Source organism: Pseudoxanthobacter sp. M-2 (genome assembly GCF_046156265.1).
In the GTDB taxonomy this organism is placed as follows: Bacteria; Pseudomonadota; Alphaproteobacteria; order Rhizobiales; family Segnochrobactraceae; genus CAMDHY01.
Genome location: NZ_JAWDIR010000043.1, coordinates 395,784 through 442,513, shown reverse-complemented (window position 1 = coordinate 442,513; position 46,730 = coordinate 395,784). Strand labels below are relative to the sequence as shown.

At 69.1% G+C, this 46,730-nt stretch carries 57 protein-coding genes and 4 pseudogenes (1 of these 61 only partly in view); 37 read left to right on the top strand and 24 right to left on the bottom strand.

Features of this window, described 5'->3' with window-relative positions; translation table 11 throughout:
• Positions 1 to 681: 681 nt before the first annotated feature.
• On the top strand, positions 682 to 1,257 hold the full coding sequence (locus RUR49_RS19800; RefSeq protein WP_409148122.1) for a terminase small subunit: 576 nt from the start codon (positions 682 to 684) through the stop codon (positions 1,255 to 1,257).
• 82 nt (positions 1,258 to 1,339) lie between these two features.
• On the opposite strand, the gene chrA is transcribed toward RUR49_RS19800, so the two are convergent.
• From chrA to RUR49_RS19775, 5 genes are all read right to left on the bottom strand, one after another.
• The gene (gene chrA / locus RUR49_RS19795; RefSeq protein WP_409148121.1) at positions 1,340 to 2,737 is read right to left on the bottom strand and encodes a chromate efflux transporter; all 1,398 of its coding nucleotides are present in this window, start codon (positions 2,735 to 2,737) and stop codon (positions 1,340 to 1,342) included.
• Complete coding sequence (locus RUR49_RS19790) at positions 2,734 to 3,552, bottom strand: chromate resistance protein ChrB domain-containing protein (RefSeq protein WP_409148120.1); 819 nt, start codon at positions 3,550 to 3,552, stop codon at positions 2,734 to 2,736. Before RUR49_RS19790 ends, chrA begins: the two co-directional genes overlap by 4 nt.
• A gap of 236 nt (positions 3,553 to 3,788) precedes the next feature.
• Positions 3,789 to 4,439, bottom strand: coding sequence for a transmembrane anchor protein (locus RUR49_RS19785; protein WP_409148119.1), 651 nt, complete (start codon positions 4,437 to 4,439; stop codon positions 3,789 to 3,791).
• Between the two features lie 24 nt (positions 4,440 to 4,463).
• Positions 4,464 to 5,198: a HupE/UreJ family protein gene (locus RUR49_RS19780; RefSeq protein ID WP_409148118.1), complete on the bottom strand. Its 735-nt coding sequence runs from the start codon at positions 5,196 to 5,198 to the stop codon at positions 4,464 to 4,466.
• Between the two features lie 45 nt (positions 5,199 to 5,243).
• Positions 5,244 to 5,615, bottom strand: a complete 372-nt coding sequence (locus tag RUR49_RS19775) for a hypothetical protein (protein WP_409148117.1) — start codon at positions 5,613 to 5,615, stop codon at positions 5,244 to 5,246.
• 84 nt (positions 5,616 to 5,699) lie between these two features.
• Between RUR49_RS19775 and RUR49_RS19770 the strand changes: the two genes are divergently transcribed.
• The 6 genes from RUR49_RS19770 (at position 5,700) to RUR49_RS19745 (ending at position 9,354) form a co-directional block, all read left to right on the top strand.
• Positions 5,700 to 5,981: a metal-sensing transcriptional repressor gene (locus RUR49_RS19770; RefSeq protein WP_409148116.1), complete on the top strand. Its 282-nt coding sequence runs from the start codon at positions 5,700 to 5,702 to the stop codon at positions 5,979 to 5,981.
• Positions 5,982 to 5,988: 7 nt separating this feature from the next.
• Entirely contained in the window at positions 5,989 to 7,134 is a 1,146-nt protein-coding gene (locus RUR49_RS19765; RefSeq protein WP_409148115.1) for a nickel/cobalt efflux transporter, read from the top strand.
• Positions 7,131 to 7,565 carry a YqaA family protein gene (locus tag RUR49_RS19760; RefSeq protein WP_409148114.1) on the top strand — a complete coding sequence of 145 codons (435 nt, stop codon included), beginning with the start codon at positions 7,131 to 7,133 and terminating at the stop codon, positions 7,563 to 7,565. Before RUR49_RS19765 ends, RUR49_RS19760 begins: the two co-directional genes overlap by 4 nt.
• Positions 7,566 to 7,572: 7 nt before the next feature.
• A complete protein-coding gene (locus RUR49_RS19755) occupies positions 7,573 to 8,301 on the top strand; it encodes a sulfite exporter TauE/SafE family protein (protein WP_409148113.1) in 729 nt (242 codons plus the stop codon).
• Positions 8,302 to 8,669: 368 nt separating this feature from the next.
• On the top strand, positions 8,670 to 9,173 hold the full coding sequence (locus RUR49_RS19750) for a hypothetical protein (RefSeq protein WP_409148112.1): 504 nt from the start codon (positions 8,670 to 8,672) through the stop codon (positions 9,171 to 9,173).
• Positions 9,166 to 9,354, top strand: a complete 189-nt coding sequence (locus RUR49_RS19745) for a hypothetical protein (RefSeq protein ID WP_409148111.1) — start codon at positions 9,166 to 9,168, stop codon at positions 9,352 to 9,354. The genes RUR49_RS19750 and RUR49_RS19745 overlap by 8 nt, the downstream gene beginning before the upstream one ends.
• A gap of 40 nt (positions 9,355 to 9,394) precedes the next feature.
• Here the strand turns inward: RUR49_RS19745 and RUR49_RS19740 are convergent, their stop codons facing one another.
• Positions 9,395 to 9,916 carry a molybdopterin cofactor-binding domain-containing protein gene (locus tag RUR49_RS19740; RefSeq protein ID WP_409148110.1) on the bottom strand — a complete coding sequence of 174 codons (522 nt, stop codon included), beginning with the start codon at positions 9,914 to 9,916 and terminating at the stop codon, positions 9,395 to 9,397.
• Between RUR49_RS19740 and RUR49_RS19735 the strand changes: the two genes are divergently transcribed.
• The 26 genes and pseudogenes from RUR49_RS19735 to RUR49_RS19610 all read left to right on the top strand — a co-directional run bounded on the left by RUR49_RS19735 (position 9,882) and on the right by RUR49_RS19610 (position 31,039).
• Positions 9,882 to 10,313, top strand: coding sequence for an ABC transporter ATP-binding protein (locus RUR49_RS19735; protein WP_409148109.1), 432 nt, complete (start codon positions 9,882 to 9,884; stop codon positions 10,311 to 10,313). The genes RUR49_RS19740 and RUR49_RS19735 overlap by 35 nt on opposite strands.
• 32 nt (positions 10,314 to 10,345) lie before the next feature.
• Positions 10,346 to 11,146 (top strand): cyclase family protein, encoded by an 801-nt coding sequence (locus RUR49_RS19730; protein WP_409148108.1) that lies wholly within the window; start codon positions 10,346 to 10,348, stop codon positions 11,144 to 11,146.
• A 443-nt stretch (positions 11,147 to 11,589) separates the two neighbouring features.
• Positions 11,590 to 13,050, top strand: coding sequence for a sigma-54 dependent transcriptional regulator (locus tag RUR49_RS19725; RefSeq protein WP_409148107.1), 1,461 nt, complete (start codon positions 11,590 to 11,592; stop codon positions 13,048 to 13,050).
• 47 nt (positions 13,051 to 13,097) lie between these two features.
• Entirely contained in the window at positions 13,098 to 13,340 is a 243-nt protein-coding gene (locus RUR49_RS19720) for a hypothetical protein (RefSeq protein WP_409148106.1), read from the top strand.
• A gap of 234 nt (positions 13,341 to 13,574) precedes the next feature.
• Positions 13,575 to 14,537 (top strand): hydrogenase, encoded by a 963-nt coding sequence (locus tag RUR49_RS19715; RefSeq protein ID WP_409148105.1) that lies wholly within the window; start codon positions 13,575 to 13,577, stop codon positions 14,535 to 14,537.
• 52 nt (positions 14,538 to 14,589) lie between these two features.
• The gene (locus RUR49_RS19710) at positions 14,590 to 16,191 is read left to right on the top strand and encodes a nickel-dependent hydrogenase large subunit (RefSeq protein ID WP_409148104.1); all 1,602 of its coding nucleotides are present in this window, start codon (positions 14,590 to 14,592) and stop codon (positions 16,189 to 16,191) included.
• 119 nt (positions 16,192 to 16,310) lie between these two features.
• Positions 16,311 to 16,625 carry a hypothetical protein gene (locus tag RUR49_RS19705; RefSeq protein WP_409148103.1) on the top strand — a complete coding sequence of 105 codons (315 nt, stop codon included), beginning with the start codon at positions 16,311 to 16,313 and terminating at the stop codon, positions 16,623 to 16,625.
• Between the two features lie 40 nt (positions 16,626 to 16,665).
• On the top strand, positions 16,666 to 16,992 hold the full coding sequence (locus RUR49_RS19700) for a hypothetical protein (protein WP_409148102.1): 327 nt from the start codon (positions 16,666 to 16,668) through the stop codon (positions 16,990 to 16,992).
• A gap of 27 nt (positions 16,993 to 17,019) precedes the next feature.
• Positions 17,020 to 17,520, top strand: coding sequence for a hydrogenase maturation protease (locus RUR49_RS19695; protein ID WP_409148101.1), 501 nt, complete (start codon positions 17,020 to 17,022; stop codon positions 17,518 to 17,520).
• The gene (locus tag RUR49_RS19690) at positions 17,517 to 17,855 is read left to right on the top strand and encodes a hypothetical protein (protein ID WP_409148100.1); all 339 of its coding nucleotides are present in this window, start codon (positions 17,517 to 17,519) and stop codon (positions 17,853 to 17,855) included. Before RUR49_RS19695 ends, RUR49_RS19690 begins: the two co-directional genes overlap by 4 nt.
• A gap of 105 nt (positions 17,856 to 17,960) precedes the next feature.
• Complete coding sequence (locus tag RUR49_RS19685) at positions 17,961 to 18,968, top strand: hypothetical protein (RefSeq protein ID WP_409148099.1); 1,008 nt, start codon at positions 17,961 to 17,963, stop codon at positions 18,966 to 18,968.
• A gap of 60 nt (positions 18,969 to 19,028) precedes the next feature.
• Positions 19,029 to 19,232, top strand: a complete 204-nt coding sequence (locus RUR49_RS19680) for a hypothetical protein (protein ID WP_409148098.1) — start codon at positions 19,029 to 19,031, stop codon at positions 19,230 to 19,232.
• A 10-nt stretch (positions 19,233 to 19,242) separates the two neighbouring features.
• Complete coding sequence (locus RUR49_RS19675) at positions 19,243 to 19,470, top strand: hypothetical protein (protein ID WP_409148097.1); 228 nt, start codon at positions 19,243 to 19,245, stop codon at positions 19,468 to 19,470.
• Between the two features lie 43 nt (positions 19,471 to 19,513).
• On the top strand, positions 19,514 to 20,389 hold the full coding sequence (locus RUR49_RS19670; protein WP_409148096.1) for a NifU family protein: 876 nt from the start codon (positions 19,514 to 19,516) through the stop codon (positions 20,387 to 20,389).
• A 52-nt stretch (positions 20,390 to 20,441) separates the two neighbouring features.
• Positions 20,442 to 21,584, top strand: coding sequence for an NHL repeat-containing protein (locus RUR49_RS19665; RefSeq protein WP_409148095.1), 1,143 nt, complete (start codon positions 20,442 to 20,444; stop codon positions 21,582 to 21,584).
• Positions 21,581 to 23,971, top strand: coding sequence for a carbamoyltransferase HypF (gene hypF / locus RUR49_RS19660; protein WP_409148094.1), 2,391 nt, complete (start codon positions 21,581 to 21,583; stop codon positions 23,969 to 23,971). The genes RUR49_RS19665 and hypF overlap by 4 nt, the downstream gene beginning before the upstream one ends.
• Before the next feature lie 17 nt (positions 23,972 to 23,988).
• On the top strand, positions 23,989 to 24,267 hold the full coding sequence (locus tag RUR49_RS19655; protein WP_409148093.1) for a HypC/HybG/HupF family hydrogenase formation chaperone: 279 nt from the start codon (positions 23,989 to 23,991) through the stop codon (positions 24,265 to 24,267).
• 33 nt (positions 24,268 to 24,300) lie between these two features.
• Positions 24,301 to 25,026, top strand: a complete 726-nt coding sequence (locus tag RUR49_RS19650; RefSeq protein WP_409148092.1) for an SIS domain-containing protein — start codon at positions 24,301 to 24,303, stop codon at positions 25,024 to 25,026.
• Positions 25,023 to 26,168: a hydrogenase formation protein HypD gene (hypD, locus tag RUR49_RS19645; protein ID WP_409148091.1), complete on the top strand. Its 1,146-nt coding sequence runs from the start codon at positions 25,023 to 25,025 to the stop codon at positions 26,166 to 26,168. Before RUR49_RS19650 ends, hypD begins: the two co-directional genes overlap by 4 nt.
• Positions 26,165 to 27,247, top strand: coding sequence for a hydrogenase expression/formation protein HypE (gene hypE, locus RUR49_RS19640; protein WP_409148090.1), 1,083 nt, complete (start codon positions 26,165 to 26,167; stop codon positions 27,245 to 27,247). Before hypD ends, hypE begins: the two co-directional genes overlap by 4 nt.
• Before the next feature lie 8 nt (positions 27,248 to 27,255).
• Positions 27,256 to 27,591, top strand: coding sequence for a hydrogenase maturation nickel metallochaperone HypA (gene hypA, locus RUR49_RS19635; protein WP_409148089.1), 336 nt, complete (start codon positions 27,256 to 27,258; stop codon positions 27,589 to 27,591).
• A complete protein-coding gene (gene hypB, locus RUR49_RS19630; protein ID WP_409148088.1) occupies positions 27,591 to 28,592 on the top strand; it encodes a hydrogenase nickel incorporation protein HypB in 1,002 nt (333 codons plus the stop codon). Before hypA ends, hypB begins: the two co-directional genes overlap by 1 nt.
• Before the next feature lie 91 nt (positions 28,593 to 28,683).
• Positions 28,684 to 29,286, top strand: coding sequence for a HupE/UreJ family protein (locus tag RUR49_RS19625; protein WP_409148087.1), 603 nt, complete (start codon positions 28,684 to 28,686; stop codon positions 29,284 to 29,286).
• A 352-nt stretch (positions 29,287 to 29,638) separates the two neighbouring features.
• A pseudogene (locus tag RUR49_RS19620) lies at positions 29,639 to 30,103 on the top strand (tyrosine-type recombinase/integrase); the annotation flags it as partial.
• Positions 30,104 to 30,157: 54 nt separating this feature from the next.
• A complete protein-coding gene (locus RUR49_RS19615; RefSeq protein ID WP_409148137.1) occupies positions 30,158 to 30,472 on the top strand; it encodes a transposase in 315 nt (104 codons plus the stop codon).
• A gap of 135 nt (positions 30,473 to 30,607) precedes the next feature.
• Complete coding sequence (locus tag RUR49_RS19610; protein WP_409148136.1) at positions 30,608 to 31,039, top strand: hypothetical protein; 432 nt, start codon at positions 30,608 to 30,610, stop codon at positions 31,037 to 31,039.
• A 555-nt stretch (positions 31,040 to 31,594) separates the two neighbouring features.
• On the opposite strand, the gene RUR49_RS19605 is transcribed toward RUR49_RS19610, so the two are convergent.
• From RUR49_RS19605 to RUR49_RS19560, 10 genes are all read right to left on the bottom strand, one after another.
• Positions 31,595 to 31,822 carry a tail protein X gene (locus RUR49_RS19605; RefSeq protein WP_409148086.1) on the bottom strand — a complete coding sequence of 76 codons (228 nt, stop codon included), beginning with the start codon at positions 31,820 to 31,822 and terminating at the stop codon, positions 31,595 to 31,597.
• 22 nt (positions 31,823 to 31,844) lie between these two features.
• Positions 31,845 to 32,255, bottom strand: coding sequence for a hypothetical protein (locus RUR49_RS19600; protein WP_409148085.1), 411 nt, complete (start codon positions 32,253 to 32,255; stop codon positions 31,845 to 31,847).
• A gap of 5 nt (positions 32,256 to 32,260) precedes the next feature.
• The gene (locus tag RUR49_RS19595) at positions 32,261 to 32,977 is read right to left on the bottom strand and encodes a DUF2190 family protein (protein WP_409148084.1); all 717 of its coding nucleotides are present in this window, start codon (positions 32,975 to 32,977) and stop codon (positions 32,261 to 32,263) included.
• Between the two features lie 107 nt (positions 32,978 to 33,084).
• Positions 33,085 to 35,166 carry a prohead protease/major capsid protein fusion protein gene (locus RUR49_RS19590; protein ID WP_409148083.1) on the bottom strand — a complete coding sequence of 694 codons (2,082 nt, stop codon included), beginning with the start codon at positions 35,164 to 35,166 and terminating at the stop codon, positions 33,085 to 33,087.
• Between the two features lie 10 nt (positions 35,167 to 35,176).
• On the bottom strand, positions 35,177 to 36,742 hold the full coding sequence (locus RUR49_RS19585; protein ID WP_409148082.1) for a phage portal protein: 1,566 nt from the start codon (positions 36,740 to 36,742) through the stop codon (positions 35,177 to 35,179).
• Entirely contained in the window at positions 36,742 to 36,960 is a 219-nt protein-coding gene (locus RUR49_RS19580) for a phage head-tail joining protein (protein ID WP_409148081.1), read from the bottom strand. Before RUR49_RS19580 ends, RUR49_RS19585 begins: the two co-directional genes overlap by 1 nt.
• Before the next feature lie 19 nt (positions 36,961 to 36,979).
• Positions 36,980 to 37,564, bottom strand: coding sequence for a hypothetical protein (locus tag RUR49_RS19575; RefSeq protein WP_409148080.1), 585 nt, complete (start codon positions 37,562 to 37,564; stop codon positions 36,980 to 36,982).
• Between the two features lie 22 nt (positions 37,565 to 37,586).
• Positions 37,587 to 39,542, bottom strand: coding sequence for a phage terminase large subunit family protein (locus tag RUR49_RS19570; RefSeq protein WP_409148079.1), 1,956 nt, complete (start codon positions 39,540 to 39,542; stop codon positions 37,587 to 37,589).
• Positions 39,523 to 40,095: an elements of external origin gene (locus RUR49_RS19565; protein WP_409148135.1), complete on the bottom strand. Its 573-nt coding sequence runs from the start codon at positions 40,093 to 40,095 to the stop codon at positions 39,523 to 39,525. The genes RUR49_RS19570 and RUR49_RS19565 overlap by 20 nt, the downstream gene beginning before the upstream one ends.
• 91 nt (positions 40,096 to 40,186) lie before the next feature.
• A complete protein-coding gene (locus RUR49_RS19560) occupies positions 40,187 to 40,519 on the bottom strand; it encodes a hypothetical protein (RefSeq protein ID WP_409148078.1) in 333 nt (110 codons plus the stop codon).
• On the opposite strand from RUR49_RS19560, the gene RUR49_RS19555 reads away from it, so the two are divergent.
• Complete coding sequence (locus tag RUR49_RS19555) at positions 40,518 to 41,084, top strand: DUF3489 domain-containing protein (RefSeq protein ID WP_409148077.1); 567 nt, start codon at positions 40,518 to 40,520, stop codon at positions 41,082 to 41,084. The genes RUR49_RS19560 and RUR49_RS19555 overlap by 2 nt on opposite strands.
• A gap of 39 nt (positions 41,085 to 41,123) precedes the next feature.
• Positions 41,124 to 41,348 (top strand): annotated as a pseudogene (locus RUR49_RS19550) (transposase); the annotation flags it as partial.
• Here the strand turns inward: RUR49_RS19550 and RUR49_RS19545 are convergent.
• Positions 41,339 to 41,515, bottom strand: coding sequence for a hypothetical protein (locus RUR49_RS19545; RefSeq protein ID WP_409148076.1), 177 nt, complete (start codon positions 41,513 to 41,515; stop codon positions 41,339 to 41,341). The pseudogene RUR49_RS19550 and the gene RUR49_RS19545 overlap by 10 nt on opposite strands.
• A gap of 9 nt (positions 41,516 to 41,524) precedes the next feature.
• Positions 41,525 to 41,875, bottom strand: coding sequence for a hypothetical protein (locus RUR49_RS19540; protein WP_409148075.1), 351 nt, complete (start codon positions 41,873 to 41,875; stop codon positions 41,525 to 41,527).
• Between the two features lie 134 nt (positions 41,876 to 42,009).
• Between RUR49_RS19540 and RUR49_RS19535 the strand changes: the two are divergent.
• Positions 42,010 to 42,318: pseudogene (locus tag RUR49_RS19535) on the top strand (DUF3489 domain-containing protein).
• Positions 42,319 to 42,499: 181 nt separating this feature from the next.
• The gene (locus tag RUR49_RS19530; protein WP_409148074.1) at positions 42,500 to 43,393 is read left to right on the top strand and encodes a Hint domain-containing protein; all 894 of its coding nucleotides are present in this window, start codon (positions 42,500 to 42,502) and stop codon (positions 43,391 to 43,393) included.
• Between the two features lie 161 nt (positions 43,394 to 43,554).
• On the opposite strand, the gene RUR49_RS19525 is transcribed toward RUR49_RS19530, so the two are convergent.
• The 6 genes and pseudogenes from RUR49_RS19525 to RUR49_RS19500 form a co-directional block, all read right to left on the bottom strand.
• On the bottom strand, positions 43,555 to 43,836 hold the full coding sequence (locus tag RUR49_RS19525) for a hypothetical protein (RefSeq protein WP_409148073.1): 282 nt from the start codon (positions 43,834 to 43,836) through the stop codon (positions 43,555 to 43,557).
• Positions 43,833 to 45,113, bottom strand: coding sequence for a site-specific DNA-methyltransferase (locus tag RUR49_RS19520; RefSeq protein ID WP_409148072.1), 1,281 nt, complete (start codon positions 45,111 to 45,113; stop codon positions 43,833 to 43,835). Before RUR49_RS19520 ends, RUR49_RS19525 begins: the two co-directional genes overlap by 4 nt.
• Positions 45,114 to 45,413: 300 nt before the next feature.
• Positions 45,414 to 45,863 carry a DUF6362 family protein gene (locus RUR49_RS19515; protein WP_409148071.1) on the bottom strand — a complete coding sequence of 150 codons (450 nt, stop codon included), beginning with the start codon at positions 45,861 to 45,863 and terminating at the stop codon, positions 45,414 to 45,416.
• The gene (locus RUR49_RS19510; protein ID WP_409148070.1) at positions 45,844 to 46,047 is read right to left on the bottom strand and encodes a hypothetical protein; all 204 of its coding nucleotides are present in this window, start codon (positions 46,045 to 46,047) and stop codon (positions 45,844 to 45,846) included. Before RUR49_RS19510 ends, RUR49_RS19515 begins: the two co-directional genes overlap by 20 nt.
• A 16-nt stretch (positions 46,048 to 46,063) precedes the next feature.
• Positions 46,064 to 46,540: pseudogene (locus RUR49_RS19505) on the bottom strand (hypothetical protein); the annotation flags it as partial.
• A gap of 79 nt (positions 46,541 to 46,619) precedes the next feature.
• On the bottom strand, positions 46,620 to 46,730 hold the final stretch of the coding sequence (locus RUR49_RS19500; RefSeq protein WP_409148069.1) for a toprim domain-containing protein. The gene runs 2,817 nt beyond the window's last position; 111 of the gene's 2,928 nt are visible here — the last part of the coding sequence; its start codon lies beyond the right edge, outside the window; it ends in the stop codon at positions 46,620 to 46,622.

Below are 46,730 nucleotides of genomic sequence, written 5' to 3'. Positions count from 1 at the left end.
GATGGGTCTGTCAAAGGCTGCCCTTCGCGGGGCGATGAACCGGCTCTTTGCGTCGAGCTTGATCAAGATTGTGGAAGATGGGCCTCCGAGCCGCCGATTGAGGCGGATCGTCGTGGCGGCCGACTTTCCGGAACCCGATCCAGAAACGGCGGCGGACGGCGACTGAAGCTTGCTTCCCGACGGGCCGGGCGACGTGGAGGCTGGCGGCGACGCCGATTCAGAGGGGCTTCAGACGCCATAGCACCCCCCTTCAAACGCCTTCACACCGTACAAAATGGTTGACTTCGGAGCTTCAAACGCGGCTTCCAGCGCTCTTCAAACATCCTTCAGACGCCCGCAAACGCCTTCAAACACCCTGCCACCACACCCCCCATACCCCTTACGCGGGAGCGCCCCCTCCAAGGCGGGCGCTCCCGCGATGTGCTTCCCAGTCTGGGGCGAGCTACCGCTCACTCTGAGACGGTGGGCGGCTTGTCCGGTGGGGGGATAACTCCTGGCCGGCCCGCCCCCCTTACTGCGGCTGCTCCAGAGCCCCGTCGTGCGCGTTCGCCCCCCCCCGGCTGCGGGGCATGGGCGCCGGATCCGCAAAATCTCACCAGCGGCGCTCCCTGTGCTCGCAATGCGCTATAAATTGCGGTATCTGTTGGATAGGTACACCACATCTGGTTATTGGAGGCTCCAGTGAGCGCGAAGTTGACCCCGAGGCAGGCCCGGTTCGTCCAGGAATACCTCGTCGACCTCAACGCTACCCGGGCAGCCATCCGTGCCGGCTACAGCCCGCGATCGGCCGAGACGAACGGCAACCGTATGCTGCGGAATGCTCAGGTTGCTGCCGCCGTCGAAGCTGCGATGGCCGAACGGCAGATCCGGACGGAGATCACGGCGGACCGGGTGATTCGCGAGTTGGCAAAAATTGCCTTCCTCGACCCGCGGAAGTTCTTCCGCCCCGATGGGTCGCTCGTTCCGATTCATGAACTGGACGACGACACCGCGGCCGGGCTCGCCGCGCTGGATATCGCCGTTCACGTCGGTGACGACGGCGACGTGACGAAGACGGCGAAGATCAAGATCGCAGACAAGCGAGCGGCGCTCGTGGACTTGGGCAAGCATCTCGGGCTGTTCGATCCGAAGCGGTCTTTGGGCACACCCGAGAACCCCTTCCTGATGCTCGTCCAGTCGGCGCAGGGCACGTCCTTACCGATAGTCAAGAACCCACCCTCGTTTGAAGAAGATCACGACTGGCCCGAGGCTGCGTGATATGCCGGCGATATTTGGCGGGAGCGAGTTCGCTCCCGCGACTGGGTAGACTTTAGGCGGAGTCTCCATCTCTGCCGGAGGACTATCCCGCGGCCATGAGCAACGCCCCCGCGGCCGCACTGGCGGCGAGGGTTGGGATCATCCCGACCCTGAACCACAGCATGGCGATCACGGCCCCGATCGCGAGCAGGGCCGCCCTCCAGTCGAGCGAGGCGAGGACAGGAACGTCCGTCCCGAGCCCGATCGTGCGCACCTGCGTGAACAGCACGTGCATGGAGAACCAGAGGGCGAGGTTGACGACGACGCCGACCACAGCCGCCGTGATCGCGCTCAGGGCGGCCGACAGCGCCTTGTTGCCCCGCAAGGCCTCGACGTATGGCGCCCCGAGGAAGATCCAGCAGAAGCAGGGCACGAACGTCACCCACAGCGTCAGCAGCGCACCGAGCGAGCCCGCCAGGAGGGGGGTGAGCGATCCGGCATCCCGGAACGCCGCGATGAAGCCGACGAACTGCAGGACGAGGATGAGGGGCCCGGGCGTCATTTCCGCAAGGCCCAGTCCGTCGACCATCTCGCCCGGCGCGAGCCAGCCGAAGGATGACACCGCTGCCTGTGCGACGTAGGCGAGCACGGCATAGGCCCCACCGAACGTCACGACCGCCATGACGCTGAAGAAGCCGCCGAGTTGCGTCCACACACTCTCCCAGCCGGTGAGCCCCCAGATTAGCAGCACGGGTCCGAGCCAGATCGGCAGCCAGATCGCCAACGTGCGGGGCGCGTGCCATCGCGTGGGCGTCGTGTGTGTGAGCTCGCCGCGCTCGAACATCAGATCGACCGCGCCCTTGAAGGCGGCGGCCTGGCCTTTCCCGTGCGACGCCCCTGAGAAGAAGGCGGGGGCGAGCCGGTGGCCGATCCAACCCGCGATGCCCGCGGCCAAGATGATGAGCGGGAACGGCGTGTTCAGCACGTAGATCGCGAGGAAGGCGAGGACGGCGATCGCCACCATGACGCGGTTCTTCAGGGCGCGTCGTCCAATCCGGATGACGGCCTCGATCACCACGGCGAGCACCGCCGCCTTGATCCCGAAGAACAGGGCCGCGATGGTCGGTGCGTCGCTGTAGAGCACATAGAAGATGCTCAAGCCGAGCATCACGAGCGCGCCGGGCAAGATGAAGAGAAGGCCGGCGACCAGGCCGCCGACCGTCCGGTGAAGCAGCCAGCCGATATAAATCGCCAGCTGTTGCGCTTCAGGGCCCGGCAGGAGCATGCAGTAGTTGAGGGCATGCAGGAAACGCTCTTCTCCGATCCAGCGGCGTTCGTCGACGAGCTCCTTGTGCATCAACGCGATTTGCCCGGCGGGACCGCCAAAGCTCAACAGGCCGATCCTCGCCCAGAGCCTTACCGCTTCGCCAAAGGTGGGAGGCGCCGGGGCCGGCCGGACATGCTCATCGACCGTGTGTTTGGTCAGGCTCACGTCGCTCATGACGCCTTCCCCGCCGCCGGCCAGTTGTGCGATTCTTCCGTTGCGTCGCGGCACCACCTGAAGAAGGCATCGTAGAGGAGCATCCCGGCTTCGAGCTGTTCGAGGTCGTCGCGGTACATCCGCGATAGGCCGAGGGACGCAGCCAGGAAGCCCGCCGCCTGGGGGGCCAGGTCGAGGCGGGCGGTATCGGCGGCGCGCACGATCAGGGCCAGCCGGTCGAGCGGTTCGGACCTGAGCCCGAATTCCTCGATCATCGTGTCGAAGGTGCAGCGCTCGCCCCGATGGCTCCAGAACACCCCGTCGATGTCGAACGGCGTGGCTTTGAAGCGGTCGGCCACGGCTGCGACGTCGGCCGGGTCGACGAACAGGAAGACGGCGGCCGGATCGACGAATCGGCGGATCAGCCAGGGGCAGGCAATGCGATCGACCTTGGGGCGCGTCCGCGTCACCCAGACGGTGCGGCCCATCTCGTCAGGCGTAGGGCACTTCTCGAGGTTGATCAGGAGGCCTCCGGCCTCGCGCCATGCCCCGTGCCCACCTTCCATAACCTCGGCGGCGACGCCTTCATAACGGAGCCACGCGGCCGCCCCCTGCGAGAGCTTCTGGCCCTTTTGGCATACGACGACGACACGACGGCCCACGAATTCCGAAGCCCACTGAGTGACGGCCTGGAAGTCGCGGCGCACCGCGGCGGGCAGCAGACGAGGGTCGGCGTTGAAGTCGTCCGGCGTTCGGACGTCGATGATGGTCGGAGCCCCCGGCAAACCGACGAGCCGGGACACCTGGGAGACCGTGATCGAGATTGCAGACGTCATCGCGCCCATCTCCTCAAAGAAGAGAGTTTGGACGCAACGTTGGGCTGACGCCTCACGGGGTCGTTGCGATGCACCCCTTACGCCAAGCAGTGGATTCAACCCGGACCCAAGTCAAGCCGGCGGCCCCCGCACGGTCGGGATTTACGCGCGGAGCATGCGATGGCCGCTTGCGGGGGAGACGACCCCGCGAGTGTGCCATGGCGCCGGCCCCGCACTGGCGGGGCCGGCCACCAACCTCACTGCATTTCCTTGATGTCGGTGTAGTCGCCGCTGACGCGCAGCGTCACGGTCACGTCGCCGCCCGTGCGATTGCGCCAGAACCAGCCGTGGTTGCCGTCGAAGGCCGCCTCAAGCACGCCTGCGTCCGACGGCAGGCCGCGGCCCTTCACGTAGCTGATCGACTCGCCGCTACCGTCGCCGTGCAGATCGAAGTTCACGACGCCACCGGCGGCCGACCAAGCATAGTCGACCTTGGCGCCCCGCTTCATGGCGAGCTTCACTTCCGTACCTTCGCCGGGCGTCAGCGTGACGGAGATCTCGTCGGTGCGCGCCGGCGCCGCCTCCTGGGCGTGCGCCGAACCGATGAACAGTTCCGCAAAGAAGCGGTCGATCAGGCTGGAGTTCGGCCCGGGAGCCGTCGCCGGCGCGCCCTGCTGCTGGTCCATCTGACGATCCCGCTCGGCCTCCTCGGCGAGCTGGGTCTTGATCTCGCCCATCTCGGCCAGGCCGAGCGCGCGGCCGACCCCCGTCGGGTCGATGCCGTACTCGGACGGCAGCACGATCGTCACGAGGATGGCGGCGGCCGCGAGGATCGCGATGATGGTGGAGCGCAGGAGCTGCCGCGATGTCGGCAGTTCGGCTCGGCTGGGGATGTCGCTGTTGTACATGGTGGTGATCCTCGTTCGGGAAGCTCAGGAGACGAACCAGCCGGTGACCTGATAGCCGATCAGGACGAAGCCGGCGGTCATGATGACGACGTTTGCGGTGTAGGCGTGGCGCCAGAAGCTGTCCGTGCGCCGCCAGTAGCTCATCACGATGAGGATGGCCCCGAGCGCCAGCAACTGGCCGATCTCGACGCCGACATTGAAGGCGAGCAGGTTCGGGATGAGGCCGTCGGGGGAGATGTCGTACTCGATGATCTTCGTCGACAGCCCGAAGCCGTGGAAGAATCCGAAGATCAGCGTGGCGATCTTGGTGTTCGGCTGGACGCCGAACCAGCGCTGGTAGGCGCCCATGTTGTCGAGCGCCTTGTAGACGACGGAGACGCCGATGATCGCGTCGATGATGTAGCTGTTGATGCCGATGTTGAAGTAGACGCCGAGCAGCATCGTCGTCGAGTGACCGATGGCGAACAGGGTCACGTAAAGACCGATGTGCTGCATCCGGTAGAGGAAGAAGATGACGCCGAGCAGGAACAGGATGTGGTCGTAGCCCGTGACCATGTGCTTGGCACCGAGATAGACGAACGGCAGGATGTGGATGCCGGTGATTTCCTGGATATAGCCCTTGTCGCCCTCGGCGACGGCGTGAGCGAGGGCGGGGGCAGACAGCAGTGCGAGCAGTGAGAAGGCGGCGAGCAGGGCGCACAGAGGCGTGTAGAGCCCCTGCAGCGCAGGGTCGCATCGTCCGGGAGTGGTCGGGAACATCAGAAGGGAGACTCCGTCAAAGGGGCAGGTGTCGCGAGAGCGCGGTCATGCCGCCGCGCTGCCCCTCGGCGGTCGGTCGAGGCGATCGGGTAGGCCGTTGCATGGCCCGGGCGAGGGAAGGCGGCACCAGCGCGAGGATGGGTCGGCCGCTGGAGATGCAGTCCAGTCGGGCAGCACGGTCGTGTCGTGCGCGTGATCGGCGGCGTCATGCTCGTGCACGCCCGCTATCCCGTCCGCCGGCCGGTCGATCTCCTCGTGAGCGTGGCCGTGTCTCTCCTGCTCGGCCAGAGCCAGCGACCCAGCGAGCGTCGCAGGGTCGTGGTGCGGCGAGGTTCCGCCCGGCGCCAGCACGACCGCAGCCATCATCATGGCGGTGAAGGCGAGGCGAAGCACGGTGCGGAGGAAAGCAGTCTGCATTTCCGGGGCGATACTCGGCTGGAGGGGGCGAGCCCTCGGTGGCGGCTGCTTGTCATATCCTCCCCGGGGGGATAGGTTCAAGTCATGAATGAGAAGCCTCACATCCACGAAACCCACCCGGCTATCGTGAAGCGCCTGCGGCGCGCCGACGGCCACCTGCGCAGCATCATCGAGATGATCGAGGCCGGCCGCCCGTGCATCGACATCGCGCAGCAGCTGCACGCGGTGGAAAAGGCAGTCGCCCAGGCGAAGAAGACCCTCATCCAGGACCACCTCGATCACTGCCTGGAGGACGTCGTCGGCCCGCTGCCGCGCGATCAGCGCCGCACGATCGACGAGTTCAAGGCCATCACGAAGTACCTGTGAGCGCCCTATGCCGTCGTTCGCGGAGCTGATCCAGCAGGGCTCGGCGCACGCCTGGCTCTTCATCCCGAGTGCCATCCTGCTCGGCGCGCTGCATGGGCTGGAGCCCGGCCACTCGAAGACGATGATGGCGGCGTTCATCGTCGCGATCCGCGGAACGGTAACCCAGGCCGTGATGCTCGGTCTTGCGGCGACCGCCTCCCACACCCTCGTCGTCTGGGGCATCGCCCTCGGGGGCCTCTATTTCTGGCAGGGCGTCGATGCCGAGGCGTCCGAGCCCTACTTCCAGCTCGCCTCGGCCGCCATCATCATCGCCGTCGCTCTGTGGATGCTGTGGCGCACCTTTCAGGACCAGCAGCGCGCGAAGGCCGCCTCCGGCGCACACACCCACGCGCCGACCGGCGCCAACCATCATCACGACGTCCGCCGCATCGACACCGGCCACGGCACCATCGCCGTCGAGATCTTCGAGGGCGGCGTCCCGCCGCGATGGCTCGTCCGCACCGAGAGCGGCGCCCGCTGGTCTCCGAAGGACGTGCGGCTCGTCACCGAGCGGCCGGACGGGCGGCGGGACATCTTCATCTTTGCGAGCCGCGGCGACTATCTCGAGTCGGTTTCCGAAATCCCCGAGCCCCACCAGTTCATGGCCCGCCTCAGCCTCGGCCACGGGGGCCACACCCACGACTACGACCTGTCGTTCGTCGAGGGCACCGGGCACGACCACATCCACGAGGAGCTGCGCGGGCTCGAGGTCGCGACCGACGGCTATCAGGACGCGCACGAACTTGCCCACGCCAACGACATCCGCCGCCGGTTCGCCGATCGCCGGGTGACCAACTGGCAGATCGTGCTGTTCGGCCTGACGGGCGGGCTCATTCCTTGTCCGGCGGCGATCACGGTGCTGCTCCTCTGCCTGCAGCTGAAGGAACTCACCCTCGGCTTCACGCTAGTGCTTTGCTTCTCGATCGGCCTCGCCATCACCCTCGTCGCCGTCGGCGCGGCGGCCGCCCTCAGCGTGCGGCACGCCACGAAGCGCTGGTCATGGTTCTCGACGCTCGCCCGGCGCGCGCCCTACGTTTCCGGCCTGCTGATCATCGCCGTCGGCGTCTATGTCGCCTGGCACGGATGGATCGGGATCGCGGCCCGCGCGGCATGACCGAACTCGCCGTCTATGCGGGGCTGTTCCTGACGGCCTTCGTCGCGGCGACCCTGGTGCCGGCCCAGTCCGAGGCGGTGCTCGCGGCGACGGTGGCGGCCGGATATCCGCCGGTGACGGCGGTGGCCGTCGCGAGCGTCGGCAATGTGCTCGGGTCCGTCGTCAACTGGGTGCTCGGCCGGTTCATCGGCCGGTTCCGGGATCGACCCTGGTTCCCCGTGCGCGAACAGGCGCTCGCGCGCGCCGAAGGGTGGTATCGCCGCTTCGGCAAGTGGTCCCTGCTGCTGTCGTGGGTACCGATCATCGGTGACCCGCTGACCGTCGTCGCTGGCGTGCTGCGCGAGCCCCTGCCGATGTTCGTGCTCCTCGTTGCCATCGCGAAGGTCGGCCGATACGTCGTCGTGGCGGTGGCGACGCAAGGGCTGGTCTGAGGTCGACATGCCCGAGACGTGGCTGAAGGTGGCGTTCGAGCTGCAGGGCTGGCTCTACGCCGGCGCACTCGCCGCCCTCGGCGAGCTGCGGGCGGCGAACTGGCACGACCTCCCCGGCATCGTCGCCGGGGTGTTCGCCTTCGGCATGCTTCACGCCCTTCTGCCGGGCCACGGCAAGGCGGTGCTGGTGTCGTTCTATGCAGGCTCCGGCAAGGTGAAGGCGGCTCTCGCCTCGTCCGCCCTGCTCATCGTCACCCACGTCGGGTCGGCGATCCTGCTCGTGCTGACGGGCTACGCCCTGCTGCAGCGGACCCTCGGCGCGGCGGGTCGTGCGCCGGCGCTCGAGCTCGCGAGCCAGATGCTCGTCGTCGCGATCGGCCTCTTCCTCCTCTGGAGGGCGCTCCGCCCGCACGCACACCGGGCGTCCGGCAGCGGGCCGGTGCTGGCGATGGCGGCGGGCCTCGTTCCGTGCCCGCTCACGACGTTCATCATGACCTATGCGGCTTCGCGCGACGAAATCGCCGTCGGCCTCATCCTGTCCGCCGCCTTTGCCGCCGGTATGATCGTCACCGTAGCGGCGTTTCCCATCGCCGCCATCCTATTCAGGACCCGCCTTCTGCGGCTGATCGAGCGGACGGGCGCGGTGCGGCACCGCCTCGGCCGCGCGCTGGAGGTCCTGTCCGCCGGCGCTATCGTGTTACTCGGTCTCGTCCCGGTTGCCGGGCGGAGCCTGTGACGCCGCGGTGGGCTCACGAGTCGATGGCGTAGCCGGCCTTTCGAGCGTCCAGTCACATCCGCGCCAGGATGCCCGTGTCCACCCGCATTGTGTAGGTTTTTGTGTAGGTAGGGCCGACTTCAGCCAGCTCAGATTTAGGCTTTTCAATAGCTTAGATCGTAAATATGGCGGAGGGGAGGGCGCTGGATTCGAACCTTCTGCTCCGGTTTGTGCGAACGCGGGAGTAGTGGGGCGGCACAGCCTCGGCAGAACCGGCGCAAGTGCCCGGTCGGCCTATGCCGCAGCCATCAGCAACGCCGCGCAACTGCGCTGGTAGTGGCGCGGCGCAAGGGCCGCGAAGTTGCGCCGGTCGCCGTCCCGCGCGCGCCATGGCGCGGTTGACCCCGCCGATCCGACAACCCTGCGCGCCCAAGATCGACTTTGCAGCTCGCCTTGGTTTGCCCGTCGCAGGACTTCGTCTGGGTCGTCTTGCCGAGGACGAGCTGTCTGCCGCAAACGCAGAGACGCGCCGCGCCATTCTTGCGGCGCTCGACACGCTGACTGCCCATGGGGCGATCATCGGCGAATTCCGACCACCCGAGCGTCTGACCGACTACCTCGCCCGAGCGGGCCGGATGATGAGTTTCGAAAGCTACCGCACGCTGCAATCCTGCGCCGACTCTGATACCAGCCGCGTCAACGCAGTGATCCGCACCCGCATCCGCGCGGGCCGGAACATCCTTGCAGACGAATATCAGTCGATCCTCGCACGCCGCGAAGACGCCAAGAGCGCCTTCGCCGAACGTCTCGAAAGTTTCGAAGCGATAGCGACCCCCGCCTACAGCGAGACCGCCATTCCGGTGGCGGAAGTGGATGAGGGCGGAAGTGGATGAGGCTCGTGTCGTCGCTCCCGACGGCCGCTTCGTGAACTTCCTCGACCTTGCCGCCGTGTCGGTGCCGATGGATGTCCCTGGCCTTCCGCTGGGTTTTCAGATTGCGACGCGACGCTTCGAGGACGCTCTCGATTTGCAGCTTGCAGCATTGCTGAGAGTCCGTTGTGAAATTCACTCGTGAGCGATCCTCCTGAGGAGGAGGCAGCCCATGGCGTAGTGGATCATGGCCTATGACGCTCGACGGCCCGGCCCGTGCGGCTGGCGTGATGCTCCTGCCGGGAAGCGGTGGCAGCGTCGCGATGCTGGGAAGTCTCGCCGGTCCTCTGCACAATCGTCCCGCCCGAACGCGTCAGCTCGGCGTCCTTTCGCATGCCGTGCAGCGCCGACGGCGTCACCGGCAGTTCGGCGACGAACAGCTCTTCATCCGCGAAGGCGTCGTCAATCGCTGCGGCGATCGCCGGCATGGCGGCGAGGCGGCCGCCTTCGCCGCAGCCCTTGATGCCGAACTCGGTGAACGGTGACGGCGTCTCGACGTGGTCGACGACGATGTCGGGTACTTCGTGCGCGGTCGGCACGGCGTAGTCGGCGAGCGAACCGGTGAGGAGCTGGCCGTCCTCGTCGTAGTGGTACTTCTCGTAGAGCGCCGTGCCGATGCCTTGGGCGATGCCGCCGCGGATCTGGCCGTCGACGAGGCGCGGGTTCCCGCAGATGACGGTGCTCGAGAACCTCGAACTCGGCGCCACGGAGGGTGCCGGCGCCGACGTCGCAGCGCTCATCGAGGACATGGTCGCGCTGTTCCCGCGCCTTCGCGAGCGGGCCGGCCAGCGCGCTGGCAGCCTGTCGGGCGGCGAGCAGCAGATGCTGGCGATCGGACGGGCGCTGATGAGCCGGCCGAAGGTGCTGATGCTCGACGAGCCGACGCTCGGCCTCGCGCCGATCATCGTCGACCAGATCGTCGACCTCCTCGCCGTGCTGAAGGCGCGTGGCATGGCGGTGCTGCTCGCCGAGCAGAACGCCGAGATGGCGCTTGCCGCCGCCGACCGCGCCACCGTGCTGGAAACCGGCCGGGTGGTGACGGAGGGGGCGGCCGCGACGCTCGCCGCCGATCCCGCCATCCGCCGCGCATATCTCGGCCTCTGACCATTCCCCGATCGCTTCCGGAATCCCGCCTCATGCCGCGCTTCGTCGACCTGTCCGTGCCGATCGAGAACGGGGTCGCCAGCGATCCGGAATATTCGCGCCCCGAGATCACCTATCTCGGCCACGGTGAGACCATCGACCGTATGCGCGCCTCGTTCCAGGACCTGACGCCGGAGGACCTGCCCGACGGCGCCGCGTGGGCGATAGAGAAGCTGACGGTGACCACCCACCACGGCACGCATCTCGATGCGCCCTGGCACTTCCACCCGACCACCAACCACGCCCTCGGCCCCGGCGAGCGCTCGCCGACGATCGACGAGATCCCGCTCGACTGGTGCTTCCGGCCGGGCGTGAAGCTCGACCTCCGCGGCTTCGCCGACGGAACAGTTGCCACGGCTCTCGACGTCGAGCGCGAGCTTTCACGCATCGGCCACACCCTGCAGCCCTACGACATCGTCGTGGTGAACACGCGTGCCGGCGTCCGCTACGGTGCGGACGACTATGTCCGCGCCGGCTGCGGCATGGGCCGCGAGGCGACGCTCTACCTTCTGGAGCGCGGCGTCCGCATCACCGGCACCGACGCCTGGAGCTGGGACGCGCCGTTCGATGTCACGCAAGCGCGGGTCGCCGCCACGGGCGACTATTCGCTCGTCTGGGAAGGCCACAAGGCCGGCCGCGAGCGCGCCTACTGCCACCTAGAGAAGCTGCACAACCTCGAGGCGCTGCCGCCGACGGGCTTCACGATCGCCTGCTTCCCGGTAAAGATCCGCGGTGCCTCAGCCGGCTGGACGCGGGCTGTGGCGATCCTGCCCGAGGAGCACCTCGACACGTAAGCTCGGCCTGATCGGGCAGACGGATGGAGTGGTCGGACGTGACGATGGGACGTTGCGCGACGAGCACGATCAGTCTGCCGGGTCCTTTGCCCGAACGCCCACGTGCGGCGCGGGTCCACTTCCGGAGCCAAGCTCGATCATCTGCCGCGCATTTCCGGGCGAGCCTGCCAGAGAGGGTGAAGGGCTTGGCCGCAGTTCGCGCGTGGATCTCGAGGCAGGTGCAACTGGCGACGGAGGGCCGGCAGCGCAAAGGCTGCCCGATCACCATCACCATCCTCCATCGGTTGGGCTCACGCGCCGCAGACCCAGGCGATGGCCCAGGCGAGGCTGGAGGAGATCGGAGCATTCTTCCGCGCCGACGGCGCCCCGGGTCGCTCATAGAATTGCGCGGGCATGTCAGGAATGCTATCGAATAGATAATCTAGTTGACACCTCCGGTCACAATGGTCCCGCAATCCACGATCCTCATCGTCGCCGATCTTGAGGATCAGCACCGGGACACGGCGGACGCGCTGGCGGCCGCCTCGGAATACCGCGTGCTGACCGCGTCACGCGAATCGGAGGTGAACGACATCGTGCGCGACGCGCACGTCGACCTCGTCGTCGCCGATCTCGACGCGCAGGGCTGCGACATCGTCGAGTTCCTGACGCGGCTGCGCTTCACCCACCCCTACCTCGTCCGCGTCCTGCTCGTCGGGGACACCGGGGCGGAGCTGGGCGAGATCCTGTCGCGCACCGCCGCCTACCAGTACCTCACCAAGCCGCTGCAGCCGGAGCAGGTCGGCCTCGTCGTCAAGCGGGCGCTCGAGACGCGCGAACTGGCGCGCCGCCACCGCCTGCTGGCGCGCGAACTGAAGATCGGCGAGGACGCCGCCGTCTTCCAGGATCGCCCGGACGCGCCGGCGAAGGTGCAGGCGTCCTCGTTCGAGCGGCTCGTCTATGCCAGCGAGGCGATGGCGGAACTGTGCAACCTCGCCCGCGAGGCGGCGCGCACGCAGCTGCCGATCCTCATCAAGGGCGAGACCGGCACCGGCAAGGAGTTGCTCGCCCGCGCCATGCACTTCCATTCGACCCGCTCGTCCAGCCCGCTGATGATGCAGAACTGCGGCGGCATCCCCGACGAGCTGCTGCACTCGGAGCTGTTCGGCCACCGGCGCGGCGCCTTTACCGGCGCCGTGAGCGACCGGCTCGGGCTGTTTCGCGCCGCCGACGGCGGCACCGTCTTCCTCGACGAGATCTCCGAGATCTCGCCGTCCTTCCAGGTGAGCCTGCTGCGCTTCCTGCAAGAGGGCGAGGTGAAGCCGCTCGGCACCGACCAGGTGCTCGTCTGCGACGTGCGCGTCATCGCCGCGTCCAACAAGCCGCTGCGCCCGATGGTCGACGCCGGCAAGTTCCGCGAGGACCTCTACTTCCGCTTGAAGGGCTTCGAGCTCGAGGTGCCGCCGCTGCGCTCGCGGCCCGACGACATCCCGGTGCTCACCGAGTTCTTCGTCAGCAAGCACGGCGGCATGCTCGGCAACCGCGTGCTCGGCGTCGCCAACGACGTCGTCGACCTGTTCCGCGACTACACCTTCCCCGGCAACGTGCGCGAGCTCGAGAACGAGATCCGCCGCATGGTGGCGCTGGCGAAGGACGGCGAGTACCTGACGCGCCGACATCTCTCGCCGGAGTTCGCCAAGCTGAAGGCGACGCCGCGGCCGGCCGCCGCACGCGGGCTGACGGCCGAAGGCAAGTCGCTGAAGGAGATGGTCGAATCGCTCGAGCAGCAGCTCGTCCGCCACGCCCTCGAGAAGCAGCGCTGGAACCAGAGCCGCGCCGCCCGGGACCTCGGCCTGTCGCGCGTCGGCCTGGCGAACAAGATCCGCCGCTACGGTCTGGACGAGGGCGGTCCCCTGCGGGATTGATTGATGGTGCGGACGCCGCATCGGCGGCGTGGTCGAGGGAGCGAGGCATGGCGACCGACGACGAACGTGGCGCCACCGACGGTGGCGCGCTGGTGCGGTTTCCGCTCTCGCGCACCACGCCGGCGGGAAGCCCCGGCGGCTTCGTCGACCTCGGTACCGGCGCGATGGCGCGCCGCCTCGGCATGCGCACGGCCGGCACCACCGGCCGTTGGTGCAGCCGCTGCCGCGGCATCTGGTTCGGCTATGCGCTCGAGGTCGAGTGCCCCCGCTGTGGCAACCGCCACGGCTGAGCCGGCGGCTCTGTCCCTTTTCATTCTAGAAAACTTAGTTTTCAGCCAGACAACAAACTTTGTTGTCAGTTGAGCCCGATCGCGGACGTTCGCGACGTCGGCGAATTTTGGTAACCAATTGATAGTGCACGAATATTCGCGCATCGCCAAGCGCTGGCACGGGGCTTGCTCACAACCATTCTAAACGAACGAGGCCATCGTCCGAGCGACGCCGGCCCACCACCGGAGGAAACAATGGCGAACCTGCTTTGGCTCCAGGGCGGAGCGTGTTCCGGCAACACGATGTCGTTTCTCAATGCCGAGGAGCCGAGCGCCTGCGATCTCGTCACCGATTTCGGCATCAACGTGCTCTGGCATCCCTCGCTCGGCCTCGAGCTCGGCGAGAACGTCAAGCAGATGCTGGTCGACTGCGTGTCGGGGAAGATCCCGCTCGACATCTTCGTCTTCGAGGGCTCGGTGGTGAACGCGCCGAACGGCACCGGCAACTGGAACCGCTTCTGCGGCCGCCCGATGAAGGACTGGGTGAAGGAGCTCTCGGACGCCGCGCAGTTCGTCGTGGCGATCGGCGACTGCGCCACATGGGGCGGCATCCCGGCGACGGCGCCGAACCCGAGCGAGTCGGTCGGCCTGCAGTTCCTCAAGCGGGCGCCCGGCGGCTCGCTCGGCACCGGCTTCAAGTCGAAGGCCGGCCTGCCGGTGATCAACATCCCCGGCTGTCCGGCGCACCCCGACTGGGTGACGCAGATCCTCGTCGCCGTCGCTACCGGGCGGGCAGGCGACCTCGCGCTCGACGAACTGCAGCGGCCGAAGACGTTCTTCACGAGCTTCACGCAGACCGGCTGCACCCGCAACATGCACTTCGCCTACAAGGTCTCGGCGACCGAGTTCGGCCAGCGCAAGGGCTGCCTGTTCTACGACCTCGGCTGCCGCGGCCCGATGACCCACAGCCCGTGCAACCGCATCCTGTGGAACCGGCAGTCGTCGAAGACGCGCGCCGGCATGCCCTGCATGGGCTGCACCGAGCCGGAGTTCCCGTTCTTCGAGCTCGCGCCGGGCACCGTCTTCAAGACGCAGACGGTGATGGGCGTGCCGAAGGACATGCCGCTGGGCGTCGACAAGACCGGCTACATCAAGCTGACCGCCGCGGCCAAGGCCGCCGCTCCGGCGTGGGCGGAGCGCGACATCTTCGTCGTCTGAGCCGGGCCACCGGCCGCACCGACGCAATCAACATCTCCGGGAGGAATTCATTATGGCTCAGGCAGCCGTACAGACGCTCGACATTTCGCCGGTCGGCCGCGTCGAGGGCGACCTCGACGTGCGCGTCGAGGTGGCCGACGGACGCGTCGTCAACGCTTGGACGCAGGCGGAGCTGTTCCGCGGCTTCGAGATCATCCTGCGCGACAAGGATCCGCAGGCCGGCCTCGTCGTCACGCCGCGCGCCTGCGGCATCTGCGGCGCCTCGCACCTCACATGCGCTGCCTGGGCGCTCGACACCGCCTGGGCGACGACGGTGCCGCGCAACGCCATCCTGGCGCGCAACCTCGGCCAGCTCGCCGAATCCCTGCAGAGCTTGCCGCGCCACCACTACGGCCTGTTCATGATCGACTACACGAACAAGGCCTATGCCGGCAGCCGCTACTACGAGGAGGCGGTGAAGCGGTGGTCGCCGTTCACCGGCACCAACTACGAGATCGGCGTCACCATCTCCGGGCGGCCGGTGGAGATCTACGCGCTGCTCGGCGGGCAGTGGCCGCACTCGAGCTACATGGTGCCCGGCGGCGTGATGTGTGCGCCGACGCTCACCGACGTCACCCGCGCCTGGTCGATTCTCGAGCACTTCCGCCGCAACTGGCTGGAGCCGATCTGGCTCGGCTGCTCGCTGGAGCGCTACGAGGAGATCCGCTCCTACGACGATTTCATGGCCTGGCTCGACGAGCGGCCGGAGCACGCGAACTCCGACCTCGGCATGTTCTGGCGGATGAGCCACGACATCGGCCTCGACACCTACGGGCGCGGCCACGGCAAGTTCGTCACCTGGGGCTACCTGCCGCACGAGGACAAATACAACAAGCCGACCATTGAGGGCCGCAACGCCGCGCTGATCATGAAGAGCGGCGTCTACGACGGCGCCACCGACACCCACAAGCTGATGGACCAGTCGTTCACCCGCGAGGACACGCTGCACGCCTGGTACGACGAGGGCGGGCCTGTGCACCCCTTCGACCGCACCACCAAGCCGGTGCAGAAGAACGACGTCGACCCGAACGGCAAGTACTCGTGGTCGACGGCCGTCGGCCACAGCGAGAACGGCCGGCTCGAGGCAGGACCGCTGGCGCGCCAGCTCGTCGCCGGCGGCCGCCACGGCGAGGCCTGGCAGCACTACGACCCGCTTGTACTCGACATCTACCGCAAGACGGGCGGCGCCAGCGTGGCGCTGCGCCACTTCGCCCGCATGCACGAGGGCGTCAAGATCTACCGCGAGATGGAGCGGGTGCTGCGCGAGCTGCGGCTCGGCGACGAATGGTACATCAAGCCGACCGAGCGCGACGGTCGTGGCTGGGGGGCGACCGAGGCGATCCGCGGCGCGCTCTGCCACTGGATCGAGGTGCGCGGCGGCAAGATCAAGAACTACCAGATCATCGCACCGACCACCTGGAACGTCGGACCGCGCGCCTCCACCGGCGAGCGCGGCCCGATCGAGGAGGCGCTGATCGGCATCCCGATCCGCGACCCGCACGACCCGGTGGAGGTCGGCCACGTCTGCCGCTCCTACGACTCCTGTCTAGTTTGCACGGTGCATGCGCACGATGCCAAGACGGGGGAGGAGCTCGCTCGCTTCAGGACAGCATGATCCTCGCCGCGGAGGGGGCAATGGTGGCCTTCGACTCCGATCACGCCCAAGGCGTGGCGGCCCCGTTTGGCGGGCCTCGCCGCGCTCCCGAGTGGACCCTTCGTGGGGAGAAGAAGGGCATGCCGGTGGAGGATCACGATCAGGTGCTCGCACGCATCGCGGAGCTGCTCGCGAGCGGCTTGGAGACCATGACCGAGCCCTTTCCGGAGACGGAAAAGGAGTTCAGTCAGATTCTTCGGGAACTGCGCGAGCTGCCGGCGGGCGACCTCGAGCAGAAGCTGGTGATCGGCGGTTTCGTCGACCACCCCTACGGCGAGGAAGAGCAGCGCTGCCTCGAGTGCATGTACTACCTCGTCCATCGTAAGTGGTGCGACCTGCCCGAACTCGCCGTGCCGGTGGAGCCGCACTGGTGGTGCCGGCTCTGGCGCATCTGAACCGGCGGCGCGGCGCCCGCCGGCGCGAAGGAGGCTCCGCATGACGCTCACCCTGGAGAACGACGAGGCGGTGCGCGGCCGCATCGCCGCCCTGCTCGCCGGCGGCCTCGCCACCGAGGTCGAGCCGCGCTGCGACACCCACGAGGACGTGCAGGCGGTGATCGCCCGGCTGCGCGCGCTGGCACCGGACGACCTCGTCGGCCGGCTCGTCGTCGCCGGCTTCACCGACCACGTGGTGGTGCACGCCGACTTCGAGCAGCCGTGCGAGAGCTGCATGTACTATCTCGTCCACCGCCGGTTTTGCGAACTGCCGGAGCTCGCCGTGCCGGTCGAGCCCGACTGGTCCTGCCGGCTCTGGCGGATCTGACGGCCGCAAGGCGGGGGGACGCCCGCGATGCTCGTGGTGATCGGCTGCGGCAACCTCGTGCGGTGCGACGACGGCGTCGGCGTCGTGGTGGTGCAGCGCCTCCTTGCCGGCGACCCGTTGCCGGCAGGCGTCAAGGTGTTCGACGCCGGCACCGGCGGCATGGAGATCCTCTTCCAGGCGCGCGACGCGACGCGGCTCGTCGTCGTCGACGCCTGCCGGTCGGGCGCCGAGCCGGGCGCCGTGTTCGAGGTGCCGGGCAGCGAGCTCGAAAGCCGTCCGCCGCCGAACCTGACGCTGCACGACTTCCGCTGGGACCACGCCCTGCACGCCGGCCGGCGCATCTGGAAGGACGCCTTCCCCGCCGACGTGACGGTGTTCCTGATCGAGGCGAAGACGCTCGGCTACGGGCTCGCGCTGTCGCCGGAGGTGGAGCGGGCGGCGGCGATCGTCACGGCCAGGATCGCCGCGCTGATCGACGCGCTGCGACAGGCGTCCGCCGCGGCGCAGGTCACCGGGGCCGGCCGGTGACCGGCGGCCCGGCCGCGCGCAGCGTGCAGTTCCGCCTGCATCGCGACCACCTCTACCTCGATGCGGCCGACTACCAGGCGGCCCTGGCGGGGCGCGCCAGCGTCGCGCTGCTGCGACGCGGCGACGATCTCCTCGTGCTGCCGGTGGCCGGTCCCGAGGCCGGCGGGTTCCTCGTCAAGCAGGTCAACGCCCGTGGTGACCGCGCCGTCCACGCCGCCGACTTCTTCCGTCTCAACGGCGTCGACGAGACAATCGAGCGCTTCGCAATGGGAGCGTGGGACGAGGCCGCCGCCGGCTTCGTCGTGCCGGGGCTGTTTCGCCAGACTGCAAACTAACTTTACAAAGAGAAAATCAACTAGACTTCCATGTTCAACCGCCCTAGTCTTCGATCGAACGATCCGCCGCCGACGAGCGACGGACGCCCAGAGGAAACGCCATTGATGCCGTCCCGCGCCGAATCAGAGGTGAAGGCCGCGCTCGCTGCCGTCGAGGCGGAAGACGCGACGCTCGCCGAGAAGGTCGAGATGCTGATGGAGATCGCGATGGGCCTGCAGACCCGTCCGAAATCTCCCGAGCAGCTGCTGCAGGCGGTGACGCTCTACGAGACCGCGCTGGCGCTCTGCCCGCCCGAGCACGCCCTGCTGCGCGGCCGCGTCCACGCCCGCCTCGCCACCGCCCTCCAGGCTGTGCCGACTGACGACATCGGGCCGCTGAAGCGGGCACGCGAGCATCTGGAGACCGCCCGCGGCATCCTCGAGCACGAAGGCCGGGCAGAAGAGATCGCCGAGGTCGAGATGAACCTCGGCCTAGTGCTGCAGAGCCTCGCCGCCGCCCGCGCCGCGCCGATTACCGCCGCCATCTCCGCCTACCAGCGGGCGCTCCGGACCTTCGACGGCCGGCGGTATCCGAAGGAATTCGCCATCCTGCAGAACAATCTCGCCACCGCTTTCCTGTCGATCCCGTTCTCCGACGAGCGCGCCAAGATGCGCGAGGCGCTCGCCGTGCAGGCGTTCCAGGAGGGCCTGAAGGTGGTCGACTTCGTCGAGCATCCGAGCGAGTACGCGATGCTGCAGAACAACCTCGGCAACGCGCTGCAGACCGTCTCCTCCGCGCATACGGTCGAAAACCGCCTGCGCGCGCTGGACGCCTACGAGGAGGCGCTGAAGGTGCGCACCCGCGCCGCCGCGCCTGTCGAATACGCCAACACCATCGCCAACCAGGCGAACTGCCTGTGCGGCCTGCCGGACGACCTCGATCGGCCGGAGGCCGGCAACCGCGGCAACCTCGTCCGCGCGCTCGCCCGGTACCGCGAGGCGGCCGAGATCTTCGCCGCCGCCGGCGAAGAGGCGAAGGTCGGCGCCGTCGCCGGCATGATCGCGGACATCGAGGCGGAGCTGGACGCCGCGCCGAAGTCGAACGGCGCTACGCCGGCATACGCCGCGAACTGAAGCGCGCTCCGCTCCGGCGGACCGCGCCGCACCGAACTGGGCCTTGCAGGGAGATCGTCGATGGAAGGTGTGTTTGCCTCAAATGTGCTCGCGGTCGCGGTCGCGATCCTCTTCTCGGCGCTCGGCGGCGCGCTCGGCGGCATCGCCGTCGGCGGCCGCGTGCTCGGCAACGAGCTCGCCGCGATGATGGGGAGTTTCTACGGCCCGCTGGCGGGCGTCGCCGGCGTGCTGATCGGCGTCGTCGCCGCCGCGATCGCGTTCTGAGGGGACCGTCATGTTCGAGATGGTGAAGGCATCGATCGTGCTGTTCCTGCGGGGGCGGCTCTTCCAGAACCCGAACGAGGTGATGCGCCAGTTGGCGATTGGTATCGCGCTGACGCTCGTCGTCTTCCTACTCGCGCTGAAGCTCGCCGGCCTCGCGCCGGTGATCGCCGCGGCGGTCGCGAGCTTCGTCGGCGGCGCCGCCCAGCCGGCGCTGTTCCGCAACCTGAAATTCCGCTGACGAGCGTCGGCCCGGACCACCGGGCGACGCGGGAGGACGCCGGATGAACGCCCCGAGCCCGCTGCCGCAGACGACCGCCGAGGCGGATGTCGACGCGCTGGTGGGCGACGTGGCACGGCTGGAGGCGATCGTCGCCGGTTGGGATGACGGCCAGCAGGCTGTGGTGTTCGCGCTGCGACGGGCCGTCGATGCGCTGAACCGCGCGGCGCTCCGGCGACTGATCGCCGGCGTCAAGGATGCTCCCGGCGCGCTCGAGGCGCTGCGCTCCGCCGCCGCCGATCCGATCGTCTACGCCGTGCTGCGCCACCACGGGCTGGTGCAGCCGAGCCTGCAGGAGCGGGTGGAGGCGGCGCTCGAGACGGTGCGGCCGATGCTCGCCGCACACGGGGGCGACGTCGAGTTCGTCGCCTTCGCGCCGCCGGACGCCATCGACGTGCGCTTCCTCGGCAACTGCGACGGCTGTCCGGCCTCGGTGCTCACCTTCGTCGCCGGCGTCAAGCGGGCGATCGAGGAGCACTGCCCGGAGATCGCCACGGTCCGCCAGGTGAAGGGGACGAGCGGCGGCGCCGGCCGCGTCGACTTCGTCAGCCCGTTCGCCGCCGGCGCCGAGGGTCGCTGGAGCTTCGCGAGCCGGCTCGACGCCGTTCCGGAAGGCGGCGTGCACGCTGCCGTCGTCGCCGGTGAGCCGGTGATCCTGAGCCGCATCGGGCGGGTGGTGACCTGCTTCCAGGACGCCTGCTCACATCTCGGCCTGCCGATCTCGGAAGGCGCGGTGGCGGACGGGCGGATCGTCTGCCCGCACCACGGCTTCGAATACGACCTGATGTCCGGCGAGTGCCTGACCGCGCCCGCCGTGCAGCTGCGCACGCACGCCGTCCGCCTCGTCGGCGACCGCGTCGAAGTCCGTCTGCAGGGCTGAGCCGATGCGCGTCTCCCTCAGAGCATTCAGTGAAACTCAAGGACCGCCGCAGGTGCGCGCCGTCCCGCCGCCGCTGCTCGATCCCGTCGGGCCGCTGCGCGTGCTCGGCGGGCACGGCGGCGACGACGGTCTGTCGGCCCCCGTCGTGCCGTCCGAGCGGACGCTGTTCGGCCCGCGCGGCGCCGCACTTGCCGGTCCCCACGGGCCGCTGTTCGTCGCCGACACCGGCCACCACCGGCTGCTCGTGTGGAACAGCCTGCCCGACGGCGACCACACCGGCGCGGACGCGCTGATCGGCCAGCCGGACTTCGGTCGCGAAGGGCGCAACGCCAAGCGCACTCCGGATGCGGCGACGCTGAACGTGCCGACCGGGGTCGCGGCGACGGCCGACGTGCTCGTCGTCGCCGACGCCTGGAACCACCGCGTGCTGGTCTGGCACGGCCTGCCGGCGACGACCAACCGCCCGGCCGACGTGGTGCTCGGCCAGGCGGACTTTGCCTCCACCGCCGCCAACCGCGGCGGCGCGCCGGGCGCCGAAACGCTCAACTGGTGCTACGGCGTCGCCATTGCCGACGGGCGGCTGATCGTCTGCGACACCGGCAATCGCCGCGTGCTCGTCTGGGACGCGGTGCCGACCCGCCACGGCACCCCCGCCGACCTGGTGCTCGGGCAGTCGGCGATGGACTGCCGCGACGACAACGGCGGCCGCGGCGTCGACGCCGGCGGCATGCGCTGGCCGCACGCCGCGGCCGTCGCCGGCGGCCGGCTCGTCGTCGCCGATGCCGGCAACAACCGGCTGATGGTGTGGCGGCGCCTGCCGGTCCGCGACGGCACCCCGTGCGACTTCGTCGTCGGCCAGAGGGATAACGCCGCCGCCGAGCACAACCGCGCCGCCTACTGGCCGGACGCCGCGGCGCTCAGCATGCCGTACGGATGCGCAGCGACCGCGTCGGGGCTGCTGGTCGCCGACACCGCCAACTCGCGCCTGCTCGGCTACGGCCTCGACGGGCTCGCCGCGGGCGTCGCGGCGGACCGGCTCACCGGCCAGCCGGACTTCGCTGCGAAGGGCGACAACCGCTGGCAGGCGCCGGTGCGCGACAGCCTGTGCTGGCCCTACGGCATCACCGTCGCCGGCGATCTCGCGGCGGTCGCCGATTCCGGCAACAACCGCGTGCTGCTGTGGAGGCTCGCATGAGCGCGCCGGGCGCGCGGCCGCACGGGGGTTCGGCGACGGCCACGGAGATCCGCGTTCGCGGCCTGGTGCAGGGGGTCGGCTTCCGGCCGACGGTGTGGCGGCTCGCCACCGGGCTCGGCCTCACCGGCGAGGTGCTGAACGACGCCGAGGGCGTGCTCATCCGTATTGGCGGCGACGCGGCCGCCGCCGACCGTCTGGTCGAGCGCCTCATCGCCGACTGCCCACCGCTCGCCCGCATCGACGCGCTGGAGATCCGCGCAGCCGCCGACACCACGTCCACCGGCGCGTTCCGCATCGCCGACAGCGGCGGCGGCGCGATGCGCACGCAGGTCTCTCCCGACGCCGCCGCCTGCACCGCCTGTGTCGCCGAAGTGCGCGACCCGTTCGCCCGCCGCTTCCGCTACCCGTTCACCAACTGCACCGATTGCGGGCCGCGGCTGTCGATCGTCTGCGAGGCTCCCTACGACCGCGCCCGCACGACGATGGCGCCGTTCGCCATGTGCCCGGCCTGCCGCGCCGAGTACGAAGACCCGGCCGACCGCCGCTTCCACGCGCAGCCGATCGCCTGCCACGCCTGCGGCCCGCGCGCCCGGCTCGAGCGCGCCGGCGGCGGCGCCGTCGAGGCCTCCTCCTTCACCATGCTCGACGACGTCGACGCCGTCGCCGGGTTGATCGAGAAGGGCCACGTCGTCGCCATCAAGGGCCTCGGCGGCTACCATCTCGCCTGCGACGCCACCAACGCGACGGCGGTGGCGCGGCTGCGCCGGGCGAAGCGGCGCTTCTCGAAGCCGTTCGCGCTGATGGCGCGCGACCTCGAGATCGTCCGCCGCTATGCGCAGACGACGCCCGCCGAGGAGGCGCTGCTCGCCGGCACCGCCGCGCCGATCGTGCTGCTGCCGGCCCGCGCCGACCCGCGGCTGCCGAACGACGTCGCGCCGGGCCTGACGACGCTCGGCTTCATGCTGCCGGCGACGCCGCTGCACCACCTGATCTTCCGCCGCCTCTCGCGGCCCGTGGTGATGACCAGCGGCAACCTGTCGGACGAGCCGCAGGTGATCGACGACGACGCGGCGCGGCGGCTGTTTCCCGGTCTCGCCGACTTTCTGCTGACCCACGACCGCCGCATCGCCGTGCGGCTCGACGATTCCGTCGTGCGCACGATCGCCGGCGCGCCGCGGCTGCTGCGCCGCGCCCGCGGCTACGCGCCGGCGCCGCTGCGGCTGCCGGACGGGCTCGCCGGCGCGCTGCCGCTGCTGGCGCTCGGCGCCGAGCTGAAGAGCACGTTCTGCCTCGTCAAGGACGGCCAGGCGGTGCTCTCCCAGCACCTCGGCGACCTCGAGGACGCCGGCACGCTCGCCGAGTTCGAGCGCACGCTCGCGCTCTTCGCCGACCTCTACCGGCACCGCACGGCGGCGATCGCCGTCGACCTGCACCCCGACTACCTGTCGACCGGGCTCGGCCGCCGGCGGTCGCGCACCGACGGGCTGCCGCTGGTCGAGGTGCAGCACCACCACGCCCACGTGGCGAGCTGCATGGCCGAGAACGGCGTCGCCGCCGGCGACGGCCCGGTGCTCGGCATCGCGCTCGACGGCCTCGGCCTCGGCGACGACGGCGCGCTGTGGGGCGGCGAATTCCTGGTCGCCGACTATGCGGGCTTCCGGCGCGTCGGCACCTTCAAGCCGGTGGCGATGCCGGGCGGCGCGCGGGCGGCGCGCGAGCCGTGGCGCAACACGCTCGCCCACATCCTCGCCGAGATCGGCTGGCCGGCCTTCGAGTTGAGCTTCGCCGGCACGCCCCTCTACGACCGGCTGGCGGGCAAGCCGGTCGACACGCTCCGTGCGATGATCCGCGGCGGCGTCAACAGCCCGCCGGCGAGCTCGTGCGGTCGGCTGTTCGACGCCGTCGCCGCCGCGCTCGGCGTCTGCGGCGACGAGAGCCTGCACGAGGGCGAAGCGGCGATGCGGCTTGAGGCGCTGGTCGACGCGCCGACGCTCGCCGCCGTCGACGAGGACCTCGCCTATCCGTTCGGCATCCCACGGCTGAAGGGCTCGGGGCTGCCCTATGTCGAGCCGGCGCAGATGTGGCAGGCGCTGCTCGGTGACCTCTACGAGAACACCCCGCCGGCGGTGATCGCCGCCCGCTTCCACAAGGGCCTCGCCCGCACGCTCGCGACGATGGCGCGCAAGCTCGCCGACGATGGCGATCGCCGGCTCAAGCGCGTCGCGCTGTCGGGCGGCGTCTTCCAGAACCGCTGGCTCACCGAGGAACTCGCCGGCCGCCTCGCCGCCGACGGCTTCGAGGTGCTGCTGCATCGCGCCGTGCCGGCGGGCGACGGCGGCCTCTCGCTCGGCCAGGCGGCCGTGGCGGCGGCGCGGCTCGCCGCCTGACGGAAAGGGCAAGAACCATGTGCCTCGGAATTCCCGGCCGGATCGTCGAGATCACCGACGCGGCGCGCAAGCTCGCCAAGGTCGACGTCAGCGGCGTCCGCCGCGAGGTCAACATCGCCTGCATCGTCGGCGAGCGGACGGTGGCGGACTGCGTCGGCGACTGGGTGCTCATCCACGTCGGCTTCGCCATGAGCCGCATCGACGAGGCGGAGGCGGCCGAGACGCTGCGCATCCTCACCGAGCTCGGCGAGGTGCAGCAGGAGCTCGCCGCGATGCGTGCCTCGGGCCGGGCCTGAGAGCGCGGCGGAGAGCAGGAGAGGGAGGCGACGATGGCCACACAGACGCCGCTCGAGCAGCTCTATCCCTTCCTCGCGGGCGGGCGGCAGGCGGCCGCGCCGGTCGACGAGGCGCTCGCCGAATCGGTCCGCCAGAAGGCGGCGCACCACGTCGCGGTGTTCGAGGCGTTCTTCGCCGAGCACGGGACGGAACTGGTCGGCGCCGCGCGCACCATCGCCGCGACCTACCGCGGCGACGGGCGCCTGTTCACCATGGGCAACGGCGGCTCGAGCTGCGACGCCGCCCACGTCGCGGTGGAGTTCCTGCACCCGATCACCGCCGGCCGGCCGGCGCTGACGGCCGTCAACCTCACCACCGACGTCGCGATGATGACCGCCGTCGGAAACGACGTCGGCTACGACCACGTGTTCGTGCGCCAGGTGATCGCGCAGGGGCGGCCCGGCGACTGCCTGGTCGGGCTGTCGACCTCCGGCAACTCCATGAACCTCGTGCTCGCCTTCGAGAAGGCGCGGGCGCTGGGCCTGCGGACGATCGGCCTTACCGGCGGCGACGGCGGCCGCATGGCGAAGCTCGGGCTCGACCACTGCCTGGTGGTGCGCACCGACGCCATCCACCGCATCCAGGAGTGCCACGTCGCCATCTACCACATCCTGTGGGACCTCGTGCACACGCTGCTCGCCGACGACCGCGGGTCCGCCGCACGGGCCGACGATCGCGGCTTCGCCACCCAACCTTCACGAGGGGAGGCTCGGCCGTGAAGTACGTCGACGAGTTCCGCGATCCCGACAAGGCGCGCACGCTGCTGCGCGAGATCGAAATCCTCACCGCCGCCGTCGTGGCGGCGCGCGGCCGGGCGCTGCAGATCATGGAGGTGTGCGGCGGCCACACCCACTCGATCTTCAAGTACGGCATCGCCGACCTGCTGCCGGCGGAGATCGAGCTGGTGCACGGCCCCGGCTGCCCGGTGTGCGTGCTGCCGATGGGGCGCGTCGACGACTGCGTGGCGATCGCCGAGACGCCGGGCGTCATCTTCACCACCTTCGGCGACGCCATGCGCGTGCCCGGCTCGCGCAAGAGCCTGCTGCAGGCGAAGGCCGACGGCGCCGACGTGCGCATGGTCTACTCGCCGCTCGACGCCCTCAAGCTCGCCCGCGACAATCCCGGCCGCGAGGTGGTGTTCTTCGGCCTCGGCTTCGAGACGACGATGCCGTCGACCGCTTTCACCGTGCTGCAGGCGGAGGCCGACGGCACCGCGAACTTCTCGCTGTTCTGCAACCACATCACCATCATCCCGACGATCAAGGCGATCCTCGATTCGCCCGATCTCCACCTCGACGGCTTCCTCGGCCCCGGCCACGTCTCGATGGTGATCGGCATGAAGCCCTACGACTTCATCGCCCGCCACTATCGCCGGCCGCTGGTGGTCGCCGGCTTCGAGCCGCTCGACGTGCTGCATTCGGTGTGGCTGGTGCTGAAGCAGATGGCGGAGGGCCGCTGCGAGATCGAGAACCAGTACGGCCGCATCGTCCCCTTCGACGGCAACCCGGCGGCGCTCGCGGCGATCTCGCAGGTGTTCGAGCTGCGCGAGTTCTTCGAGTGGCGCGGCCTCGGCTCGATCGACCACTCGGGTGTGCGAATGCGCGCCGCCTATGCCCGCTACGACGCCGAGAAGAAGTTCGCGGTGCCGGCGCTCCGCATCGCCGATCCGAAGTCCTGCCAGTGCGGCGAGGTGCTGAAGGGCGTCATCAAGCCCTGGCAGTGCAAGGTGTTCGGCACCGCCTGCACGCCGGAGCGGCCGCTCGGCGCGCTGATGGTGTCGTCGGAGGGCGCCTGCGCCGCCTACTACCAGTACGGCGACCCGGATGGGCTGCGTGAGCGCCGCGCGGTGGGTGCGGCATGACCAGCCAGCCGTCCCCCCTCCCGCCGCGCCCGCAGCGCAAGCTGCGCGACCCGGTGCAACTGCCGAAGGTGACGCTCGCCCACGGCGGCGGCGGCAAGGCGATGCGCGACCTCGTCGACGACGTCTTCGTCTCCGCCTTCGACAATCCGGCGCTCGCCCCGCTCGAGGACCAGGCGCGCTTCGCGCTCGCCGAGCTCGCCATGCACGGCGACCGCCTCGCCTTCACCTCGGACTCCTTCGTCGTCCACCCGCTCGAGTTTCCCGGCGGCGACATCGGCAAGCTCGCCGTCTGCGGCACCGTCAACGATCTCGCGGTCGGCGGCGCGCGGCCGCTCTACCTCTCCTGCAGCGTCATCATCGAGGAGGGCGTCGAGGTCGAGACGCTGCGCCGCATCGCCCGCTCGATGGCGGCGGCGGCGGCCGCCGCCGGCGTCGCCATCGTCACCGGCGACACCAAGGTGGTCGACCGCGGCGCCTGCGACCGGCTGTTCATCAACACCGCCGGCATCGGCGTCATCCGCGCCGGGCTGGAGCTCGGCGCCCACCGTGCCGAGCCCGGCGACGCCGTGCTCGTCAACGGCCTGCTCGGCGACCACGGCGCGGCGATCCTGGCGGCGCGCGGCGACCTCGCCCTCGACACGCCGATCGAGAGCGACTGCGCGGCGCTGAACGGCCTGATCGACACGCTTCTCGCCGCCTGCCCGGAGGTGAGGTTCATCCGCGACGCGACGCGCGGCGGGCTCGCCACCGTCGTCAACGAGATCGCCGACGCGTCGGGCGTCGGCATCGAGCTCGACGAGGCGGCGACGCCGCTGCGTGCCGAGGTGAAGGGCTTCTGCGAGATCCTCGGCCTCGATCCGCTCTATCTCGCCAACGAAGGCAAGCTCGTCGCGATCGTTCCCGCCGCCGCGGCGGAGCGGGCGCGCGCCGCGCTCGCCGGCCACCCGCTCGGGCGCGACGCGGCGATCATCGGCAAGGTGACGCGCGGCCCGCCGGGGCGGGTGGTGATGCAGACCCACTTCGGCGGCCGCCGCATCGTCGACATGCTGGTCGGCGACCAGCTGCCGCGCATCTGCTGAGGGCGCTGATGCACGAGCTCGCGATCACCCGCTCGATCGTCGCGATCGTCGCCGAGCAGGCGGCCGGGCGGCGCGTGCTGCGCGTCACGCTGGAGATCGGCGAACTCTCGGCGGTGATGCCCGAGGCGATCCGCTTCTGCTTCGACGTCGTCGCGGCCGACAGCGCGCTCGCCGGTGCGGCACTCGACATCGTCGCGGTGCCCGGCCGCGCGCGCTGCGAGGAGTGCGGGGCAGAGATCGCCATCGCCGGGCCCGTGGCCCGCTGCCCGTGCGGCTCGCGCCGGCTCGAGCGGCTCGCGGGCGAAGAGCTCAACATCAAGAGCATGGAACTGGAGGCTGCGTGATGTGTGGAACCTGCGGATGCGGCGATCCCGGCGGCGTCGCGCTCACCAACCTCGAGACCGGCGAGCGCACGGTGCTCGCCCGGACGGTCGGCGGCCGCGCCCCCGAGCCGCACAACCATCACCACCACCACGACGGCCATGATCACGACCATGGTCACGGCCACAGCCACGACCATGATCACGTCCATGACCATGACCATGACCATGACCATGGCCACGATCATGGGCATCACCCCGGTCACGCCCACCATCACGGGCACGACCACCCCGCGCCCGACCATCGCGGGCACGGCGTCACCGTCGACCTCGAGGCGGCCGTGCTCGCCAAGAACGATGCGCTCGCCGCCCGCAACCGCGCCTGGTTCGAGGGGCGCGAGATCCTCGCCCTCAACCTCGTGAGCTCGCCGGGTGCCGGCAAGACCTCGCTGCTCGAGCGCACCATCCGCGAGCTTTCCGCCGAGATGCCGCTCCATGTGATCGAGGGCGACCAGCAGACGCTCGCCGACGCCCAGCGCATCCGCGCCGCCGGGGCGCCGGCGGTGCAGATCAACACCGGCTCCGGCTGCCACCTCGAGGCCGACATGGTGCGCCACGGGCTCGACGCGCTCAGGCCCCCCTTCGGCTCGGTGGTGATGATCGAGAACGTCGGCAACCTCGTCTGCCCGGCGCTGTTCGACCTCGGCGAGCACGCCAAGGTGGTCGTGCTGTCGGTCACCGAGGGCGACGACAAGCCGCTGAAGTACCCGCACATGTTTCGCGCCGCGGCGCTGATGGTGATCAGCAAGACCGATCTGCTGCCGCACGTGGACTTCGACGTCGCGCGCTGCGAGGCGGCGGCGCGCGCCGTCAATCCGCACATCCGCTCGCTGCGTCTGTCGGCGCGCACCGGCGACGGCATGGCGGGCTGGTACGCATGGCTGCGCGAGGCAAGGCGACCGCAGGTGGAGGACGCTGCGGTCGGCCAGCCCACACCGCGCCCGACTGTCGTCGCCGCGCCCTGAGGCGCGAGACTTCGTTCTGCCCAACTGATCGAACCACCGCCGAGCGACGCGAGATCTCCGCGGGCGACGGCCAACTGGAGGGGAACCACCGATGAAGACCCGTCTTTCGCTTACCGCCGGCCTCGCCGGCGCGCTCGCGCTGACCCCGGGCCTCGCCCTGGCGCACACCGGCGTCGGCGACGCGCACGGCTTCGTGCACGGTTTCATGCACCCGGTCGGCGGGCTCGACCACGTGCTGGCGATGGTCGCCGTCGGCATCTTCGCCTGGCAGCTCGGTGGGCGGGCGCTGTGGGCGGTGCCGGTGACCTTCGTCGCCGTAATGGCGGCCGGCGGTCTCCTCGGCGTCGCCGGCATCGCGCTGCCGTTCGTCGAACTCGCCATCGCGCTGTCGGTTGTGGTGCTCGGCGCCGCGGTGGCGATCGGGCTGCGCGCCCCGCTCGGCGTGGCGATGGGGCTCGCCGGCTTCTTCGCGCTGTTCCACGGCTACGCGCACGGTGCCGAGATGCCGGTCGACGCGAGCGGCCTCGCCTACGGCGCCGGCTTCATGCTCGCCACCGCGCTGCTGCACCTCGCCGGTCTCGTCGCCGGCATGCTGATTGGTCGCCTCGCCGACACCCGCGGCAGCGTCGTCGTGCGGGTGGCGGGCGGCGCGATGTCCGTCGCCGGACTGGCGATCGTCGCTGGAACGCTGTGATCTGTAGAAGCGAGGACCGAGACCGGCGGCGGGAGCCACCAAATTTGCTCAGGCAGAGTAGTTTGGCCGCCCGTTGGAGCGATGTTCACATTCTTTCGACGATGATCGTGCTTCAAGGGGGGCACGCCGATCCGCCGCGTCCCGCCGATCACACCGTCCACCTATCACGGACGCGGCGGTTCCGGGACAGACGCAGGCCAGATCAAGAAGCTTATACCTGCGGGCATTGTAGCTGACTCACGGGGGATTGAACGAACCCGCTGACGCGGGATTGGGGTGAGTTTTTGGGGGGGAAGGCGCCTGTCTGCGAGGATTTTGGTGTCGAGCCAACCCCCAAGACAGGAGCCGCCAGATGGCTGAGATGAGCCCTCTGCGCCGTCGCATGGTCGAGGACATGACGGTCCGCAACCTCTCGCCGGCGACGCAGCGATCCTATCTGCATGCGGTCTCGAAGTTCAGCCGGCATTTCGGCCGCACGCCGGATCGTTTGGGCCTGGAAGATGTGCGCGCCTTCCAGGTTCATCTGGTCTCGACCGGCATCTCATGGCCGGTGCTCAACCAGACAGTTTGCGCCCTGCGATTCCTCTATGGCGTCACGCTCGGCCATGGCGAGGTCCCCGAGCGGATCCCGTATGCGCGCGAGCCGCGCAAGCTACCGGTTGTGCTGGGGGCCGACGAAGTGGTGCGGTTCCTGGAGGCCGTGCCCGGCCTGAAGGCCCGGGTGGCGCTGACGACGGCCTATGCGGCTGGACTGCGGGCGTCCGCGGCCGTCGGTCTCAAGATCGCCGACAGCGACAGCGGCCGGATGGTCATCCAGTGGACTTGACCCGTTTTCGTGGACACCCCGAAGCTTTGGCAGGAGGAGTCCACGATGCCACGAACACGACCGCCGTATGCGCCGGAGTTCCGGCGCCAGATGATCGAGTTGGTGCGTTCCGGGCGCACGCCGGAGGAACTGGCGCGGCAGTATGAGCCGTCTGCGCAGGCGTTCCGGAACTGGGTCGCCGAGGCTGATCGGGAAGTTTCGCGCGGCAGTGACGGTGTGACCCTGGAGGATCGCGCCGAGTTGCAGCGGCTGCGGGCTGAGAATCGCAGGCTGCGCCAGGAACGGGACATCCTGGCAAAAGCCGCGGCCTGGTTCACGCGGGAGACCGGCTCGATCCCATCCGGGTCTACGAGTTCGTGAGCGCGCACCGGGCCATGTAACCGATCGCCACCATGTGCCGGTCCCTGGGGTGCCGGGTCCTGGGGGGGCTCCGCCAGCGGCTATCATGCGTGGCGCCGCCGGCCGGCCTCGGCGCAGGCTGCGGCGGACGAGCGGCTGTCGGCCCGCATCCGGTCGATCCACGCCGCCGCGCGTGGAACCTACGGAGCACCGCGGGTGCACGCCGATTTGGCGGCCGGGGGTGACCTCGCACTCGGTCTCGGCCTGCGCCGCCGGCTCGCCGTCGATCGCCACTGTGCCGCCGCCGCCCTCGCGTTCGGCTTCCGTGCGGCGCGAGCCAGCGCGGGTCTGCGCGTCCGCCTTAGTGGCCGCAGCGATGCGGTCAGTTGCGACCGTCGGGACGGTAGGATTGACCGCTTCGACTGCCTCGGACTTCCACTTCGCCTGCTTGTCGTCGAACCAGTTGATGCGGAACCTTCCGTAGGCCGGTCGCCCGAGCACCGGTTTCAGGGACCAGGAGATCAGGTTCTCGCCCCAGGCGGCGCGGATTGCCTGCAGCGGCTTCCCGGTGGCGGACTGCCCCTGTGAGCGCGGCACGAACACCGCTCGTGTGCCCACGACCTTGAAGGTGGCGCCGAGCCCGCGGGCATGGCGCGTGCCCCAGGCGAGGTAGCTTTCGCCCTGCATCCCCCACCACGGCGGTTCGACGGCCGCGAGGTCCGGGTGAATGACCACCTCAGCCAGCCCGGCCGCCCGACCCCATTCGGTGGCCACGACGCCGAAGCTCGTCTCGTCCTTGTGTTTTTCCTGCTTCTCTTTCAGCGAGCCGCGCGTGTCAGCCGACTTCGCCGAGATCGACAGCATCCGTCCCTGGCCGCGGCCGCCGGTGGACCCGATGTCGTCGACCACGCCCTCGAACATGACGAGGGCGGCGCCTCCCTCCCAGCCGAGCCCGATAGAGATCGCGGCGCCGGGCTGCGGCAGCTGCAACTGGCCGTAGGAATCCTCGACGTCGATCGTCGCCGTATCCGAGGCGAGTCCGGCCGCGTCACGGATCCGGATCGACGTCACATAGGGCGACAGCCCCGCCGTCACGTCGTTGCCGTTGACGGCGACCCAGAAGATCGCCCGGTCCGGCATCGGTCAATCCCAAAGGCGGATCGCCCGCGCGGGCGTCGGCCCCTTCACCGGCACCGGCACGTCGACGACCACGGTGGCTCCGAGCGGCAGGAACACGCCGGACGCCGAAAGCCCCGGATTGCTGTCGAGCGCCGCCTCAACCCGCCCCGGCACCTCCTCACGGAAGCGCCGGAACAGCAGCAGATCGAGCGGCGTCCATTCGTCGGTGACGATGAGGATCTCGCGCGCCATGTCGGATCGACTCGCGCCCGGGTCAGGTGCCCGGTGAATCGGCGGTGAGGAAGAGCATCACGTCCTCGATCTGGACTGGGGCCACCCGCGCCACCGTGAACGACGGCGCCCCAGTCCGGTCGAGGAGCATCACCTGGTCGCCGCGGCGCACCGCATAGCCGAGCTCGGCCGCCCCTGCGGCGCGGAGCATCACCGCCGCATCCGCCCCCGCTACGGTCGAGAGACCCGCGCCCATCTGGGACGCGGAGCCCGCGAGGTCGTCAACCTCGGGCGCCCGGCCGAAGCGGCCCGTGACGGTCCGCTCGGGGCGGGTGCTGTCGGCCGTCGCACCGATGTGCTGGTCCACGACCATCGGCCGGATCAGCACGCGCTCGCCGAATGTCGTGTCAGCAGCGACTGCCGTCGCCGCCGTTATCCGCGCCCGGAAGCTCACGGCAATCAGGCGCCGTAGTTCCCCGTCACCAGCTGATCGGAGACGCTGACGAGACCGGTCGACGGATTCCTGACACAGACGATGAAGCCGGTCTTGGCGGTATCGGTGATCTGCAGCACGAAGGTGCCGGCCACCTTGGTCTGCACCGACAGGTGCTTCTTGGCGGTGAAGGCCGTCAGCACGGTGCCTTCGCCGGCCTTCGCGACGACGGTGCCGGATGCGGTGATGCCGGTCAGCCCGGCGCCGGTCGCATCATCCGACAGCCACACCTCGAGGGTCCGCACGCCGGCGAGCGCTGCGCCGACCGCGTCACGCGGCGTGATCGTCACCTCGGCGACGTTCGCCGCCCCGGCGGCGGCTGCGAAGGTGAAGTTCGCCGGGGTGCCGATTGCCGCGAGATGTCCGATCTTTACGCGTCCGATCGTGGCGACGCTGCCGGCGGCCTCGGTGGCGACACCAATGAGCGGCAGGCCGCCGCCTGCGATCGCGGTCGCCTTGGCCGCGGCCGCGTCCCAATAGACGGGCGAGCCCTGAGCCCAGACTTGCGGTGCGACCTTGGCCAGCTCGAACACGCCCTCGGTCGACACCTCGACCGGCATGCCCTCGGCCGCGTCGGTGGCGGCGATGCCGACGAACGAGCCGACGATGACGACGGCACCCGACAGAAGCATCGTCGGCGCGATCAGCGTCAGCACCTTGCCGGGCTGGATGTAGTTCTTCATGGGGCGTCGCTCCGCGCGAGAGGCTATTGAACGAAGAAGGGCCGCCCGGAGGCGGCCCGATGTCAGTTGTCGGCGGGGGAGACCGCCTATGCGTCAGGCGAGGGCGGTCAGAGCGGCGCGGCCGCGCCCGGATCCTTGTAGAGGCCGCGGAAGTCGGCGGCGGCCGCACCGAAGTCGTGCCGGCACTTGATCTCGACGCCGTCGACATCGAACCCTACGCGGGACTCGATGTAGGGCCCGTCCTGGCCGTTCAGGGTCGCGTAGACGACGGTGTCGACCTGCGCGGAAGCGAGGTACCAGGCGGTGAGGCTGCCGTTGATGCCCGGCAGGCCGATGTCGGGCTTGTTGATCCCGTTCGACAACCGTGCCTCGGAGATGACGTTGAGCGAGCGGATCGACGCCGGCGTCACGTCGGCCGCCTTGGCCGCGATGAACGTCGCGAGGATCTTCTCCGACTGCGTCTCCAGTTCCGGCGGCACCAGCAGGAAGGCAGGGGTGATGTTCAGCGTGGTCACGCCGTCGAGGTCGAGTTGCTTCTTCATCGCCGTGCGGCCAGTCGAGATGGCGTCCGCGGTGAGATAGCTGCCGGCCGCGGCGAGGTTCTTGTGCTTCGCCGTCTGGAAGACCGGGAGACCGTCCTCGAGCAGGATCGGATTGGCGAGGACAATGCCCCAGACGAGATCGCTCTCCAGCGTCGCTGCCGACTGGCCGAAGTCGGTGGGGATCGACAGGAAGGCGCCGAGGTCGTCGTTGACCATCATCTGCCGCGTCATGCCGACAATGACGCCGTAGGTCTTCAGGCCAATCGTCTCCTTGCTCTCGGAGAGGGTGCCGCGCTTGAACTCGCCGGCCTCGTTGACGAGCTTCATCTGCGGGGTGAGGCCGCGGCGGACGATGTGGGCGAGCTTGAAGTCCGACAGCGACATCCGCCGGGTGAACGGCCGGAAGGTCTGCGGCGCCACCTCGTAGGACGCCCGCAGCGTCTTGTTGGCGGTGGCGGCGAGGATGTTCGGGAAGTCGGAGGTGGAGTGAAGTGCACGCTGGGCGATCTCGTCCGGCGTCATGCCGCGGGTGCCGACACCACCCCAGCCGAGCACCTCACGGGCGAGATCGACGAGCTTCATGCCGCGGTAGTCGCGAGCGATCTCCGGCAGCGGGCCACCGCGATCGCGGACGAGCAGATACTCCACCACCCCGTTGCGGCGGGTGACGGTCTCGTCCTGACGTCCGAGCTCCACGCTGCGCTCCGGCCGCGGGGCGGTCTCGTCCGAGGCCGTCGCCAGCTTGTCGAGCACGGCATTCCGGAACTCCTGCACGGAGTGGCCGGTCTCGATGGCAGCGTCGACGAAGGCATCAGCCATCCCGTACTTCCGGCCGACGAGACGGATCTCCGCCGAGCGAGCCCGTTCCGCCTGCGCGGCCGCCGCCCGCTCGGACGCCACGTCTACGGCTGGTGCCGGCGGGGAGGGAGGAACGACAGCCGCAGCGCGGGTCTCGGTCGGCTCGGTGCTCGGCGCGGCAGACGTGACCGCGGTCTGTTCGGCCATGTCGGCCTCCTGCTCTGCGCCGGTTTCCGCCTGGCGCGTGATGATGACGGGGAACTCGGGCTCGGCCGCCCGCTCGGCGAACTGACCGGAGTTGCGGCGAACCTGCGCGTTGATGTCGGCGGGGATCGTCACGAAGCTCAGCTCGTGGGGCGTCCAGCGCTCCACGAACCACTGCTCGACTTCGTCCTTCTTCTCACCCGCCTCGACGCGGACCTTCTCGATCGAGTAGCCAACCGAGATGTTGCGCCGCTGGCCGTCGGCGACGAGCGCGAAGAAGCGGTCGATGTCGGCGTCGATGCCGGCCGCCGGGAAGCGCAGGATGGCGACGCCCTTGCCGTCCTCGATCCAGGCCCGCTCGACGACGGCCAGCTGGCTGCCGGTCCGCCAGGCGGAATGGCTGTCGAGTACCGGTGCGCCACGTTCCAGCCGGGACAGGTCGATTGCCGAGCGGGAGACGACGAGGATCTCGTCATAGTCGGTGTAGGTGTCCCAGCCGGTGGTCCGCCGCCGGCGCACTTTTGCCCCTGTCGTCCACACCACCTCGACAGTGCGTGCTTCGGCGTCGACAGTGGTTACCGGCGCGGCACGGCTCTGCAAGGGCAGCGCCTCGCGGCGCTCCGCGATCGTCGTCTGTACGGTCATGATCTGGTCCTCAGGCGGCCGGCGCTGTTCGTGGCGCCGGCTTATCGCCCGCCGTGATGCTTGGCTGCTCCGTGCCGGCGCGCGCCACCTGGCTCGGGTCGCTGTCGAAGACGAGGCCGGCGTCGTCGACCTTCTGCTTCCAGGCGGCGTGCTCGGCCAGCACGTCGTCCGGATTGCGGCCGGTCTTGGCGATGAGCTCCGGCATCGTCACCTTGCCGCTGCGGACGTTCACCATGTCGGCGTTGGCGTCGTCGAGCGGGTTCACGGACTCGAAGGCTGGTGGCTGCCACTCGCAGGGGATCGGCGCGGCTGGGAGCTTGCCGACAAGCTGCGCCGCCTCGATGAACCAGTCCCACATCGGCTGACAGGCCATCTTGATGACGCACTGCCACTGGCGCTGCGTAACGAGCCGCCGGAACTCTACAAGCCCGACGCGCGATGAGCTGAAGTTCACCTCAGACAGGTCGCCCGAGAGCAGCGCATAGGGCAGCTCGTAGCCGGCGGCGATCGAGTGCAGCCCCGCCTTGATGTAAGCGGGGAAGCCGCTCGAACCGCTCGGACTGCTGAACTTGACGTCGGTGCCGCCCTTCACGCGGGCGATCAGCCCGGGCTCGAACTTCTCGATGGCGAGACCGCCCTGTGTCACGACCTCCGGCGCGATCGACTGGCCGTCCTCGACATCCTCCGGCGTCTGGCCGAGCACGAAGGCGACGACGCAGGCCTCGACCTTTTTGCGCATGATCTCGGCGTCTTCGTAGTCGTCGAGGTCGCGCAGGCGCTGCAGCACCGCGTGGCCCCACGGGACGCCGCGCGTCTGCGTGCGCTCCTTCAGATGGAGGTGTGCGACCTCGCTCGCCGGCACGGGGCGGCTCGCCAGGCCACCGCGCAGCGAGGCGACGCTATCGCCCGGGTGATCCCGGAACATCCAGTATGCTGAGCGTCGGCCGATGGCGTCGAACTCGACGCCCTGGACGATCCGGGCGCCGGTCTCGAACGCGGTGGTCTTGTCGTGATCGAGGTGGTCGCCCTCCATCACCTGAAACTGCACCGGCACCGGCAAACCGTCATCGCCGCGGCGCCAGCGCCGGCGGAGCAGCGTCTCGCCGCCATCGATCATGCCGCGGACAGCGAGAGCCTGCAGGCCGAAGAAGTCGAGCTGGCCGCCGGCATCGCAGGTCTCGACGAACGCGGCGAAGAGCGCGTCGACCTTGCTGTCGAGGCTTGCCTTGCCGGTCTTCGCACGGGGCACGATGCCGTCGCCGACGAGGTTCGTCGTCCACACCGTCACGGCGCGCTTGGCATGAGGATTGTTGCGGGACAGGTCCCGGCACCGTGCCCGAAGCCGCGCCAGCGACAGCCCGATCTCGGCGTCGGCAGATGTTGACGGCGTTGGCCAGCCGTCGAAGCGGCGCCCGCCGGCCGCCCCGTCGTAGGCCCGCAGCATCGTCGCGGTGCGGATCCGCGCTGCGACGCGTGCCGCCTCGCGCGAGGGCGAGACGGCACCGATCACGCGGTCGAGCCAGGTGCATGCCAGCGCGCGGTTCGGCACCGGCAGCTGACTGGCGGTCGGGGACATCAGTACCCGCGGCTGTGCGAGGCGAAGGACGACTTCACCGACGTCCGAAGACCTGCCTGGCGCTCGAGGTCAGCGAGCACGTCGCGCATCTCGGCGAGAGAGCGGTACTCCACTTCCTGCTCCTCGCCGTTCACCCGCGAGCGCACCTTCCGGACGCCAAGCGAGATTGCATTGCGCAGGTCGGCAATCTGCCGTGTCAGGTCGTCGTGGGCGGTCATCGTGGCATCCTCGGTTGGGTCAGCCGCCGCGGGCGAGCTCGCGCGCGATCTCGTGGGCGGCGCGGTCCGCAATGCCACGCGCGGAATAGCGGAACGCCTGCGCGGTCTCCCCCTCGACCATCTCCTTCGGCACCGAGGGGCCGAACGTCATCTCGATCGGCAGCCGGTTGCCGGACACCCGGTGGAAAACGTGGCCGCCGAGGCGCGGCGCGATGACCCCGGGGCGCGGACCCATGAAGGACGTCACGAACATCTGCCGGCGGCCCCAGACGAAGGCCGACGTGCCGACGTCATCCTGCCGGGGCGAGAACAGCTTGAGCGACAAGGCGCGGCCGCGCCCGGTGATGACGTACTCGAGCGGTTCGTCTCCCAGGCCCGCCGCCCGCCGCGCCCGCATCGACCGTGCGATGATCGCGGCCGGGATGCTGGTCTGCGATCGCAAGGCCCGCTTCACCGCGGTGAAGGCCTTCGCCCCCGAATGATTGAGTGTGCGCGCGAGGACCAGCCGAGCCCGCCTCTCGCCCATCGCCGCCAAGGTGGCCCCGAAACGCCGAGCGATCGGATCCGCCTCCTCGACGACGAGGACGAGTGATGATGCGGCCAATGCCGGTGCTCCCTGTGCTGGATCAGAGCCAGGCGTCGCGCTGTCCGAGCCACTCGGAAGGAGCGACGGGTGTGGTGGCCGAGTGCTTCGGTCGCGCGACAGACCGCGCCTCCTCCTCCGCCGCAGTTCTAAGGCCCGCCTCGAGCCGCTCGAACTTCTCGTCGGTGAAGCGGTCGATGCCGAGCAGCCAGGCAGCGGCGCGGGCATAGACCCGGCAGTCGAGCGCCTCGTTGCGCTCGCGCATTTGCCGCCATTCGAGCTTCGAGAAGCCGCGCCTGTCGCGCACCGTCACTAGCTGCTCGCCGACGAGCTGCTTCACCCACTCGGCGGTGACCGTCTTCGGCAGATGCACGTAGCCGTCGGGGACGTGGACGCCGGTGGCGAGCTCCTCGTCCGTCGGCCGGTCAAGGCGCAGGAACCGATAGGTCTCCGACTTGAAGACGGCGACCGAGACCTTCCAGAGTTTTGCCCCCCGTCGAATGTTGCGACCACGCTCGCTCACGTCGACATAGGTCGGGCCATCTACCGGCGTCGACCGGTCGAACCCGTCAACGCCCTTGATTGCGATCACTTGGCCGGCGCCGGACCGGCGGGCCCACGCATAGACAGCGGCGGTGCTGCGCCCGTCGCCGGAATCGATGGCGAGCCGCGCGATGCCGAGGCGGGCACCGCTCTGGTGACGCCACGTCCGACCGAGGAGAGCGGTCAGCGCCTTCCAGACCTCGGGGCGGGACGTGTCGCCCTCGAGCACGATGTGCTCGACGAGGACGCTGCGGAGCTTCCGGCCCCACGCCCACACGTCGACCTCGATGCGGTCATGCTGCACGTCGGCGCCGGCGGTGAGGATCAGCCCGAAGGCCGGAACCAGCGGCCCGAACTCCTCACGCCGTTCGTAGAGCCGCTGCCAGTCCGGCGCCTCTCCGCGCTCCTGCCAGGTCTCGCCGAGCAGGGTGTTCTTCGCCGCCTTCAGCGCCGCGTCGTCGCCCTGTGCCGCCTCCCATTCCCGCGCGATGTCGGTCCAGCTCAGCCAGCCGACCGGGGAGTAGAGCCCAGAGATGTGGAAGCCGACGCACTGCGGATCCGCTGCCACGGCGGTGGCACGCCACTCGCCGGCCGACAGCATCGCCGTCTTGTGGTGCTCGGCAATGGGTTGATCACAGCCTTCGCAGCAATAGGCGGCCGTCGAGGGCTGACAGGCCTCCCAGCGCAGGCGCTCGAACCGAAGCCACTGCAGGTGGCGGCAGTGCGGGCAGGGCACGAAGAACCGGCGCTGGTCGCTCGCCTCGAACTCGCGCTCGATCTGCGACAGACCCTTGATCGTCGGCGTCGAGGCCAGGAACACCTTGGCGCGGTGGCCGAAGGTGCGCGTTCGGGCGATCGCCAGCGCGATCGGGTTACCCTCGCCGTCGACATCGCCGACGTAGGCGTCGACCTCGTCGAGGAAGACGTAGCGGGCCGGCATCGAGCGTAGACCGACGGCCGAGTTCGCGCCCGTCAGCACCAGCTGGCCCCCGGCGAACTTCTTGGCGAGTACCGTGTTGCCGCTGTCGCGCGACCGCGACGGCAAGATCAGGGATCGAAGCTCCGGGCTCTCCTCGATCAGCGGCTCGATACGCTGCTGGCTGAGGCGCTTGGCGAGTTCGGCCGTCGGCTGGACGGCAAGGAACGGTCCCGGCGCCTGGTGGATGCAGTAGCCGATCCAGTTGTTCCCGGCCTCGGTCGCCCCGACCTGCGCCGCCTTCATGAAGACGACGCGCCGCACCGGGCTTCCGGGCGATAGCGCATCCATGACGCCGCGCATGTAGGGCGTCCGGTCGGTGCGATAGCGGCCAGCTTCCGACGAGGCGCGGGACGACAGAAACCGATAGCGATCCGCCCACGCCGAAACCGTCAGCGCCGGATCAGGCGCAAGTCCCTGCCGCCAGGCGCGAGCGATCTCCGCGAGACCGTCGCGGCCGTCATCGAAGGTCGACGCCAATCTCGGAGAGCTCTTCGAGATGGCGTCGGACATGGGACTCGAGAACCTGCTCGCACCGGTGCGGATCGATCTGCAGTTCGGCGGCGATCAGGGCGGCGGCGCGGGCCGGCCACTGCACCCAGCCATCGCGCTCGCGCCGGGCAAGCGCGAAGACGGTGGCGATCGCCTGCGACCGATCGACGAGTTCCCCTTTCATGCGCTGCAGGCGGAGCCGCGCCAGGTGCGCCTTGGCGATCTCGTGGGCGGTTCGCGCCTGGACGAAGGTGACACTGCCACTGGCGGGCAGTCCCTGTTCCTTCAGCGTCTCGCGGACGGAGCCGACAGCCGCCTCCGCCACCGGCTTCATCGTTTCCGGCGGAGACTTCGTGGACTTCGGCGCGGGTTTGGCGGTCCCCTTGGCCTTGCTCGGATCCGTTGACCGGTCCCACGCCGCGTCCGCCTTCGCCGGGTCGATACTGCCGTCGGGCTCGAGCGGAATCCGGCCGGCCTTGGAGGCCTTCAAGATGGCGACGTGGGAGACGCCACGGCTGCGCGCATAGGCGCGGATCGACACGCCCAAGCATCTACTCCGAAGCCGAAAAATCTAAGGCGATGATGCACTTATCCGCTTGGCTTGCGCGCGAAGCAGAGCATGTATGTCGCCATCAGGAATGGAGACGACGATGCACTGCCCCTAGAACAACGCCAAGCCGCTGGACGCCTTCATTCAGCGAAAGGCCAAGATCGACGCCGCGCTGGCGCGGATCAAGGCGCTCAGCGACGAGCATTTCAACGTTCATCCTGACACGGTCACTTGGGGAGACGTCGGAACGCTCGAAGACTACGCCGCACTCCTGAAGCGCATCACCGACAGCGCCTTCCACGAGGGCGAGTTCGCCGAGTGAGACCCCCGACTCCGGCGCCAGCCCGCCGCGAGGCGGGCTCGGGGTCGTAGGAGGGTCGCGATCGGCGCGGCCCCGATCCTGGAGCCGATTCATGACTAAGCTCTCCGATACCCAGCTCGTGATCCTGACCGCAGCCGCCCAGCGTTCCGGCCATCTGGCACTTCCTCTGCCGAGCAATCTGCGCGGTGGTGCCGCCACCAAGGTGGTCGGCGCGATGATCGCCAAGGGCCTCCTCGCCGAGGTATATGCCGACAAGGGCGACCCGCTCTGGCACGAGAACGGCGACGGGCGTGGCATGACGCTGGTTGCGACCGACGCGGGGCTCGCTGCTATCGGCATCGAGCCCGCAGCGGGTGACAGCGCGCCCACGGGCGCCGACGAGGCGCCGAACGCGGACACCGCGGCCAACACCGGGGCAGGGGGTGATCCCGCACCCAAAGCGCGCACTGCGCGCGCCGGCACGAAGCAGGCGATGCTGATCGAGATGCTCCGCGCCGAGACCGGGGCGACCATCGACGAGATCGTCGCCGCCACCGGCTGGCAGCCGCACACGGTGCGCGGCGCCATCGCCGGCGCGCTGAAGAAGAAGCTCGGGCTCGACGTCACCTCAGAGAAGGTCGAGGGGCGGGGGCGGATCTACAGGCTTCCACAACTCTAGGATTCGTACTCAATTAGATCTAGCGGTTCGCGTCGTTGGCTGGTTCAAAATTCATGGGAGGAACCTTGCGATGGCGAAGCAAGTGCTTGGCTCGACGATGAGGAGTGGGCTCGGATCGAGCCGCTGTTGCCGCGCCGGCGCAGGTGCGCGCATCGGGTGGACGACCGGCTTGTGTTCTCCGGGATCGTCCACGTACTGAAGAGCGGCGCCCGCTGGGGAGACTGCCCGCCCGAGTTCGGGCCCTACACGATTGTCTACAACCGCGTCAGGAGCGCGATCGTTCGCCGCCGTTCCAGATCGCAGATGAGAGTTTCGTAACGCTGGTCACGCCCCCACGCCCAGTCGTCGAACCCGATAACCGCCGGTGGGACGAAGCGCGGGCTGCCGGTCAGCAACGACACCTGCCGCGGGTCGTTGCTGACCGGCAGCATCAGTCGCCGCTACTTGACGACGACGGTGAACTTGTCGCCAAAGATCGTGAAGCTCTCGCTGCCGGCCTTGCTGCCGGTATAGAGCACGCCGCGCGCTGCGACGGTGCCGTTGCAGCTTTTGCTCAAGGTTGTACCGACGCCGCCGTCGGAGAACTTCCCGTGGGCTGCTTTCGGCATGCCGCCCGCGATTGCTGCCCACGTCGGCGCGGCGCCCCGACAGTCCGGGGCCCGCACACCCTTCAGAACGACCGTCTGGCCAACCTTTACGATCGGGCGCTTGTTGTAGGGGAATTCCTTAGCCTCGGACGCCACCACCGAGACCGCAAGCGCAAGCACTGCAGATGCAAATAGCAAACGCATTTTACCCTCCCTTTCGTTACCCACCCTCCACCCCCGGCAGGATCTCGCAGTTCAGGTAACGTCCTAGCATTCGATCGGATAAGTCTGAGCGGGTCGAGTCAACTTTTTTGTTAACGTATTGCGAAGTCGTGAGAATGGTTGTCGGATTTCGTCGCTGGGCCCACGGGCGCCGACGAGGCGCCGAGCGCGGACACCCTGGCCAACACCGGGCAGGGGACGGTCCCGCGCCCAAGGAGCTCACCGGCACGAAGCAGGCGATGCTGATCGAGATGCTCCGCGCGGAGACGGGGGCGACCATCGACGAGATAGTCGCCGCCACCGGCTAGCAGCCGTACACGGTGCGCGGCGCCATCGCCGGCGCGCTGAAGAAGAAGCTCGGGCTCGACATCACCTCTGTTAAGCTCGACGGGCGCGGGCGGGTCTATCACCTACCGCGGACCTGACACGGCGCTCACCATCAGTTTGATGCCGCCGTCCTGCAGATGGCGGTATCTTTTTTGCCCAGGTGGACGCTGAGCAGTCCGGCGGCAGTGACGTGAGCACTGCGGCCGCGTCGCAGCGCCGACCTTGACGGAGAATTTTCGCTCTGACACCCTTTGCGCGGACTTGCCTTTGGGGCCGCAGATGGCTGAGTTTTCTTCGGAGTATCGTGCTATATATGTGGGCGGCGAAATTGCCGACGCAGATTTTTACAATTTTAATTTGTCGAACGGTGACGACGAAAGCGATACGTTCATCCGCGGGGAGACTATCTACCTTACTGGTGACGGTTCAGGAATAGCACGATTCTTTGGTTCGACGACGATCGACGGAAAGATTTACGTAGTTTTGGACCCGGGTGGTTCCACGAAGTATTTGTTTGGTTCGAGCGCGGCGGATTTTCCAACTCTGTTCGACTCGCTGAACATCAATACGGATCCCTTCACCGTTTGCTTTCTCGCCGGTACGATGGTCGCAACGCCCGTTGGCGAGAAGCTCGTCGACAACCTCGTCATCGGCGACATCGTGCTCACCGCCGACGGCCGCCCCGCGCCGGTCAAATGGGTGGGCGTCCAGACGGTGGTGACCCTCTTCGCCGATCCCTTGCGCTCGTTCCCGATCCGCGTTTCGGCCGGTGCTCTCGGCGAGGGGCTGCCGGTGCGCGATCTCCTGGTCTCGCCGGACCACGCGCTGATGTTGGACGGTTTGCTTGTCCAAGCCGGCGCCCTCGTCAACGGCTCTACCATCGTCCGCGAAGCTGCAATGCCGGAGCGCTTCACTTACTTCCACATCGAGCTCGAGGACCATGCGCTGATCCTCGCCGAAGGCGTGCCGGCCGAAACCTTCGTCGACAACGTCACCCGCCGGCGGTTCGACAACTACGCGGAGTATGAGGCGCTCTACGGCGGTACAGACCCGCTCCTCGCCGAGCTTAACCTGCCCCGAGTGAAGTCCGCACGGCAGTTGCCCCAGGCAATCCGCCGGCGGCTCGCCGACAGGGCTGCCGGGATCACAGCCGTAGCGAGTACCGCGGCATAGCCATTCGCTGCAGCGCACTGGGGCAACGGCAATGTCGATCCCGGCGCCGGCCCCACGACATCGTTCTGCGCCAAGGGGGGAGGTAGCTGAGCGTCGCCGCGGGACCGGCGCGTCGACATAGTCCACTCTGGCAGCGCCGTCCATCGAGGCTCGGGTGACATTCAGTGGACGCTAGTTCTATGTCGACCGCGCGTCCTCCGGTCATCCATCTGCGCGCGGCCGTGCTTCCGATGGATACGGATCCGCTCGAACAGCCGCCGCAGCGAGAACGACCGCGCGATGCTCCCGAGGGTGAACACGGCGCCCATGGTGAGGTTCTGAACGAGCGTCGTATGCAGACCGAACAGCGGGAAGATCAGGATCTGCGTCAGGACGGCGACGCTGTAGCCGACGACGACGTTGGCGATCGCCTCGACCAGCGACATGACGCGCGACTGCATCATGCCGCCGCCGTATCCTCCGAGCCTTCACCGAGCCGTGCGGCCTTCACCGCCGCGAAGTTGCCGCCGTTCCCGTCGAGGATCGCCTCCTTCCCGGTCTCGATCTGCCAACGTTCTACGGCGACATCGACATAGGCGGGGCTGATCTCCATCGCGAACACGCGCCGTCCGTTGGCCTCGCCCGCCATGATCTGCGAGCCGGAGCCCGAGAACGGCTCATAGCAGAGCCCGCCGCGCGCAACATGCTGGCGCATCGGGATCCCGAAGGCGTCGAGCGGCTTCGGCGTCGGATGGTCCGGCCGCTCGTCCTTCGTGAAGCTCGGCATCTCCCACGTCGAGGGGAGCGTTTGGTCGGCGACCTTCGGGGGACGGTTCGGACGGCGCCAGCCCATGAAGCACGGCTCGTGCTTCCACAGGTAGTGCGAGCGGGTGAGGACGCCGCGGTCCTTTACCCAGACGATCTGCTGATGGACGAACGCGCCAGCTCGCTCCCAGCACGCCTCAACCATCGCCTGGCGGCGGGAGGCGTGCCAGCAGTACCAGGCGGCATCCTCGGTGATCGCCTCCGCCACGGCGGCGGCGATGAAGCCGTCATAGAGCTCGGCACCCTGGCTGCTGTCGTCCCACTCGTTGCCGTCATAGTCGACGAGGTAGGGCGGGTCGGTGGCGAACAGGGCTGCACGCTCGCCGTTCATCAGCCGGCAGACATCCTCGCGCTTCGCCGCGTCGCCGCAGAGCAGTCGATGCTCGCCGAGGATCCACAGATCGCCGGGACGCGAGACCGGGTTGATCGGCGGCTCCGGAATCTCTTCGGCTGAGGCACCACCACCGTCGCCGCCTTCCTCGCCGTCGGCCTCTGCTGCGAGCAGCTTGTCGATCTCGCCGTCGCCGAAGCCCAGCAGCGACAGGTCGAAGTCGTCAGCCAGCAGCGCCTGCAGCTCGGCCGACAGCTTCGCCTCGTCCCAGCCGGCATTGAGGGCGAGCTGGTTGTCGGCGATCACGTAGGCGCGGCGCTGCGCCGGCGTCAGATGATCGAGGATGACGACCGGCACGGTGTCCAGCGAGATCCGGCGCGCCGCCTCCAGCCTGCCGTGGCCGGCGATCACGTCGCCGTCGGCGGAGACGAGCACCGGGTTAGTCCAGCCGAACTCGACGATGCTGGCGGCGATCTGTGCGATCTGGTCGTCGTCGTGGGTGCGTGGATTGCGCCCGTAGGGCCGCAGCCGGTCGACCGGCCAGTGCTCGATCGCGTCGGGCAGGCGGGGCGACGTGGCGGGCATGGATCGTCCGGTAACCGACGCGCGCGGTTACCACCGGCGAGATCGCCGGAGGTCCACGAGAGCGTCAAGGATTGCGGGGAGGTTAGCGCGCCGGCCGGTAACCGGCGGCGGTAACTGGTAACTCAAAATAACATGGTGTCGGTGGCGAGGTTCCGGGCGGCGCCCCCCCGCACTGGGTGCACCCCGGCGGAGGAACCAGAGGGGGAGGGGGGTCCCCCGCCCGCGCCTCTCGCCAGCCTGCCCAAGGGATAGACCAAATCAGGCGCATCGGTCTCGACCTGCAGTGTCTCACCGAAAAATTCACGCCCAGCGCGATTGCGCTTGACGCACGGCGTGCTCGACCACGAACCGCTGCGAGCGCTTCGCTGGCGGGCGGCGACCGCTCAGCCGCCAGACGATCACGCTGAGGGCGTACTCCCAGCGGCGGTGTGCCGTGGCGCGGGAGATGCCGAAGCGCCAGCAGATCGGCTTCCACGGCGTGCGCTCGGCGCGGGCCCAGACGAGCTTCGCGTCGTCCGGCTCCAGCCACTGCAGCCAGGGCAGCGTCGCCTCCATCCGCGAGATCGCGTCAGGAGCTGGCGGGCCTCGGCGCAGGCGCGGAGCCTCCTGCCCGACGAGGTCGGAGAACTCGTAGGCGATGCGAGGCCAGGTGCTGAAGTAGCCCTGTACCTTCACCTCGGGGAGCCGCTTCAACACGTCGGCGGCCTCAGCAAGCCGTTCCTCCACCTGATCACGGGTCCAGGCGTCCATGACGGGCCTCCTTGCGCATGCCGTAGAGCTTGTCCCCGAGTTGCCGGACCAGTTCGCGCTCGGGCCATGTGAGGCGCGGGTCGGCCTCGCTGACGACGAGGACATTCTGCTCGAGCCAGCCTTCCTGCTTGACCTGTTCGGGATTGCGGCGGTGACCGCCGAAGCCGCGGGGGGCCCACCTCATCGGATGCCTCCCCTCCCTTGGTCTCGATCGCCCACAGGAGCAGGGCAACGGCGTCAGCCTCGTTGTCGTCGGCGGGGCTGAAGCCGCGCGCCCTCGCCGCGGCGATCATCGCGTCCTTGGGCGCGTTGCCCTTGCCGGTGGCGTGGCGCTTAATGGTGCCGACCGGCACGCCCTCGTAGGGGATGTCACGCTGCTCGGCCCATGCCGTCAGCGTCGCCATCAGGCCACCGTAGATGTGGCTGGCGTCGGTGCCGGCGTGACGGCGGACCTCCTCGAACCAGATGGCAGCGAGGGGCCCGGACAGGCGATCGAGCTCGGTCAGCCAGTTGGCAAAGCGCAAGTAGCGCATGCCGCCGCCGTCGAAGCGCCCGGGACGGAATGACGCCGTGCCGCTGGTGATCAGGCCGTCCGATCCGCGCAGCGCCCAGCCGGTGGTGGTGCCGAGATCGAGGGCGAGGACAACGGACGCACCATGAAACGGAGCGACGTCCAGTGTCGGGGTGAGAGATATGTGGGCCAAGATCGGCTCCTTTCCGTTTTCAGCGGGATGGGGTGATGGGGCTGGTGGCCGCTCATGGGTCGAGCTCCCGCAGCCAGTCGGGGCGCGGTGAGCGTTGTGAGCCTGCCGTTCGAGGCTCACACGGAGGCTCACACTCGTAAGCGGTTGAGACTGTTTGGCTTTG

What these genes read in the sequence shown, in the direction of transcription:
- chrA (WP_409148121.1), bottom strand. Translation starts at nt 2,737, where the DNA reads ATGAGCGACGTGAGCCTGACCAAACACACGGTCGATGAGCATGTCCGG.
- RUR49_RS19790 (WP_409148120.1), bottom strand. Translation starts at nt 3,552, where the DNA reads ATGACGTCTGCAATCTCGATCACGGTCTCCCAGGTGTCCCGGCTCGTC.
- RUR49_RS19785 (WP_409148119.1), bottom strand. Translation starts at nt 4,439, where the DNA reads ATGTACAACAGCGACATCCCCAGCCGAGCCGAACTGCCGACATCGCGG.
- RUR49_RS19780 (WP_409148118.1), bottom strand. Translation starts at nt 5,198, where the DNA reads ATGTTCCCGACCACTCCCGGACGATGCGACCCTGCGCTGCAGGGGCTC.
- RUR49_RS19775 (WP_409148117.1), bottom strand. Translation starts at nt 5,615, where the DNA reads ATGCAGACTGCTTTCCTCCGCACCGTGCTTCGCCTCGCCTTCACCGCC.
- RUR49_RS19770 (WP_409148116.1), top strand. Translation starts at nt 5,700, where the DNA reads ATGAATGAGAAGCCTCACATCCACGAAACCCACCCGGCTATCGTGAAG.
- RUR49_RS19765 (WP_409148115.1), top strand. Translation starts at nt 5,989, where the DNA reads ATGCCGTCGTTCGCGGAGCTGATCCAGCAGGGCTCGGCGCACGCCTGG.
- RUR49_RS19760 (WP_409148114.1), top strand. Translation starts at nt 7,131, where the DNA reads ATGACCGAACTCGCCGTCTATGCGGGGCTGTTCCTGACGGCCTTCGTC.
- RUR49_RS19755 (WP_409148113.1), top strand. Translation starts at nt 7,573, where the DNA reads ATGCCCGAGACGTGGCTGAAGGTGGCGTTCGAGCTGCAGGGCTGGCTC.
- RUR49_RS19750 (WP_409148112.1), top strand. Translation starts at nt 8,670, where the DNA reads ATGGCGCGGTTGACCCCGCCGATCCGACAACCCTGCGCGCCCAAGATC.
- RUR49_RS19735 (WP_409148109.1), top strand. Translation starts at nt 9,882, where the DNA reads ATGACGGTGCTCGAGAACCTCGAACTCGGCGCCACGGAGGGTGCCGGC.
- RUR49_RS19730 (WP_409148108.1), top strand. Translation starts at nt 10,346, where the DNA reads ATGCCGCGCTTCGTCGACCTGTCCGTGCCGATCGAGAACGGGGTCGCC.
- RUR49_RS19725 (WP_409148107.1), top strand. Translation starts at nt 11,590, where the DNA reads ATGGTCCCGCAATCCACGATCCTCATCGTCGCCGATCTTGAGGATCAG.
- RUR49_RS19720 (WP_409148106.1), top strand. Translation starts at nt 13,098, where the DNA reads ATGGCGACCGACGACGAACGTGGCGCCACCGACGGTGGCGCGCTGGTG.
- RUR49_RS19715 (WP_409148105.1), top strand. Translation starts at nt 13,575, where the DNA reads ATGGCGAACCTGCTTTGGCTCCAGGGCGGAGCGTGTTCCGGCAACACG.
- RUR49_RS19710 (WP_409148104.1), top strand. Translation starts at nt 14,590, where the DNA reads ATGGCTCAGGCAGCCGTACAGACGCTCGACATTTCGCCGGTCGGCCGC.
- RUR49_RS19705 (WP_409148103.1), top strand. Translation starts at nt 16,311, where the DNA reads ATGCCGGTGGAGGATCACGATCAGGTGCTCGCACGCATCGCGGAGCTG.
- RUR49_RS19700 (WP_409148102.1), top strand. Translation starts at nt 16,666, where the DNA reads ATGACGCTCACCCTGGAGAACGACGAGGCGGTGCGCGGCCGCATCGCC.
- RUR49_RS19695 (WP_409148101.1), top strand. Translation starts at nt 17,020, where the DNA reads ATGCTCGTGGTGATCGGCTGCGGCAACCTCGTGCGGTGCGACGACGGC.
- RUR49_RS19685 (WP_409148099.1), top strand. Translation starts at nt 17,961, where the DNA reads ATGCCGTCCCGCGCCGAATCAGAGGTGAAGGCCGCGCTCGCTGCCGTC.
- RUR49_RS19680 (WP_409148098.1), top strand. Translation starts at nt 19,029, where the DNA reads ATGGAAGGTGTGTTTGCCTCAAATGTGCTCGCGGTCGCGGTCGCGATC.
- RUR49_RS19675 (WP_409148097.1), top strand. Translation starts at nt 19,243, where the DNA reads ATGTTCGAGATGGTGAAGGCATCGATCGTGCTGTTCCTGCGGGGGCGG.
- RUR49_RS19670 (WP_409148096.1), top strand. Translation starts at nt 19,514, where the DNA reads ATGAACGCCCCGAGCCCGCTGCCGCAGACGACCGCCGAGGCGGATGTC.
- hypF (WP_409148094.1), top strand. Translation starts at nt 21,581, where the DNA reads ATGAGCGCGCCGGGCGCGCGGCCGCACGGGGGTTCGGCGACGGCCACG.
- RUR49_RS19655 (WP_409148093.1), top strand. Translation starts at nt 23,989, where the DNA reads ATGTGCCTCGGAATTCCCGGCCGGATCGTCGAGATCACCGACGCGGCG.
- RUR49_RS19650 (WP_409148092.1), top strand. Translation starts at nt 24,301, where the DNA reads ATGGCCACACAGACGCCGCTCGAGCAGCTCTATCCCTTCCTCGCGGGC.
- hypE (WP_409148090.1), top strand. Translation starts at nt 26,165, where the DNA reads ATGACCAGCCAGCCGTCCCCCCTCCCGCCGCGCCCGCAGCGCAAGCTG.
- hypA (WP_409148089.1), top strand. Translation starts at nt 27,256, where the DNA reads ATGCACGAGCTCGCGATCACCCGCTCGATCGTCGCGATCGTCGCCGAG.
- hypB (WP_409148088.1), top strand. Translation starts at nt 27,591, where the DNA reads ATGTGTGGAACCTGCGGATGCGGCGATCCCGGCGGCGTCGCGCTCACC.
- RUR49_RS19625 (WP_409148087.1), top strand. Translation starts at nt 28,684, where the DNA reads ATGAAGACCCGTCTTTCGCTTACCGCCGGCCTCGCCGGCGCGCTCGCG.
- RUR49_RS19615 (WP_409148137.1), top strand. Translation starts at nt 30,158, where the DNA reads ATGCCACGAACACGACCGCCGTATGCGCCGGAGTTCCGGCGCCAGATG.
- RUR49_RS19605 (WP_409148086.1), bottom strand. Translation starts at nt 31,822, where the DNA reads ATGGCGCGCGAGATCCTCATCGTCACCGACGAATGGACGCCGCTCGAT.
- RUR49_RS19595 (WP_409148084.1), bottom strand. Translation starts at nt 32,977, where the DNA reads ATGAAGAACTACATCCAGCCCGGCAAGGTGCTGACGCTGATCGCGCCG.
- RUR49_RS19590 (WP_409148083.1), bottom strand. Translation starts at nt 35,166, where the DNA reads ATGACCGTACAGACGACGATCGCGGAGCGCCGCGAGGCGCTGCCCTTG.
- RUR49_RS19585 (WP_409148082.1), bottom strand. Translation starts at nt 36,742, where the DNA reads ATGTCCCCGACCGCCAGTCAGCTGCCGGTGCCGAACCGCGCGCTGGCA.
- RUR49_RS19580 (WP_409148081.1), bottom strand. Translation starts at nt 36,960, where the DNA reads ATGACCGCCCACGACGACCTGACACGGCAGATTGCCGACCTGCGCAAT.
- RUR49_RS19555 (WP_409148077.1), top strand. Translation starts at nt 40,518, where the DNA reads ATGACTAAGCTCTCCGATACCCAGCTCGTGATCCTGACCGCAGCCGCC.
- RUR49_RS19560 (WP_409148078.1), bottom strand. Translation starts at nt 40,519, where the DNA reads ATGAATCGGCTCCAGGATCGGGGCCGCGCCGATCGCGACCCTCCTACG.
- RUR49_RS19545 (WP_409148076.1), bottom strand. Translation starts at nt 41,515, where the DNA reads ATGCTGCCGGTCAGCAACGACCCGCGGCAGGTGTCGTTGCTGACCGGC.
- RUR49_RS19540 (WP_409148075.1), bottom strand. Translation starts at nt 41,875, where the DNA reads ATGCGTTTGCTATTTGCATCTGCAGTGCTTGCGCTTGCGGTCTCGGTG.
- RUR49_RS19530 (WP_409148074.1), top strand. Translation starts at nt 42,500, where the DNA reads ATGGCTGAGTTTTCTTCGGAGTATCGTGCTATATATGTGGGCGGCGAA.
- RUR49_RS19525 (WP_409148073.1), bottom strand. Translation starts at nt 43,836, where the DNA reads ATGATGCAGTCGCGCGTCATGTCGCTGGTCGAGGCGATCGCCAACGTC.
- RUR49_RS19520 (WP_409148072.1), bottom strand. Translation starts at nt 45,113, where the DNA reads ATGCCCGCCACGTCGCCCCGCCTGCCCGACGCGATCGAGCACTGGCCG.
- RUR49_RS19515 (WP_409148071.1), bottom strand. Translation starts at nt 45,863, where the DNA reads ATGGACGCCTGGACCCGTGATCAGGTGGAGGAACGGCTTGCTGAGGCC.
- RUR49_RS19510 (WP_409148070.1), bottom strand. Translation starts at nt 46,047, where the DNA reads ATGAGGTGGGCCCCCCGCGGCTTCGGCGGTCACCGCCGCAATCCCGAA.